This is a genomic window from Arthrobacter sp. HY1533 (assembly GCF_027568515.1).
GTDB lineage: Bacteria > Actinomycetota > Actinomycetes > Actinomycetales > Micrococcaceae > Specibacter.
In genome coordinates this window covers 1-55,819 of the sequence record NZ_JANKZF010000011.1, presented here as the reverse complement: position 1 = coordinate 55,819, position 55,819 = coordinate 1, and the positions used below count along the sequence as shown (strand labels likewise).

The following is a 55,819-nucleotide window of genomic DNA, read 5'->3' as shown; positions in this document are numbered from 1 at the left end:
CCCCTCCGGATCCGGCAAGTCAACCCTGTTGCGCTGCATCAACCTCCTGGAAACCATCAGCGCCGGGCGCATCTATGTGCACGATGACTTGATCGGCTTCCGGGACGTCAACGGCAGGCTGCACGATTTGAACACCAAGCAGATCGCGGCCCAGCGCCGCGAAATCGGCATGGTGTTCCAGCGCTTCAACTTGTTCCCGCACAAGACCGCCCTGCAGAACGTGATTGAGGCACCCACCCAGGTCAAGCGGCAGTCCAAGGCCGCCGCGAAACTGAAGGCACTGGAACTGCTGGAGATGGTTGGCCTGTCCGACCGCGCCAACTTCTACCCCTCCCAGCTCTCCGGCGGGCAGCAGCAGCGTGTTGCCATTGCCCGCGCCCTGGCCATGGAGCCGGAGCTCATGCTCTTCGATGAGCCCACCTCCGCCCTGGACCCGGAGCTCGTGGGCGACGTCCTGGAGGTCATGAAGAACCTGGCCAAGTCGGGCATGACCATGATCGTGGTGACCCACGAGATTGGCTTTGCCCGCGAGGTGGGCGACACCCTGACGTTCATGGACGGCGGCGTGGTGGTGGAAAGCGGCAAGCCGCGCGAGATCATCGCCAACCCGCAGCACCACCGGACCAAGGAGTTCCTCAGCCGGGTCCTCTAGCGCCTTGAACGTTCCGGGTCTCGACGGGCTCGACCACCGGGGGTCGAGCCTGTCGAGACCCGGTTACTTATTTAAGGCTGCCTTGATCTTGGCGTGCATTTCCCGCAGGCCGTCGCGCCCTGCCGCGGCTACCTCGATGATGCTGGGGCCTTGCACCGGCGCGGCGAGGGCTTCGGCGAGTTCCGCCGCGGTCCGTGCCACCGAATGTGCCCAGCCGTGGGCCGCGGCCAGCGCCGCCAGGTCCACCGTGTGCGGCGTGCCAAAGAAGCGTTCGACGGCGGCCGCGTAGTTGGGTGCCTGCGCCAAGGTGCCGTGCTCCAGGACCGAGAAGATGCCGCCGCCGCCGTCGTTCAGAACGATCAGCTGCAGCAGTGGCCGGGCCTCGGCGGGCCCCAAATTGAGGGCGCCGGAATCGTGCAGGAATGTCAGGTCGCCCATGAGCGCCCGGGTGGGCCTGCCCGTGGACAGGGCCAGGCCGGTGGCCGTGGAAACAGTTCCGTCGATCCCGGCCAGGCCGCGGTTGGCGTTCGCAGTGATGTTGTTGGCCGCGGTGGGCAGGGCGGCGAGCTCGGCGTCGCGGACCGGATTGGAGGAACCCAGCATGAGGTTGCTGCCGGAATCCTGCTGCGACCGTGCCCAGACCAGGCGGGCCACCTGCGGCCCGTTGAGCCCCGCAGCCTGTTCCCCATCCGCAGCCAGGAATGCCTCCAGGGCAGCCTCGGCCGTGGCGGCCGCCTGCTGCCAGGCCTCCAGCCACCCTTCGGGCCCCTGGCCGGCAAAGCCCACCAGCTGGTCCCACTGGGTCAGCACCAGCTCCGCGCGCCGGCCCGGCTCAAACCACGGCACGGGGCGGGGCAGGAACAATGCCCGTTCCAGCTCCGTCCGGGCCAGCAGGGCACTGACCTGCCGCGAAAGCGTGGGCCTGCCAAATACGACAACGCGCTCAATGGGCTGCGTGCTGCCGGGGCCGAACTGCTCCAACAGCAGCCTGTAGGGGCCCACCGCATTGGGACCAAAGCGGGCGTTGGAGGAGGGCTCGGCGAGCAGGGGCAGGCCCAGTGTGCGGGCAAAGAACTCGGCCTCCGGGCCTGCGCCGTGGCCGGCCACCACCACTGTCCGGTGGCTTGTGGAGGGCAGCAGGATCGCCGCCTCGGTGCCCGCCACGGGGCTGGCCCCCGCCGCGGACGCGGGGCCGCTGTCCGCGGCGGCCGTGTCATCGCCGTCGTCAGTTTCCAGCAGGGATGCCGGTGAGTCCACCACGGGCAGCAGCCGCTCCCACTCGGAGCCGTCCAGCGCCGGGGTGAGGGGCTCGCGGAAGGCCAGGTTGACCTGGACGGGGCCGGCGGGAATGCCCTCGAGCCTGCCCTGGGCCGCGCTCAGGGCCGTGGCAATGGCCGAGGTGGGGTCGGCGCCGGCGGGCACGTCCGTGGCGAAGCGCACATGGTCGCCGAAGAGGTCCAGCTGCGCCGTGGTCTGGTTGGCGCCCGTGCCGCGCAGTTCCTCGGGCCGGTCGGCGGAGAGCACCACGAGCGGCGTTCCGGCATGGTTGGCCTCCATGACGGCCGGCATCAGGTTGCCCACGGCTGTGCCGGAGGTGGTCACGACGGCGGCGGGCAGCCCGGAGCCCATGGCCAGGCCCAGGGCCGTGAACCCGGCAACACGCTCGTCAATGCGGACGTGTGCGGTGAGGCGGCCGTCGGCCTCAGCCTCGGCAAGGGCGTAGACAAGGGGCGCGCTGCGGGATCCGGGGGCCAGCACCACCTGCCGCACGCCGGCGCGTTCAAGTGCGTCGACAACGTAGCGGGCGGCGTCCATGGAGCTAAGTAAAGTCACCCAACCACTCTAGCCACCCGGCTGCACCGCTACAGCAGTGCGTGGCAGCGTCGGATGCGCTCCAGCCACCATTGCTGCCGCTCGGCCGGGGCGGCAAAGTGGGCCAGCAGCTCCGGGTCCGCCACAACGTCGCGCACGGCCATGCCGCCGGCCACGGCCACCAGGCTCGGCGTGGCAACATCGCCCGCCATAAGTGAGACCGTGCCGAGCCCGCAGGCGTAGGGCAGCTGCGGCAGCGCAGCGGCGAGGGCCAGGCCCGTGCCGATGCCCACGGAGGTGTCCAGGGCGGAGCTGACCACGGCGGGCAAGCCGGCCTCGGCCACGATTTCCAGGGCCCGGCGAACCCCGCCCAAGGGTGCGGCCTTGACCACCAGGAGATCGGCGGCGCCGGCCCGGGCCACGGCCAGTGGGTCAGTGGCCTTGCGGACGCTTTCATCGGCGGCAATGAGCACGGATCCGCGCAGGGCTTCGCGGACGGCCGCCATCTCGGCGATGGTGGCCACGGGCTGTTCGGCGTACTCGAGCCCGAACACAGACAGCATGCGCAGTGCCGACACGGCCTGGGGCACGCTCCAGCCGCCGTTGGCGTCAACGCGGATCGCGGCATCTGGCAGCAGGTTCCGCACGGCGCCCACGCGGGCGGCGTCGTCTGCGAGCGTCTGGCCTGCCTCGGCCACCTTGATCTTCACGGTGTGCAGGCCGTCATAGGCGCCCAGCACGGCCGGAACCTGCTCGGCTGAAACCGCGGGCAGCGTGGCGTTGACGGGGATCCAGGACCGCACCGCCTCGGGGTGCCCAAGCCAGCCGGCCTCCACGGCCGAGGCCAGCCAGCGGGAGGACTCCTCGTCGTCGTACTCGGTGAATGGGGAAAATTCCGCCCAGCCCGCCGGGCCGTCCAGGAGCACGGCCTCGCGGACCTCCACACCCCGGAATTTCACGCGCATGGGCAGGGAGACGACGTGGGCGGAGGCAAGGAGCTGCTCGAGCGGCGGGGTCGATTGCATCCCTACACTGTAGCCCCACGGTCCGCGGCCTCCCATGAATCTGTGGGAACCTAGAGGCGATGAATACCCACGCCGCGTCCCACCGCCCAGGCCAGCACGGCCGCACCGCCGCGCGCATCGCCGCCTGGCCCTTCCTCGCGGCGGCGTTCATCTGCCTGGCCGGGCTGCTGTTGAGCTACAGGTTCTTCGTCAAGACAACCACGGGCCAGTTCATCGACGAGTCCGCCCTGGTGGAGGCCGCCGTGGCCCGCCAGCGGATCGGCGTGCAGACGGCCCAGCTCCTGGACCTGCTGCCGGTCACCTCGGTGGTCATTGCCGCGATTGTGGTCCTGTTCGTCACGCTGGCCCGCCGGCGGTGGAAGGCGGCCGGCATCGCGATCGCCGCCATGGCCGCCGCGAACCTGTCCACCCAACTGATCAAGGCGGGCCTGCCCGACCGCCCCAACCTGGGCGTGAACACGCTTGCCCTGAATTCCCTGCCGTCGGGCCACAGCACGCTGGCCGCCAGCGCGGCCGCGGCCGTGTTCCTGGTGGTTTCCCCGCGGTGGCGGCCCGCGGCCGCGTTTGTGGGAGGCAGCTACGCCATCATGGCCGGACTTTCCACGCTGATCAACCAATGGCACCGGCCTGCCGACGTGATTGCCGCATTCTTTGTGGTGGCGTGCTGGACTGCCCTGGCCGCCCTGGCCGTCATGCGCACGGGCCCGTCATGGAACGTGTGGCTCGGCGCCAACCAGCACTGGGCCTCGGCACGCGGCTGGACGGCCGCGGCCGCATTCATGGCACTGCTGGCCGGCCTGGCCGGGGCGTTGGTGCTGCGCGCAGCCCAAGTCCCCGGCGCCACGAGCACCGTGAGCTATTTCCTGGCCGGGGTGGGCCTGATTGTGGTGGCCGGCTATGTGCTGGCCATGGCCGGAACGCTCCTGCTGACCATTCCCGTGCGACGCCGGACCTTGCGCTAGCCTGCTTGTCCCGCCCGGGTGCCGGCGGGCCCCGCTGCCTTCGCGAGGGGTCCCCAGAACCAGGAAAAGTCGTCGTAGGCGTCCATAATGATCCGTTGCGTGCACAGGACGCCGATGAGCTCCCTGGACGGGTCAACGAATGCGGTGGTCCCTGAGCCGCCCATCCAACCGAACCGCCCGGGCGCTCCCCAGGGGTCGGCCTCCCCTGTTTGCACGGAAACCTGCCAGCCCCACGACATGCCGGGGCCCAGCAGCTCCTCCGAGCCGCCTTTCTGTGCCTCGGTGAGCTGGTCCCGGGTCATTTCGGCCCGCAGCTCGGCCGGGAGCAGGGAGTCGTCGGCCAGGGCGGCCAGGAAGGTCAGGTAGTCCGCAACGCTGGACACCAGGCCGCCGCCGAAGGACTCAAATTCCGGCTGTTGCGAGAACTGGCCGGAAGGTTCATCGAACACGGCAAGTCCCTCCGAGGTTGGTTCATAGGCGGTGGGAAGCTCGGCCGGATCGCCGTAAAAGGCAGTGGCGGACAGTCCCAGGGGTGTGCCGATGTACTCCTGAAGCAGCTGGCCCAGCGGGGCCCGCCCGGCCCTGGCCAGCAGGGCCCGCCCGGCCCTGGCCAGCAGGACCGAGAGGATGTCGCTGCCCACGTGGTAGCTCCACCGGGTGCCGGGCTGGTGCGCCAGCGGCAACCCACCCACGCGGGCCATGTATTCATCGGGGTGCAGCGTGTGGCGGCGGGCGCCAGGGAACAGGCCGGCCGCGTCCATCGCATGGGCAAGCGGCGTGTCCGGGTCCATGTAGCCCATGCCGTGGGTCAGGGTCAGCAGCTGCCGGACAGTGATCTCGTGCTCCGCCGCGACCGTGCTGTCCAGGGGTGCATCCGGGCTGGTGAGGACGTGGGGGAAGGCCAGCTCGGGGAGCCACATGTCCGCGGGGTCGTCGGGGGCCAGGGTGCCGTCGGCCATCATGGCCACGGCCAGCGCGCCGCCCATGGGCTTGCCCAGCGACGCCATGCGGAAGGGTGTGCCGGCCTGCATTGGCTCGGGCCCGCCCAGCGTCCGCACCCCCGCTGCGAAGTATTCCGTGGTGCCCCGGTGCCGGACGCCGGCCACGATGCCGGGTGCCCACCCCGAATCCACTTTTTCCTGCACGGCCCGCCAAACGGCCTCGAATCTTGAGCTCATGCTCCCATGATTCGCGGCGCCGCTACCGGGCGTCAAAAACTTTCTGGGCTTGTCCGTGGGTGCCGTCCCGGCCGTTTGCGGGGCCGGCCGTCACCTGGGGCGTCCGTCAGTGTGCGGTCAGCGGTGGAGCCAGGGCCCCGGCCACGACTTTTCCCCGAGGGGCCAGCCGGTGCGGGCTTTCCGCAGCCGCGCCCTGTGCCGGGCCCACTGCGCGAATGCCCCGGCCAACTTGTCCTTCAATCCCTGCCACGATGCTGCCATTTGAGTCCCCATGGCCCCATCCTTGGCCCACCCGTGCCGGAAGTCAAGGGATCCCCCTGGCGCGGGCCGTCTTGCTCCCTAGCGGTGGACTGCCTTGTTCCGCGGCACCCAGTAGCCCAGCACGGCCGCCGCGGCCAGGCCCAGGACGCCCGTGGCGGCAATGCCAAAGGACAGCGAAACGGCCGCCGTGAGCAGGGCCAGGAGGGCAGGCCCGCTGGACCCGCCGGCGTCGGACATGAACCGCCAGATGCCCAGGAACTGGGCGCGGCCGTGGCGCGGCGAGTAGTCGGCGCCCAGGGTCATGATCAGGCCTGAGCCAATCCCGTTGCCGAAGCCGATGAGCAGGGCCGCCAGCAGCAGGGTGGTGGCGCCGGTGGTCAGCGGGATCAGGAGCAGGGCCGCGCCCATGAGCACCATGGAGGGGACGGCAACCCAGTTACGCCCCTTGCGGTCCATGACCTTGCCCGCGGGGTAGAACACCAGCATGTCGATCGCGCCGGAGAGCCCGTAGATGACCGAGGTTGCCGCCGGGCTCAGGCCAAGGTTGTCGGCCCACAGCGGCACCACCACCTGCCGTGACGAGCGCACGGCGCTGACCAGCAGCACGCCGATGCCCACGGTCAAAAAGACACGTTTGTGGGCGGCCATGAGCGAGCGCACGGTGGGGCCCGGGCCGGTGGGTGCCGGACCGCCGCTGGGCTCCAGATCCGGCAGCCACCATGCCACAGCCCCGGCCGCGGCAACGGCAACTGCTGCAACCCAGAAGGCCCCGGACAGCTCCGTGAGGTGGATGGCCAGGGCGCCGATGAAGGGACCCGCGAACAGGCCGATCCGGCCCACGCCGCCCAGGGTGGACATGGCGCGGGCGCGCATGAGCGGCGGCACGGCCTCGGTCAGGTAGCTTTGCCGCGCCAGGTTGAACACGGCTGCGGAGGCTCCAATGAGGAACACGCCCACGGCGAGCGCCCAGATGTTGTGTGCGAACACGCAGGTGAGCATGGCTGCCAGGCTCAGCACGGCCGCACCCACCATGCCGCGCCGTTCGCCAAATTTTGCGGTGATCAGTGAGGCCGGGATGTTGCTGACCAGGGAGCCGATGCCGATGAGTGCCACCACCAGTGATGCCCCTGCCAGCGAGGAGCCCATCTCACGTGCCATGAGCGGGATGACGGGCAGGATGGCCCCTTCACCAATGCCAAAAAGCAGTGATGGCCCAAATGCCGGAAGGGCAATGGACCACAGGCTGAAGTCTCCGGGTTTGGCGTTCTTGCTCACTGTCCCCACTCTAGACCCGCCGCGGAGGTGGGATTGCGCTGCCGGAAAGCACGCCATCGCTGCCATGGGGTCCGGCGGTGAGGGAGGGTTCCCCGAAACACCCCCGAAAGTGAGGGAGCGTTCCCCGAAACACCCCCAAAAGTGAGGGAGGGTCTAGCTGTGGGCCTGGACAACCGGCGCCAGGGCCGCCGCGAAGGCCGCGTCCACGGGGCGGCCGTGTCCGGGGACCATGACGGGGTACCTGGCAGCCATGGTGCCAAGCCGGCGCAGCACCGCGGCCCATTCCTGCGGGTGTGCGTCCTCGAACTGGGGCTCGGCGCCTTCCTCCAGCACGTCCCCGGCAAACAGCACGCCGGGAGCGCCCACCATGAGGTCGCCGTCCGTGTGCCCGCGGCCCAGCGTGAACAGTTCCACCACTGTGCCGCCCAAGTCCAACACCACTGGCACCTCCTGGACCAGGTGTGTGGGCAGCACAATCTCCGTGCCGGGTCCCCTGCCGGCCGCCATGTCAGGCTCGACGCCGGCCACCTCGGCCCGCTGCGACTCCCCCGTGCGTTCCATGGCCCGGGCAGCGGCGGCGTGCGCCCAGATGGTTGTGGTGCCCGCATCCCGGAACGCCGCGTTGCCGAAGAAGTGGTCCCAGTGGGCGTGCGTGTTCACCACGAGGAGTGGCAGTGCGGTGAGGGCCCGCACGGCGGCCAGGATCTCGGTGGCGTGGCGGGGGCCGCAGCCGGTGTCCACCAGCAGGGCCCGCTCACGCCCCACCACGAGCCCGATGTTCACCAGGGCGCGTGCGGCACTGCTGGCGAGGACAAAGCTGCCTCCACCGAGGTCCTGCCAGGTGCCGTCCGAGGCAGGCCCCGGCTGCTGTTCTGCCATGCCCCCACCCTACAAGTCGGCCAGCACCGCCGCCGGGTTTTCCATGGCGTCGGCCACGAAGCGCAGGAAGCCGGCGGCCACTGCCCCGTCGCAGACCCTGTGGTCAAAGGCCAGGGTCAGCTCCGTCATCTTGCGCACGCACAGTTCCCCGTCCACCACCCACGGCTTGTCCATGATGCGGCCCAGGCCCAGCATGGCCGCCTCCGGGTGGTTGATGATGGCGGCCGAGCCGTCCACGCCCAGCACGCCGTAGTTGTTGATGGTGAACGTGCCGCCGCCCAGCTCGCCCGGCCCGGCATGCCCCTCCAATGCCCTGGCGGTGAGCCCGCGGATGGCCGCGTCGAGTTCCCTGGCACTGCGGCCCTGGGCGTTGCGGAGCACAGGCACCACGAGCCCGCGTTCGGTTTGCGTGGCGAAGCCCAGGTTGATGCCGGCGAACTCCACCACGGAGTCCGTTCCGCCGTCGCCGGCCAGCTGCATGTTCAGCTGCGGGAAGCGGGCCAGCCCGGCCACGACAAACCGCGTGACAAAGGCCAGCAGGCCCGGCGCCGAGCCCTGCGCCTGCATCCCGGCACGCAGCTCCAGCAGCGCCGTGGCGTCCACATCCACCCAGACGGTGGCCTCGGGTATCTCCCGGCGGCTGCGCACCATGGCCTCGGCCGCCGCCTTCCGCAGCCCGGTCAGGGGTGTCCTGGACATCACTGCAAGCCCGGTGCGCTGGTCCACGACGCCGGACGCAGGCGCAGGCGCTTCCGCCGCCTCCCGCCGTGGTTCCGCTTGTTGCGGCGCCACAGGCGGTTCCGCCGGTGCGGCCGGCGCGGCGGGCGGTTCAACGGCGGCGATGGCGGCCTGCACGTCCGCCCGCAGGATCAGCCCGTCAGGGCCCGTGCCGGGGATGCCGGCCAAGGCAATCCCGTGGTCGTGGGCCAGCTTGCGCACCACGGGCGAGACCACAAGGGGCGCCTGCCGTGCCGCGGCCACCACTGGCGGCCGGCTGCGGCCCGGGCCATCCGTGCCGGACGTTCCGTAGCCAATCAGCACGTTGCCGGAGCCTTCGGGACCCGCGGAGTCCTCGGCTACCGGGCTGGGCACCCCGGCGTCGGGCACCCCAGCCTCATCGGCCGCAATCGTGGCCAGCGGCTTGCCCACTTCCAGCGTGCTGCCCTCGGCGCCGTGCAGCGTGGCCACCGTGCCGGCGTAGGGCGAGGGCACCTCCACCACTGACTTTGCCGTTTCCACCTCGGCCAGGGGCTGGTCCACCCGGACGGTGTCCCCCACCTCCACGAGCCAGCGCACAATCTCGGCCTCGACCAGGCCCTCACCCAAATCCGGCAGCAGGAACACCTGTCCGTTCATGATTCCTCCCATTGGAGCCGGTCCACGGCGTCAAGAATTCTGTCCACACCCGGCAGAAAGTGCTTCTCCAGGCGCGGCGGCGGGTAGGGGATGTCGAATCCGGTCACGCGCAGCACGGGGGCGGCCAGTGAATGGAAGCAATGCTCCTGGATCCTGGCCGCGATCTCCGAGGCCATCGAGGCGAAGCCCGGCGCCTCGGCAATGACCACGGCCCGGCCCGTGGACCTGACGGCGGCGTTGACGGTTTCGTCGTCGAACGGGACCAGGGAGCGCACATCCACCACCTGAAGGGAACGCCCCTCGGCCGCGGCAGTCTCCGCGGCGGCGAGCGCCGGGGCCACCGACGGCCCGTAGGCGATGAGCGTTGCATCGGTGCCCTCGCGCAGCACGGCGGCATGCCCAATGCCGGAGGGCACGGTGTCCGCCCGGTCCAGCCTGCCGGCCGCATCGTAGCGGGAGCGCAGCGCATCCAGGTCCACCTCGGCCTTGGAGAAGTACAACTTCTTGGGCTCCATGAACACCACGGGGTCCGGGGAGGCGATGGCGTCGCGCAGCATTGTGTAGGCGTCCGCAACGTTCGACGGCGTCAGCACCACGAGTCCCGGGGTGTGGGCGTAGTGCCCTTCGGAGGAATCGCAGTGGTGCTCCACCCCGCCAATGCCGCCTGCGTACGGGATGCGGATGACCAGCGGCAGGCGGACCCGGCCGCGCGTGCGGTTGCCCATTTTTGCCACGTGGCTGGTGATCTGTTCAAAGGCGGGGTAGGCAAAGGCATCGAACTGCATCTCCACCACAGGGCGCATGCCGTTGATGGCCATGCCGGTGGCCATGCCCACGATCCCGGATTCCGCCAGAGGCGTGTCAAAGCAGCGCTCCTCGCCGAAGCGGGCGGTCAGCCCGTCGGTCACCCGGAACACGCCGCCGAGCTTTCCCACGTCCTCGCCGAAGACCACCACGGAGTTGTCGGCCTCCATGGCATCGGCCATGGCCAGGGTCAGGGCCTTGGCGAACGTCAGGCTTTGCACACCTGAGAGTTCCGGGGCTTCCACGGCTGGGGTTGCCGTCATGGCCGGCCGCCTTCCGTGGAAGCGGCGGCGAGTTCGGCCGCGAGCTGCCTGCCTTGTTCCTGCAACTGGGCCGTGGGTTCGCTGAAGACGAAGCGGAACATGTCCAGCGGGTCCGGCTCGGTGGGGGCGTTCAGGCCGTCCCGCAGTGCCTTGGCCGTCTCCTCCGCGGCCGCAGCGAAACCGGCCGCGTCGGCGGAACCCAGGGTCCCGGCGTCGTGCAGGTATTTTTCCAGCCGCAGCAGGGGGTCCCGCGGCGCCCACTGGGCCACCTCGGCGGCGGAACGGTAGCGGGTGGCGTCGTCGGCGTTGGTGTGCGCCTCCATCCGGTAGGTGTGGGCCTCGATGAGGGCGGGCCCGCCGCCGTTGCGCGCCCTGTCCACGGCACTGCCCAGCACGGCCAGCAGCGCGGCGAGGTCGTTGCCGTCCACGCGCTCACCCGGCATGCCATAGCCAATGGCCTTGTGGGCCAGCGACGGCGCCACGCTCTGGTGAATGAGCGGGACGGAGATGGCGTACTGGTTGTTCTGCACCAGGAAGACGGCCGGGACGTGGAAGACGGCGGCAAAGTTCAGGGCCACGTGGAAGTCGCCCTCACTCGTGGCGCCGTCCCCGCACAGGGCCAGCACCACCGTGTCCTCGCCGCGGAGCTTGGCCGCGTGGGCCACGCCAACGGCGTGCAGCAGCTGGGTGGCCAGCGGTGTGGCGGGCAGGGCGGTGCGGTGCTCAAGGGGGTCGAAGCCGCTGTGCCAGTCGCCTCGCAGCGCCTCGAAGGCCTCCATGGGCGGCACGCCGCGGCCCAGCACGGCCACGGTGTCGCGGTAGGTGGGGAACAGCCAGTCGCTGCCGCGCAGGCACATGGTTGCCGCCACCTGGCAGGCCTCCTGCCCGAACGACGACGGGTACACCGCCATCCGCCCCTGCCGCACCAGGGCGCCGGCCTGCTCGTTGATCCGCCGGCCCATGACCAGCTCCCCGTAGCCCTGCAGCAGCCTCTGGGCGTCTGGCAGTGCGTATGTTTCCTTGTACTTGGTGCCTGTGTGTGCGGTGCCGTCGGAGTTGATAAGCCGGACGGCGTCGGTGGACGGCAGCAGGTACTCGCCCTGCAGGCTGTTGCTTCCCGCCTTCAGGGCGGCATTTCCCGGGTGGTTCAGGAATTCCGGATGGTTCGTCATTGAACTCGCCCTCCTTCAAAGGTGGCGCATCAGCAAAGATGTTCTGTTGGTTTCAGTATGTGATCCATGGCGGAACGTCGCCACAAGTCCGCAAAACTCTGGATCTTTTGATCTGAAACCTCTAGCGTGAAAGACACATGCCCGGCAATGGGCGCATTGCCCGCACAGCTTGTCTCGGCGCCGCGCACCGCGGCGGCCGGGTTCCGCACAGCCGCACAAGGAGTCCCATGGAAGAGCAGGCTGCCGTGCCGCTGGACGAGGTGGACAGGCGCATCATTGCCGAACTGGTCCGGGACGGGCGCATGTCCGTCAGCGCCGTGGCCGCCGAGGTCCACATCTCCCGCGCCCACGCGTATTCACGGATATCCCGTCTCACGGAGTCCGGCGTCCTGACCAAGTTCACGGCGCTCGTGGATCCGGTCAAGGCCGGGCTGAAGTCCAGCGCCTACGTCACCCTGAAGGTCAGCCAGCATTCGTGGCGGGAGCTGCGTGAGGAGCTGCGCGCCATTCCGGAGGTGGCGCACATTGCCCTGGTGGGCGGCGACTTCGACGTCATCCTGCTGGTGCGGGCCGAGGACAACGTGGGCCTGCGCCGGGTCATCTTCGATACGCTGCAGTCCATGCCAGGCGTGCTGGACACCCAGACATTCTTGATCTTTGAGGACCTGGACACCCGCTGAGGCGGCTCAGGAAAGGGCGGCCGACCCCGCAGGGACAAGGACCCGCACGGCCCGGGGGGCGATTTCCATCCGGGCGGGCAGGGCAGCCACCCTTTCCCCGTCGGCATAGAGGTTCAGCGGCTTGCTGGCACTGATGGTGACGGCGCTGCCCCTGGCAAAGCTGATGTTGGCCTGGCCCAGGTGGCCGCCCCTGTAGGAGCGCAGGAACGTGGCCGCCACCCCGAGCACCGTGGCCCGGCCCAGCGACACCACGTCCAGCAATCCGTCGTCGGCCGCGGCCTGCGGGCAGATCCGCAGCCCTCCCCCGTACTGGCCCACATTGCCCACGGCCACAAACCACCCCGGAAAGGTGGTTTCCCGGCCGTCCACGGACACCGTGAAGGTCACGTCCTTCCACTCAAGGAAGGCCTTGATGCCGCCGTACAGGTACACGAACGGGCCCAGGTTCAGGCGCGCATTGTTGCCGTATTCGTTGGCGAGGCCGTCGAAGCCCACGTTGGCCACGCCCAGGTAAGGACGTCCGTTGGCCAGGCCCAGGTCAATTTCGCGCACGGCCAGGCGGTCAATGGACTGGACGGCCTTGACCGGGTCAAGGGCCAGTCCCAGCCGGCGCACAGTGTCGTTGCCTCGTCCACCGGCCAGGGGGAGCACGACGGCGCCCGACTCGCCCGCCCCTGTTGCGGCGGCGCCCAGGAAGCCGTCACCACCCAGGACTGCCACGAGGGTTCCGGCCGGCGCCCGGCGCGCCTGCTCCGTGGCGTCGGCCAGGCTTTCGGTGGTGGACACCTCGAGGCGGTATCCGGCGGAGCGCAATGCCTCGGCCGTCCGTGGCAGCAGCCGCAGCCCGCGGCCGCGGCCGGAGGTCGGATTGACCAGCAGCAGGGCCGCGCCGCCGGATGGGGCCGGGCCGCCGTGCCGTGCTCCCGCGCCGGGGGCCGTCACCGCTGCGCCCCCTTTCCCGGGGCCCACGTTGCTGCGAGCGCCAGGATGGCGCCGGCGGGGCCGCGGGCCTGCCGGGCGTCGGCAGGCACAAAGGCCAGCCGGGTGCGGCGTTCCAGCAGGTCCTCCACGGTGTTGGCCCCCTCCGCGAGCACTGCAAACAGCAGTTCAGCGCCCGTGATGTCCGTTCCTTCAAAGAGGGGTTCGGCCAGGGAGGGGTCCTGGCGCCCGAGTTGCTGGACTGCCGCAGCCTCCGTGCCGTACTTGGCCACGAGGCGGTCCGGCGCCGCAATCCCACCGAGCCCTGCAGCGGTCGCGGCGCCCACGAGCGCCAGGGTCCTGGTGCGGCACGGCGCCTCAACGCCCAGCCGGGCCACGGCTGCATCCACAGCGTCCTGGGCCATGCGCCGGTAGGTGGTCATTTTTCCGCCAACCACCGTGATGGGCGCACCCGGGGTGTCCCGGATGAGGTGCCTGCGGGAAATGTCGGCTGTCCCGTCGGGGCCGTCGCCGTGTGCAGCCTCGACCAGGGGCCGCAGCCCGGCAAAGGAGCCCACCACGTCTTCGCGGGCCAGGGGCACTGACAGGGTGGTGTTGACAATGTCCAGGAGGAAGTCGACGTCGTGCTCCGGGACGCCGGGGCGGTGGCCGTCGGCTGCGTGGTCCTCCTCGTCCGTCAGCCCAATGTAGACGACACCGCCGGGCTGGGGCAGCACAAACACGTACCTGCCAAAGTGGCCAGGCACGGCGACGGTGTGCGCGGCGTGGGGATTGCCCATCCGACTGGCCCGCACCACGAGGTGTGTGCCGCGGCTGGGGGTGACCCTCAACTGGGGGTCGAAGTCGGCGGCCCACACGCCCGTTGCGTTGACCACGGTCCGGGCCCTGATGTGCACGGGCTCCCCGGTCCGCCGGTCCACGGCTTCCACTGATTCGGCCGTCAGGGCCGTGGCCTGAACGTCGCGCAGGATGTGTGCGCCGTGGCTGGCGGCGGTGCGGGCCACGCCCAGGACCAACCGCGCGTCGTCCACGGCCTGCCCGTCCCAGTACAGGTAGCCGCGGCGCAGTCCGGAGGCATCCAGCGCGGGGGCGAGTGCCGCCACGGCCTGGCTGGAGAGCAGCTGGGGACGGGGCAGCACCGTGCTGCGAAGCCCGGAGAGCCTGCGCAGTGCGTCGTAGACCACCACGCCGAACCCGGCCACCAGCCCTTCCCAGGCGGGGGCGCTGCGGGCGTCCGGAATGACAAAGCCCAGGGGGTGGACCAGGTGGGGGGCGATCCTGTCCATGAGCCAGCGCCGCTCCACGGCCGATTCCCAGGCCACGGCGAAGTCCATCTTGGCCAGGTAGCGCAGACCGCCGTGGACCAGCTTGGAACTGTAGCCGCTGGTTCCGGACGCCAGGTCGCGGCTCTCCAGCAGGGCCACGCTCAGGCCCCGGCTCGCCGCGTCGAGGGCCACGCCGGCCCCCGTGATTCCGCCGCCCACCACGGCCACGTCCACGGTATGCCCGGCTACATGCTCCAGCGAACGCCGGCGGCTTGCGTCATTGATCCAGCTGCGGTTGGGGGCGTCCGGGGTCATGCGAGCACCGTGGCCTTCGGGCTCGACGGCGTGAGGTAGCGTTCCAGCATCTTGCCCAGTTCCGTGAGCGTGTCATCGAAGGTGCCCATTTTCAGCAGGACCCGCGATGACAAGGCCACGCCCTGTACGGCAAGCAGCAGGGCGGTGGGCGTGCCGTTGCCCGCCTCGATGCTGCCGTCGGCAATCCCGGCGTCAAGCATGGTGTGCAGATCATCCAGGATCAGCTGCTGGCTGGCCCCGAACCTGTCGGTCACATAGGGGATGAGGAACTCCGGGTCGCGTTCGGCGATGGAGGCCAGCAGTTCCGAGGTGGCGAACACCCGCACGCTTTCCACGGCGAAGTGGACCAGCTGCTGGCGGCCCGTGCCGGCCGGGCTGCCTTGGTGCACGCTGGCTGTGTAGGAACGGAACTCCTGGGTCAGGGCTGCCAGGACTGCGTTCTCCACCGATCCCATGCGGCGGTAAAACGTCATGCGGGACATGCCGGCCCGCTCGGCGATGTCGTTGGCCGTGGTGCGCCGGACGCCGTGGAGCACCACGGAGTCCCTGATGGCGGCGAGCAGCGTTTCATCAACCTGCGGGCTGGTACGTTGTGACGTCATGTGTCACACTGTATCTCATGGTGACCCATCTCACAGAAGAAATTTCCCGGTCCGTCTGGCACGGCTGGGGAGACCCGGCGCGGGCCAAGCCGCTGAGCCCCGGCGCCCTGGCCTTCCTGCAGCGCACGCTTCGCCTGGCCAGCGTGGAGGCCGCCCATCCCCCCGTGGCGCTCGCAGACGTCCGTGTTGGCCCGGCATCCCTGGCCGCGGAGGTGCTGGCGGAACTGGGCGCCATCACGGGCACGGAGCATGTCTCCACCGGGGACACCGAACGCATTCTGCATGCCGGCGGCAAGAGCACCCCGGACCTCATGCGCCGCCGCGGCGGGGACGCGCTCGACGCACCCGACGCCGTGGTTTTCCCCGGCAGCAGCGACGAGGTGGGCCAGATCCTGGCCCTGTGCGTCCGCCACAACCTGGCCGTGGTGGCCTTTGGCGGCGGAACCTCCGTGGTGGGTGGCGTGGAGCCGCTGCGCGGAACCTTTGACGGGGTGGTCACCCTGGACATGCGGCGCATGGACCGGCTGCTGCTGCTGGACCCGCTGTCCCGCACGGCAACTTTCGAGGCCGGCATCCGAGGCCCCGCAATCGAGGCCGCACTGGCCCCTCACGGACTGACCCTGGGCCATTTTCCACAGAGCCACCAGGAGGCAACGCTGGGCGGCTACGTGGCAACCCGCTCCGCCGGCCAGGCCTCCACCGGCTACGGCCGCTCCGACGATCTGGTGAAGGCGGTCCACCTCGAGACTCCGGCCGGCCCGTTCGACGCCGGCTCCCCTGCCCCGGGCACCGCGGCCGGCCCCAAGCTGTTGGACGTTGTGGTGGGCAGCGAGGGAACACTGGGAGTCATCACGAGCGCCACCGTGAAGGTGACCCCCGCCCCCGCGGACAAGGCCTACGGAGCATGGTCCTTCCCGTCCTTCGAGGCCGGGGCACAGGCCATGCGCAGGCTCAGGCACGACGGCGCACGGGGCGATATGCCGCATGTGTGCCGCTTGAGCGACACGGACGAGACGGCGTCGACCTTCAAGCTGGGCGGCTGGAAAACCGGCGCCCTCCAGCGCTACCTCGGTGTGCGCGGACAGGGCACACCGGCCCTTGCCCTGTTTGTGTGGGAGGGCGACAGCCGGGCCATCCGGGCCCGCAGGCGCCGCAGCGCCCGGATCCTGCGCCGGGCCGGGGGCATCCCGCTGGGTCCGCTGCCCGGAAAATCGTGGGAGCACGGGCGGTTCAGCGGCCCCTACCTGCGCGATGAGCTGTTGACGCGCGGCGTCTACGTGGAGACGCTGGAAACGGCCGCCACGTGGGGCCGCATCGAGGACACGTACCGGAGCGTCCGCCATGCCATCCTCGATGCCCTGGCCGAAAACGGTGCCGGAGCCTACGTCCAGACGCACATCTCACACGTCTACTCCGACGGCGCCTCCCTCTACTTCACGTTCCTGTCGGGGCTGGAGAAGGACGGCCTGGCACAGAACGCCCGGGTCAAGGACGCCGCCTCGCGGGCCATTGTTGCCGCGGGCGCCACCATCACCCACCACCACGCTGTTGGCACCGACCACGCACCGTACCTGGGCGCCGAAATTGGGGACTTGGGCACCAAGGTCCTGGCCGGCATCAAGCACACACTGGACCCGGCCGGCATCATGAACCCGGGCAAGCTCATCCCCTCCAACACCAAGGAACACTCATGACCGGCACCATAGAATCCCTTGCCAACGCCACCGTCCTGATCACGGGTGCCGCCATGGGAATGGGCAAGATGTACGCCCAGCTGGCCGTGCGCGACCACGCCGCGCACGTCATCCTCTGGGACGTGAATGCCCAGGCGCTTGAGGAGGCCGCCGCCGAACTGCGCGGCCGGGGCTCGGAAATCCACAGCCAGGTGGTGGACGTCAGCAGCCTCGAGGCCATCGAGGAAGCGGCGCAGTGGGTGCGCAGCGAGGTGGGCACCCCGGACATCCTGATCAACAACGCCGGGATTGTGCGCGGCAAGTACTTCTGGGAGCACGACCAGCGCACCGACATTGCCGCCACCATGGCCATCAACACCCTGGCCCTGATGCACATCACGCGCGAGTTCCTGCCCGCCATGATCAGCGGCGGCCGCACCAGCCGGATCGTGAACGTGGCCTCGGCCGCGGGGCTGCTGTCCAACCCGCGCATGAGCATCTACTCCTCCTCCAAGTGGGCCGTGGTGGGCTGGAGCGATTCCCTGCGCCTTGAACTGGAGCAGGCCGGCCACCGCCACATCAAGGTCACCACTTTCTGCCCGTCGTACATCAAGACCGGCATGTTTGAGGGCGCCCGCGGTCCGCTGCTGACCCCGCTCCTGGAGCCCGAGGCGGTAACCGAGCGGGTATGGCGGGCAATGAAGGAGGGCACACCCATGCTCCTGATGCCCTGGACCGTGCAGCTGAGCAAGGCGCTGCGCGGCATCCTGCCCCTCCCGGTCTGGGATGTGGTGGCCGGGCGCGTGTTCGGCGTCTACAAGTCCATGGAAAACTTCACGGGCCGGAAATAGGGGCTACTTGCCGGTGAATCCGGGCTTCCGCTTGGCCGTGAAGGCAGCAAAGCCCTCGGCGTAGTCGGCCGTTGCGGACAGCGCCACCTGCGCCTCATTTTCAAGCACGACGGCGTCCCACAGTCCCAGCCTTTCCCTGCGGATCGCAGCCACGAGCGTCTTGCTGGCGATGAAGGCCTGGGTGGGGCCGGCTGCGGCCTTGGCTGCCGCGGCGCGGGTGAAGTCCAGGAGTTCCTCCGCGGGCAGGGCGCGACTGAACAGCCCGGCGGCCACGGCGTCGGCGCCACTGATCAGCTCCGAGCTGTAAATAAGGTCCAGGGTGCGGTGGGCGCCGAGGGTTTCGGTGAAAAGCCAGTGCCCGCCGGAGTCCAGGGTGGCGCCGAGGTTGCCGAACGGCGAGCCAAACTTGGCGTTTTCCGCAACATAGACCACGTCCGTGGCGATGAGCAGGCCCAGCCCCACGCCGAGGCAGGCGCCCTGGGCTGCGGCAAAGGTGGGAGCCGGGAAGGCCGCCATTTTCTGCAGCAGCGGCGTCAGCAATTCCTCGAGGTAGCCGCGGGCGTCGTCATTGGCCCCGTCCACCCCGGCAATGTCGCGGCCGGCACAAAACGCCCGCCCCTCACCGCGGATGAGCAGCGCCCGGACAGTGCCCGCGGAGACGGCAGCACCGGCCTCGTCGTAGACGGCGGAGAGCTCCGCGAGCCCGGCTTCATCCAGCACGTTGAGCTTGTGCGGTGCATAGAGCACAATCTCGGCCACGCCGTCACCTACGGAAAACTCAATCATTGTGACTCCTCAGGGGTGAGACGCAGGCAAGGCGGCGGAGCCGGCATTTTTTGTAGGCGACGTAAAGGAGACGCCAAAGGCCGCCCGCGGCCGACGCGTCGGATAGTCGCCGGAAAAATGCCGGGCCGCCGCCGGGTCTCGACAAGCTCGACCACCGAGACCAGCGAGACCACCGATGCGCTATCCGTCGTAGTCAACGGTGACCTCGGGCGTGGTGGGGTGGGATTGGCAGGTGAGGACGTAGCCGGCGTCGAGCTCTTCGGGCTCGAGTGCGTAGTTTTCCTCCATGGTGACGCTTCCCGAAATCAACCTGGCGCGGCAGGTGCCGCAGACGCCGCCTGCGCAGGCGAAGGGGACGTCGGGGCGCACGCGCAGGGCGGCGTTGAGGATGGATTCGCGGGCGTGGGTGGGGCTGAGGATGTCGGCCTTGAGCCCGTCCAGGGTGAAGGTGATCTTGTAGTTCTCCTCCGATTCGTCCACGATGACGCGGCGCCCCGTGTGGCCTTCGGGGCGGTTGGGGGTTCCCGTGGTGAACAGTTCGAAGCGGATGCGGTCCCGGGGGACGCCGCGGGACGCCAGCACGTCGCGGCACAGCTGGACGAGTTCGAAGGGCCCGCACAGGAACCATTCGTCCACGTCGTCGCTGTGGATGGCGGTGCCCAGCAGTGCCTCCAGCTTGTCGGCGTCGAGCCGTCCGCTCATGAGCGGGGCGATGCGTTGTTCCCGGGAAAGCACGTGGTGCAGGGCCAGCCTGGCCGGGTACTTGTCCTTGAGGTCGGCCAGTTCCTCCAGGAACATCACGTCCATTGAGGCCTTGTTGGCGTAGATGACGTCAAAGCGGGTGTCGGCGTTGGCGGCCAGCAGCGTGCGGGCCAGGGCGATGACAGGGGTGATGCCGGAGCCGGCGGCGATGGCCACGAACGTGCCGGCCGCGCGGACCAGGTCTTCGGGGTGGTTCATGCCGGTGAGCACGTTTGACACGGCGCCGTGCTTGGAGATGAAGGCCCCCATGGGACTCATGACATCCATCGTGGCGCCGGCTGCCAGTTCGGCGTTGGCCCAGGTGGAGAATTGGCCGCCAAGGTCGCGTTTGATGGCCACCCGGATCTCGGAGCTGCCGTCGGCGAAAGAGACCGGGGCGGCGCAGATGGAGTAGCTGCGGCGCACCTCGCGCAGCACACCGGAATCGTCCGGCATCTGCAGGCGCAAAGCTACGTACTGCCCGGGCAGGTAGTCGTAGTGGCCGGCTAGTTCCGCGGGAACGGCGAAGGTGACCTCGATGGCGTCCTCCGTGAGCCGGTGGACCTGCGAAACGGCCAGTTGGTGGAAGGCGGCGCGGCGGCGGGCTGCGGCGTCGGCGGGGACGCTCATCAGAGCACCTTGAAGTAGTCGAAGGGTTCCTTGCAGTCCTGGCAGACGTACAGCGCCTTGCAGGAGGTGGAGCCAAAGCGGGTGATCTCCCTGGTGTTCAGGGACCGGCATTGCGGGCACTGGACCGCCAGCGCCAGCCGCACACGGCCGCTGTGGCCGCCGGCGCCGGAGTGCCCGCTGGGCGCAGCGATCCCGTACTCCTGCAGTTTGGCCCTGCCCGCCTCCGTCATCCAGTCGGTGGTCCAGGCCGGGGCCAGCACTGTTTCAACGCTGATGTGTTGGTGGCCCGCGGCGGCAAATGCGGCGGCGAGGTCGTCCCGGATGGCTTCCATGGCCGGGCAACCCGAGTAGGTGGGGGTGATGGTGACCCGCACGGCAGGCTTGCCGGCTGTGGCACCCGGCCCGCCGGCGTCGTCAACTTCGACGGCGCGCAGGATGCCAAGGTCCGCAATGGTGAGGACCGGGATCTCGGGGTCGCAGACGCTGGCGGCAATGTCCCAGGCCGCTTGCTGCGCTGTCAGGTCCTTCGTGTCCACGGCGCTCACCAGCTGGCTCCGGGAAATTCGCGCGCGAGCACCTGCATCTCGGCCAGCAGGTAGCCCAGGTGCTCGGAATGGCGCCCGAGCCGCCCACCGCCGGTTGCCATGGGCAGCGGAGGGACGTCCAGTTCCGCCTCGGCCAGGACCTCCGCGGTGGACCGGTCAAACTCCGCGCGCAGGCTGGAGGGCAGCACGGCGGCAGCGCCGAGCCGCTCGGTCAGCGCGTCGTCCTGGAACAGTTCACCGCTGAATGGCCACATCAAGTTCAGCCCGTGGATCATGCGCCGCCGGGATTCATCGGTGCCGCCGGCCAGGCGCAGCACCCATTGCGTGCTGTGGTCCAGGTGGTAGTCCACTTCCTTGACGGCCTTGGCGGCGATGGCTGCCAGCATGGGGTCACCTGAGTGGGTCAGCTCCCGGTAGAGAGGGAACTGGTAGTTGGCCGCGATGAACTGCCGGGCAATGGTGGCGGCAAAGTCGCCGTTGGGCTGTTCAAAAAGGTGGGCTGAACGGAATTCCGGTTCGCGGCGGAAGTAGGCAAGATCGTCCTCGCTCTTGCCCCAAGCGCTTCCCGCGTACGTCAGGAAGGAGCGGGCATGCCCCAGCTGGTCAAGGGCGATGTTGCCTAGCGCCACGTCTTCCTCCAGCTCGGGGGCGCGGGAAATCCAGTGGCCCAGGCGCTGCGCCAGGATCAGGGCATCATCGCCCAGGCGCAGCGCATATTCCGCAACGTCCTCGCTTGGCTGCTCGGCTCCCTGCCGGGCGGCGAGCGCTATGTCCTCGGGGCGCAGGGCGTTGCCGGGCGTGATGCGGGTGGCGGAGGCAGATGCGTCGCCTAGGGACTGTGTCACAGGTGTTTCACCCCTTCGCTCTTCGTGTAATACGTGGCGTGCCGGTAGTCCTTGCCCTGCGGCGATTCGAAGAAGGACCCCTTGGAATCGGGGTCGGAGGCGGCAATGGCGTCGGCCGGGACCACCCAGATGGACACGCCCTCGTTGCGCCGGGTGTACAGGTCGCGGGCGTTGCGCAGGGCCATGGATGCATCGGGCGCGTGAAGCGATCCGGCGTGGACGTGGCTCAGGCCGCGGTTGGAGCGCACAAACACCTCCCACAGTGGCCACCGGTGGGCAATTTCTCCGGCAGCCGGCGTCGAACTTTCTGCGGATTCTTGGGCATTCATGGCTAGGCAGCGTCTTTCTGTGCGTGCTTGGCGGCCTGCTTGTCCGCGTAGGCCGCGGCGGCCTCACGGACCCAGGCGCCTTCCTCATGGGCGGAGCGGCGGCGTTCCAGGCGCTGGGCATTGCAGGGGCCACGGCCGACCAAAACTTCCTTGAACTCTTCCCAGTCCAGCGGGCCGTGCTCCCACTTGCCGGTTTCCGCATTGAAGCCGATCTGGTCATCGGGCAATGTCAGGCCCAGCACCTTGACCTGCTCCACCAGCATGCCCACAAAGCGGTTGCGAAGTTCGTCGTTGCTGAAGCGCTTGATGTTCCAGGCCATGGACTGCTTGGAGTTCGGGGAATCGTCGTCCGGCGGCCCGAACATCATCAAGGACGGGGCGTACCAGCGGTTCACCGCGTCCTGGGCCATGGCGCGCTGTTCCGGGGTTCCGTTGGCCAGTTCCAGCAGGATCTCAAATCCCTGTCGCTGGTGGAAGGATTCCTCCTTGCAAACCCGGACCATGGCCCTGCCGTAGGGGCCGTAGGAGGCACGGCACAGGGGAACCTGGTTGCAGATGGCGGCACCGTCCACCATCCAGCCGATGGCGCCCATATCCGCCCAGGTGACGGCGGGGTAGTTGAAGATGGAGGAATAACGGGCCTTGCCGGCAACCAGCGCATCCATCATCTCGTCTCGCGGGGTGCCCAGAGTCTCGGCGGCCGAATACAGATACAAGCCATGGCCAGCCTCGTCCTGCACCTTGGCCATGAGGATCGACTTGCGCTTCAGGCTCGGCGCCCGGGTGATCCAGTTGGCCTCGGGCTGCATGCCGATGATCTCCGAATGCGCGTGCTGGGAGATTTGCCGCACCAGGGAGCGGCGGTAGGCGTCCGGCATCCAGTCACGCGGCTCAATCCGGGAATCCTTGGCGATGATTGCATCAAAGTTCTCCTGCCCTGCAGTGTCCTGCGCGGACTGCGAATCCTGTTCCATGGCCTCTCCCGAAATGCCGCCTGCGGCCCAATTTAATTACCGACCGTTCGTTCAGAATATAGCGCAGCCACGACGCCGTCAATCAATCGGCCCGTCCCAAAGGCGTGGATTGACAGGCCCCGCGAAAGGGTATTACCTAATGAACATTCGGTAAGAAAAGTAAGGGGCACCACATGGGCTCAAGCGGACCGGGCACCGACCATCCGTTGCTTGCAAACGACCATGCCTCCGAGTGGCTCGGCATTGAGGTGCTGCGCGTCGCGGACGGGCACGCTACCATCGCCATGACCCTGCGCCCGGAAATGATGAACGGCTTCGGCATCACGCACGGCGGCATGATCTTTGCCTTTGCCGACTCGGCCTTCGCACTGGCCTGCAACCCCGCCGATGGTGACGGCAGCACTGTCACTGTTGCATCCGGCGTCGACGTCAATTTCCTGGCCCCGAGCCGCGCAGGCCAGCGCATCACCGCCATTGCCAACCGGCGCCAACAGCAGGGACGCAGCGGCCTGTACGACGTCCAAATACTCGCCGACGACGGCGGCGGCACCGTGATCGCCGAATTCCGCGGGCGAAGCCGGACCATCCCCAACAAGCACAGCCCTGAAAGGTCCGCCACCGATGACTGACTCAGCCGCAAGCGACCCGTCAAAGCTGGATGCAGCGGAATTGATGGGCCGGGACGAACTCGAGGCGCTGCAGCTGGACCGGCTGCAGAACACCCTGGCCTACGCCTATGGCCGCGTGCCCCTGTACAAGCGCAAATTCGATGAGGCCGGCGTCCACCCCTCCGATCTGCGGGAGCTGGCCGACCTTGCCAAGTTCCCGTACACCACCAAGGAAGACCTGCGCCAGGAATACCCCTTCGGCATGTTCGCCGTGCCGCAGAGCGAGGTGGTGCGCATCCATGCCAGTTCCGGGACCACGGGCCGGCCCACCGTGGTGGGGTACACGGCCAACGACATCAAGGTGTGGGCTTCGCTGGTGGCCCGCTCCATGCGCGCCTCGGGTGTCCGCCCAGGCATGTTGGTCCACAACGCCTACGGCTACGGCCTGTTCACCGGCGGTCTGGGCGCACACTACGGCGCCGAGGCGCTGGGCACCACAGTCATCCCCATGTCCGGCGGGCAGACGGAAAAGCAGATCCAGCTCATCACCGACTTCGAGCCGGACGCCATCATGTGCACCCCCACATACCTGCTGACCATCATGGACGCCATGCTCCACCGCGGCATTGACCCCCGCAGCACATCGCTCAAAATTGCCGTCTGCGGGGCCGAGCCGTGGACCGAGGAGATGCGCCACGAACTCGAGGCTGGCCTTGACCTGCAGGCCTGCGACATCTACGGCCTGTCCGAGGTCATGGGCCCCGGCGTGGCCGGTGAATGCGTGGAAACCAAGGACGGAAACCACATCTGGGAGGACCATTTCCGCCCGGAAATCATCGACCCCTTTGACCATTCAACCGTGCTGCCCGACGGCGAGGAGGGCGAGCTGGTGTTCACCTCACTGAGCAAGGAAGCGCTGCCCATCATCCGGTACCGCACCAAGGACCTGTCCAGGCTGCTGCCCGGCACGGCACGGCCCTCCATGCGCCGGATGGCCCGGATCACCGGCCGCAGCGACGACATGATCATTCTGCGCGGGGTGAACTTGTTCCCGTCCCAGATCGAGGAAATTGCCCTGCGTATCCCGGCCCTGAGCTCCCACTTCCAGCTGGAGTTGACCCGCACGGGCCGGATGGATGAGATGACCATCCACATCGAGCCGCGGGAAAACACCACGTCGGAGGAACGCACGGCCGCGGCCGCAACCCTGAAGTCCCACGTCAAGGTCCACATCGGCTCCTCGTGCACCGTCGACGTCGTTGCGCCAGGCACCTTGGAGCGGTCCAACGGAAAACTGAGGCGCATCTACGACAACCGCCCCAAGGGCTGACCCCGTGAGAAACTAGGAACCATGCCTGCCAACCCGCCCACCCTCGCAACACCGCCCGCCACCACCAAGCGCGGGCGGCCCGGATACGACCAGCAATCGGTGTTGCGCATTGCCGTGGACGTCTTCAACAGGCACGGCTACGAGGCCACCTCGATGGGCATCCTGGCGGAAACTTTGGGTATCTCCAAGTCGGCCATCTACCATCACGTCCCCTCCAAGGAGGAATTGCTGAGGCTGGCACTCGAGGAGGCATTGGGCGGACTCGAGGAGGTCTTGACGCTCGACGGCGCCACCTCCGGAACTGCCGAGGCCCGCCTTGAGTTCGTGCTCCGTGGCACCGTGGCCGTCCTGGTGCAGCGCCTGCCATTCGTCACGTTGCTGCTGCGGCTGCGGGGCAACACGGAGATGGAGCGCGACGCGTTGGCCCGGCGTCGTGCCTTTGACCGCACCATCACTTCCCTGGTGTCCGCAGCGCAGCAGGACGGCTCGATGCGCAGCGACATTGACCCCGGCACCGTCACCCGGCTCCTGTTCGGCACCATCAACTCAATTGTGGAATGGTACAAGCCCGGCGGCTCCCTGACGGCGAAGAAACTGGCCGACGACGTCATCTCCATGGCTTTCGACGGGCTGCGCAAGTAGGCTGCCGGTGATCGAGCCTGTCGAGATCCAGGGCTACGCGTAGAGCGTGTTCTCCTTTTCCACGAGCGTCAGCACGTCGTAGGTGGCCACAATGTCGCCGACCTGGTTGTGCAGGATGGCATCCCAGCAAACCTCGCCGTATTCGTCGGTGACGCGCGGGGTGATCTTCTTGGCCGTCAGCGTCACGCGGATCGAGTCCCCCGCCGCCACCGGCGTGATGAAGCGCAGCGATTCCAGCCCGTAGTTGGCCAGCACGGGCCCCGGCGCCGGCTCCACAAACAGCCCTGCAGCCCAGGACACCAACAAGTATCCGTGCGCCACGATGCCTGGAAAAAACGGGTTCCTTTCCGCGGCCATGGCATCAGTGTGGGCGTAGAAGGTGTCGCCCGTGGAGTTCGCAAAGGCGGTGATGTCCTCGAGCGTCACCCGGCGCAGGCCGGAGGCGAACGCGTCCCCGATCCGCAGCTCCGCCAGGGACTTCCGGAACGGGTGGACCGCACCGGGCACAGCCCCGAACTCCACAGACCCGGCAGCCACTCTGTCGGCACCGCTGTGCCACACACCAGTGATGGCGGTGAGCATGTTGGGTGAGCCCTGGATGGCGGTGCGCTGCATGTGGTGCAGGACCGAGCGGATGCCGCCCAGTTCCTCGCCCCCGCCGGCCCGGCCCGGCCCTCCGTGCACCAGGTGCGGCACGGGAGAGCCGTGGCCCGTGGACGTGCGGGCGTCCTCACGATTGAGCACCAGGACGCGGCCGTGGTGGGCGGCAATGCCCGCCACCAGTGCCTGGGCCGTCGCCGGATCATTCGTGCAGACGGTCGCCACGAGCGACCCCGCCCCCAGCGCGGCGAGCCTGACCGCCTCGCTGACATCGCCGTCGTGCGTGTCATAGCCAATCACGCTGGACACGGGCCCAAAGGCCTCCAGCGCGTGCACCTCCGGGGCCTCGGCATTGGCCCAACTCAGCAGCACCGGCGTCATGAATGCACCATCGACGACGGCGGCCACCGAGCCGTCCGCGCGGGTCACGGCCGGCGCATCGAGGGTCCCATAGGCCAGCTCACCACCGGCGGCGAGCATGGTTTCCACGGCAGCACGGACGTCCGCCAGCTGCTCCAAGGAGGCGAGTGCCCCCATCGTGACGCCCTCGGCGCGGGGATCACCCACCACCACGCGTTCGCCGATGCGCGCCCCGATGGCGTCGACGACGGCCTGCTTGAGCCCGTTGGGGACGATGGTGCGGCGGATGGACGTGCACTTTTGGCCGGCCTTGACGGTCATTTCGGTGACCACGGACTTGATGAAGGCCTCGAATTCCGGCGTGCCGGGGACGGCGTCGGGGCCAAGGATGGCGGCGTTGAGCGAGTCGGTCTCCGAGGTGAAGCGGACGCCGCCCAACACCACATTGGGGTGGCTCTTGAGCGAATTGGCGGTCGAGGCGGAGCCGGTGAAAGAGACCATGTCACGGTAGTCCAGGACGTCCAACAGGGTGCGGGCGGAGCCGGAGATGAGTTGCAATGAGCCCGCCGGCAGGATTCCCGATTCGACCATGGCGCGCGCGGCGGCCTCGGCCAGGTAGCCGCTGGGCGTGGCCGGCTTGACGAGGGTGGGCACCCCGGCCAGGAACGCGGGGGCGAACTTTTCCAGCATGCCCCAGACAGGGAAGTTGAAGGCGTTGATCTGGGCCGCGACGCCGGGGATCCGGGTGTAAATGTGCTCGCCGATGAACGAGCCGTCCTTCGAAAGCACCTCCACGGGACCGTCGACAATCACGTTCGAGTTGGGCAGTTCCCGCCGGCCCTTGGAGGAAAACGTGAACAGCACGCCGATGCCGCCGTCAATGTCCACCATGGAGTCAATTTTTGTGGCGCCGGTCCGGGCCGAGATTGCGTAGAGCTCCTCCCGACGGCCGTTGAGGTATGCGGCCAATTCGCGCAGCTTCAGGGCACGTCCGTGGATGGTCAGCTTGCCCAGCTCAGCCTGCCCCACCGTCCGGGCATGTTCGACGGCGGCGCCCAGGTCCAGCCCCTCGGCCGACACCCGGGCCAGCAGCTCACCTGTACTGGCGTCGCGGGCATCTGTGGTTGTGGCGCCGTCGGCCGGGGTCCACCATGCATCCCGGATGTAGCTCGGAACTATTTCAATTGAAGGTGCGGTGGTCATCGTTGACCCGTCCTTTCGGGGTTGGTCTTGGTGCGGGCTGCTAGGCCCAGTGGAAGAATCCTTGGCCGCTCTTTCGGCCCAGCTCGCCGCGGGCCACCTTGTCACGCAGGATCTGCGGAGGCGCAAAGCGATCCCCCAGCGTTTCGGCCAGGTATTCGGCAATGCCCAGGCGCACGTCCAGGCCCACAATGTCGGTGGTCCGCAGGGGGCCGGTGGGGTGCTTGTAGCCCAGCACCATGGCGTTGTCGATGTCCTCCGCGCTGGCCACACCCTCTTCCACCATGCGCATGGCCTCCAGCGCAATGGCCACGCCCAACCGGGAAGAGGCGAATCCCGGTGCGTCTTTGACAACGACGGCTGTTTTGCCCAGCGCCGCCACCCAGCCCCGCGCCGCGTCCCCCAGTTCGGGGACCGTCTGTTGGGCAATAACCACTTCGATCAACGTGGACGCGGGGACCGGGTTGAAGAAGTGCAGGCCAATGAAGTTCTGCGGGCGGCCGAGTTCAGCGGCCAGCCCCGTCATGGACAGCGAGGAGCTGTTCGAGGCCAGTACGGCGCGGTCCGCCAGATGCGCTTCCACCCGCTTCAGCGATGCCACCTTCAAATCCCAAATCTCCGGCACGGCCTCCACCACCAGCTCACAAGGGGCAAAGTGGGAGTAGTCCGTGGACACTTCAAGCCGGGCGGTGTGGCTCTCCACTGAAGCCGCCAGCCCGAGCGCCACAGATTTGGCCACGGCGGATTCCACCCGCCCGCGCGCTGCCGCGGCGGCATCGAGATCACGCTCCACCACGAGCACCTCGCAGCCGGCCAGCAGGAAGGCGTGAGCGATCCCGGCACCCATGCGCCCGCCACCCAGGACACCCACAAAGTGAGGAAGCGTTGGGGAAAAGGCCCCCACAGCTGAGGGAGGGTCGGGGGTGGGGGTCATGGCTGCTTCCTTTCCCGCTTGTCCAAAAAGGCCTGCATGCGCGCAAACTTGGCTGGCGACTCAAACAGTTCGGCCTGTGCCAGGTTGTCCGCCTCGGGGTGGGCCGCGCGGGGTTCGTGGAAGACGCGTTTGGTGGCCTGCACGGCCAGCGGGTCCTGCGCCGCGATCTTGTCGGCGAGCGCGTGGGCCGCTTTGAGTAGGTCGGCGGATTCGACCAGCTCGGTGATGAGCCCAACGCGCAGGCAGCCCTCCCCCGTGAGGATGCGCCCGGCCAGCAGGATCTCCATGGCCATGGGCTCCCCCACCAGTTCCTTGAGGCGCCAGGTGGCCCCGGCCGCGGCCATGATGCCGAGGCTGGTTTCGGGCTGGCCCATGCGCAGGGCGCGGGTGCCGATGCGGAAGTCGGCGGCGTAAGCCAGTTCCGCCCCGCCGCCCAGCGCGTATCCGTCCAGGGCGGCGATGACAGGCATGGGCAGTTTGGCAATCCTGGCGAACAGGCCCGAGTTGATGCCGGCCAGGGCGTCCTCCCTGCGGCGCCCGATCAGCTCGGCAATGTCTGCACCTGAGGCAAAAATGGCCTTTGCCCCGGAATCGCCGCCGGGACTGCCGGAGAGGATCAGCACCTTGGGAGTGGCTTCCAGGTGCGCGCAGACTGCATGCAGCTCCTCCACCATCCGGGCGTCAATGGCGTTGCGCACCTCGGGGCGGTTCAGCTGCACGCCCACCCGGTCGTCCCGCTCGGTGACCAGCAGCGTGGCGAAAGTGGCGGGATTCAGGCGCGTGCCGGCGTCGTCCATCACATGCCCTCCACGAGCAGGGCGGCACCCTGGCCGACGCCAACGCACATGGTGGCCAGACCGATGCCGCCGGGGGCCTCGCGTTCCAGCCGGCCCAGCAGGGTGACGACGATGCGGGCGCCGGAGGAGCCCAGCGGGTGGCCCAGGGCGATGGCACCGCCGCAGTTGTTGACGGTGCCGGGGTCCAGGCCGAGCTCGCGCATGCTGGCCAGCGATTGGGAGGCGAACGCCTCGTTGAGTTCGACGGCGCCGAGCCGGCCCACGTCAATTCCCTGCCTTTGCAGGACCTTGCGGGTGGCGGCGACCGGTCCCATTCCCATGATTTCCGGGGCCAGGCCGGCCGCGGCGCCGTCCAGGATGCGGGCGCGCGGGACCAGCCTGTACTTTTCGACGGCGCGTTCCGAGGCGACGATGATGGCGCAGGAGCCGTCGTTGAGGGAGGAGGCGTTGCCGGCCGTGACCACTGTTCCCCCGGCCACCACGGGGCGCAGTCCGGCCAGGACGTCCAGGGTGGTGCCGGTGCGCGGGCCCTCGTCGGCGTCGACCACGGTGTCGCCGCGCCGTCCCTTGACGGTGACGGGGACAATCTCATCGCGGAAGTGTCCGGCGGCGATGGCGGCAAGTGCGCGTTCGTGGGAGCGGACGGCAAAGGCGTCGCAGTCCTCGCGGCTGACGTTGAAGCGGCGGGCCACCTCCTCGGCAGTTTCCAGCATGGAGTAAGTCATTTTTCCGTCGCGGGACAGCTCTCCGGAGAGGAAGGCCGGGTTGGTGAAACGCCAGCCGATCGAGGTGTCGAAGGTGGCGCCCGGTTTTGCGAAGGCCTGCTCCGGCTTGGCCATGACCCAGGGCGCCCTGGACATGGATTCCACCCCGCCGGCCACCACGATGTCCGCGGCCCCCGCCTTGACCATGTGGCTGGCCGTGGTGATGGCACTCATCCCGGAGGCACACAGGCGGTTCACTGTGATGCCGGGGACGGTGTCGGGGAAGCCGGCCAGCAGCCATGCCATGCGGGCAACGTTGCGGTTTTCCTCGCCGGCACCGTTTGCGTTGCCCAGGATGACCTCGTCGACGTCTGCGGGGTCGATCCCGGTGCGGCTTATGAGTGCCCGGATGCTCAGGGCCGCGAGGTCGTCCGGCCGAACCGATGACAACGCGCCGCCGTAGCGTCCCACGGGTGTGCGAACCCCGCCCACCAGGAATGCCTGTGGTGTGCCTGCTGCCATGGGTGAACCCTCCGGACTCGCGGTGCCGGCGCGGCCAATGCCGTCGGCGGGAACCGTCGAATAAATTACTGACCGTTCGTTCTATAAATATTCCATGCGATCCCGGGTCGGTCAACCATTTCCGCCTCTCCGCTCTGGGCATACTGGTGCGCCGCCGTCGGGCACCGTGGCTACAGTGGATTCCATGACACTTCCTGACGCTTCCGCCCCTCTCTCAACGCCCGTTTCGGCACCGCCCGTTGCCAAGAAGGTCCCTGTGGAGCGCACCCACCACGGCGACACCTTCGTGGACAACTACGAGTGGCTGCGGGAAAAGGAAAACCCCGAGGTGGTGGCCCACCTCAACGCCGAGCAGGCCTACACCGACGCGGTCACGGCGGACCAGGAACAGCTCCGCACCGACATCTTCAACGAGATCAAGAACCGCACCCAGGAGACGGATCTGTCAGTGCCCAGCCGCAAGGACGGCTGGTGGTACTACTCGCGCATGGTGGAGGGCCAGGCCTACGGCATCCAGTGCCGCGTCCGCGCCGAAAGCAACGGCACCCTTGACGACTGGACCCCGCCGCTCGTGGAGCCCGGCGTGCCCGTCCCCGGGGAGGAAATCCTGCTGGACGGCAATGTCGAGGCGGAGGGCCAGCCCTTCTTCTCGATCGGCGGCGCCGCCGTGACCCGCGACGGCAACCTCTACGCCTACGCCGTGGACAACGCGGGCGACGAGCTGTTCACCATCCGCATCAAGGACCTGCGCACCGGCGAACTGCTTCCGGATGTCATTGAGAATGCCTTCTACGGCCTGAGCTTCTCCCCCGACGGCAACACGCTGTTCTACATGCTGGCCGACGACTCCTGGCGCCCCCACCAAGTCAAGACGCACATCCTGGGCACACCTGTTTCCGAAGATGCGATCCTCTACCAGGAGGACGACGTGGCCATGTGGACCGGCTTTGACCTCTCCGCAGACCGCCGCCACCTCATGGTCAGCATTGGCTGCTCCGAGTTCAGCGAAACCCGCCTCCTGGATTTTGCCGCCCCGGAAAAAGGCCTGAACGTCCTGATCCCGCGCAGCGCCGAAATCCTGTACGACGCCGAGCCCTTCCTTTTGGACGGCGTCGAAAAGATCCTGCTCACCCATGACCGGGACGCCGTGAACTCCATGATCTCGCTGGTTGACGCCGCGGAGTTCAGCAAGCCCATCGCCGAACAGCAGTGGGCAACCGTGGTGGCACATGACGATTCCGTGCGCATCAACGGCGCCACGGTCACGGCCACCCACATGGCGGTCTCGCTGCGCAAGGACACCATTGAGCGCATCCAGGTAACCACGCTGGAAGGCTTGGGCACCGCGGAACAGGGTGCCGCCGTCGAACCCGTCTTTGACGAGGAGCTGTACACGGCCTCGATGGGCGGCAGCGAGTTTGAATCGCCCGTGATCCGGCTGGTCTACACCTCGGACTTCACGCCGCCGCGCGTCTACGACTACGTGCTGCCGCTGGGCGACGCCGGCGGCGAACTGCTGTTGCGCAAGGAGACGCCCGTGCTGGGCGGCTACCGCGCGGCCGACTACGTTGCCGAACGCGAGTGGGCCAAGGCCCCCGACGGCACGCTGGTTCCGTTGTCGGTGCTGCGCCGTGCGGACCTGCCGCGCGACGGCTCAAACGCCGGCGTGGTCTACGGCTACGGCTCCTACGAGGTCAGTATGGACCCCGGTTTCGGCGTGCCGAGGCTGTCGCTTTTGGACCGCGGCATGGTGTTTGTCATTGCGCACGTTCGCGGCGGCGGCGAGATGGGCCGCCACTGGTACGAGGACGGCAAGAAGCTGAACAAGAAGAACACGTTCACCGACTTCGTTGCCGCAACTGACTGGCTGGCGGAATCCGGCTGGGTGGACCCGGCGCGCATTGCCGCCATGGGCGGTTCGGCCGGCGGGCTGCTCATGGGCGCCGTGGCGAACCTGGCCCCGGAAAAGTACGCGGCCGTGGTGGCGCAGGTGCCATTTGTGGATGCCCTGACCACCATCCTTGATCCCGAGCTGCCGCTCTCTGCCTTGGAGTGGGAGGAGTGGGGCAACCCCATCACCGACCCCGAGGTTTACAAGTACATGAAGGAGTACACGCCGTACGAGAACGTGCGGGCCGTGGCCTACCCGAAGATCGCCGCCGTCACTAGCTTCAACGACACCCGCGTGCTGTACGTGGAACCGGCCAAGTGGGTGCAGGAACTGCGTGCCGTGTCCACCGGATCGGCGCCGATTGTCATGAAGATTGAGATGGACGGCGGCCACGGCGGCGCGTCCGGACGCTACGAGGGCTGGAAGACCCGCGCCTGGGACTACGCGTTCCTGGCCGACGCCGTCGGGGCCACCGAGCTCCGCTAGCCGCTGGCCCGGTGGTCGAGCCGCGGTGGTCGAGCTTGTCGAGACCCCGGTGGTCGGGCTTGTCGAGACCGGTCTCGACAGGCTCGACCACCGGTGCCAGTTCAGGCGCCAGGGTCTCGACAGGCTCGACCACCGGCGACAAGCTCGACCACCGGGTCACCGGCCCTCAGGAACCGCGGACCGTGGCGTAGACGGCCTCCGAGGTCCATTCGCCCTTGAGGTACATGTTGTCGCGCATGACGCCTTCGTGCGCCATGCCCAGCCGCTCGCAAATGGCCGCCGATGCCGTGTTCCGCGCGTCCAGCCTCGCCTCGACGCGGCGGAAACCCAGCCGGTCCAGGGCCAGTTCCAGCACGGCCCGCGCAGCCTCGGTGGCGTAGCCGTGGCCCTGCGCGGCAGGCGCCATGGTCCAGCCGATCTCACCAAAGCGCTCCGGCACCGGACCCTCGGGCTTGCCGCCGGTGTTCCACTTCAAGGCCATCTCGCCGATCAGCCCGGGTGCGGACTTGAGCTCCACGGCAAAGGTGGCCCAGTCGCCTGGCCCGTTGAACGGCTCCTCCACGTAGCGGCCAATCCGCGCCATGCACTGCGCATAGCTCCGGGCCTCGCCATATAGGTACCGCGCCGTCTCGGGCAGCCGCTGGTAATCGTAGTAGGCGTCGAGGTCGGCGGTGGTGAAGCGCCGCAAAACCAGCCGCTCCGTGGACAGCGGGTAGGGAATCTCAAGCATGACTCGAGCCTACCCCTGCCACCATGGAGTGATGCGGCTCTCACGCTTGCGTACACTTCAATTCATGACCACCTTGGAACAGCCGCTCCCCACCCGGACGGTAGCCCGATACGCCATCGGATCCCTTGGCACGGGAGGGTTCGCCACCCTGCCGGGACTCGTCTTGATCTACTACATGACGGACACCCTGGGCATCGCAGCCATCACCGCCGGGCTGCTGGTCACGGTGGCCAAGGTGTGGGATGTGGTCATTGACCCGGTCATTGGCGCCCGCTCGGACCACTCGCTGGCGGCCACCGGTTCCCGGCGCCGTTTCATGGTCCTGGGCGGCCTGCTGTTGCCGCTGTTCTTCATCCTCACCTTCGCGGTGCCCTCCGGCATGCCTCCCGTGGCCGCCGGGATCTGGGTGCTTGTTGCCTTCATGGCCACCGCCACGGCGTTCAGCCTGTTCCAGGTTCCCTACATAGCCCTGCCGGCCGAACTGACGGCCAGCTACGACCAGCGCACCCGCCTGCTGTCGGTGCGTGTGGTTGTGCTCTCGCTGGCCATCCTGCTGTTCGGGGCCGGCGGCCCGGCCCTGCGCTCACTCGGCGGGGACAATGAAGCCCTGGGGTACCTGGTCATGGCGCTGGTTGCCGGACTGCTCATCGGGGCGGCCATGCTGGCAACCTCCCGGGTTGCGGAGCGCGGAATCCCCCGCCCCGCACAGCCCGGCAGCATCGCCAGCAACTACAGGGATGGCTGGGCGGCCCTGCGGCGCAGCCACGCCTTCCGTGTCCTGCTGCTCTGCTTTGCCCTGCAGGGCCTGGCCACCGGCGTCATGCTTGCCGGCGCGCAATATGTGGCCACGTGGGTGCTGCACTCGGAGCAGGCAGTGACCTTCTTGTTCATTGCCCTCATCGGCCCGGCACTGCTTTTCGCCCCTGTGTGGCGCGTTGTTGCCGGCTGGATCGGCAAGGAACGGGCGTTCCGCTTCGCCAGCACCATGTTCGGGGTTGCATCCTTGGCACTCCTTGGCATGATGGCCGCCCCGGGTGCCTGGATCTACCTTCCGGTTGCCCTCGCCGGGGCCGGATACGCCGGCATGCAGTCCCTGCCCATGTCCATGCTGCCCGACGTCATCTCCCACGACGCAAGGACCAACGGCGAAGGCCAGGCCGGCATCTTCGGCGGCGTCTGGACGGCAGGGGAAACCACCGGCATGGCCCTGGGCGCCACTGTGTTGACGGTGGTGCTGGCGGCCAGCGGCTACGTCCAGTCGGTGGCCGGGGAAGCCGTCACGCAGGGGCCCGCCGCCATCAATGGCATCATCCTCAGCTTCAGCCTGGTTCCGGCCATCTTGATCGTGCTCAGCCTGCTGGTGTTCCGCCGCTACCCCCTGCGCCAGCACGACGTCGACAGCCCCGCCAACGATTCGGCCGCACCCCACGTCCAAGGAGCACCATGATCGAGTTTGCCGCCAATCCCGAAGACATTCTCCAGGAACTGGCAGCGCTGCGCGCAGCCGATGCCCCCACCCACGGCGGCCAGGTTCTGTCCTACGTCTACGATTCCGGCTTGGAGGCCGTGGACAAGCTCGCCGCGGCGGCCATGCTGGCGGTCCAGCCGCTCAACGGCCTGGACCCCACAACCTTCACCTCGATCGCCGCCATGGAGCGGGACGTCCTCGGGTTCATGCGCACCCTGCTGGGCGGGGACGGCGACGTGGTGGGAACCGTCACCAGCGGCGGCACCGAAAGCTGCATGCTCGCGGTCAGGACGGCCCGGGAGAATTTCAAGGGAACAGGGACTCCGAGGCTGCTGGCCCCGGCATCGGTCCATGCGGCCTTCCACAAGGCGGCCCACTACTTCGGGCTGGCCCTCGACCTGGTCCCCGTGGGCGCCGACGGGCTGGCCGACGCCGCCGCCATGGAGGCGGCGATGGGTCCCGACACCGCCCTGGTTGTTGTCTCCGCCCCGTCCTATCCGCATGCGGCGCTGGATCCCGTGGCTGCGGTCGCCGCCGCGGCACAGTCACGGGGCATCGATTGCCATGTGGACGCCTGCATCGGCGGGCTGGTGCTCCCCTTCTGGCCCGGCCTGCCCAGTTGGGATCTAAGTGTGCCCGGCGTGACCAGCATTGCTGCCGACCTGCACAAGTACGGCTACGCGCCCAAGGGCATTTCGGTGCTGCTGACCCGCGGCAGGGACCGGCAGCGCTCCCAATATTTTGCCGCCACCTCCTGGCCCGGGTACCCCGTGGTGAACCCGACCCTGCTGGGCTCCAAGTCCGCCGCGCCGCTGGCCGCCGCGTGGGCCATCACCAAGCTGCTGGGAACGGCGGGCTTCGCCGGCCTGGCTGCTTCCTGCCTCCGCGCCACCACTGCGCTCCTGGAGGCAGTGGGGCAGATCGAGGGCCTGGCCGTTGTTGGAAACCCCACAGGTCCGCTCTTTGCCGTGGCCGCTGACACCAGCGTGCCGGCCGGCCGCCGGATCGATCCGCACCATTGGGCAGACCGCCTCAAGGCCCACGGATTCACCGCCCAGCTCCAGCCGGCCTTCACCCAGGCCGACGGTTCAACCCTGCCGCGGACCACGCACCTGACCATCACGCCCGTCACGGAATCCCGCCTGGCGGAGCTCATCGAGGCCATGAACCAGGCCGGCGACGACGTCCGCGGCGTGCCTGGCATCGAGCCCCGGCAGCTGCTGGACGCCATTGAGGGGCCCATGGCCGCACTGCTGTCGGATGGCTCCGGGGCATTGCGGGACTCGGAAACTGCCCGCTTGGTCCTGGCCGGGTTGGGGCTGGCCGGGGGCGGGCTGCCCGAGGCCATGGCACCGGTACTGGCCCTTGTCGAAGCCCTGCCGCGGCCCGTCTCGGAGTGGCTGCTCACCGAGTTGCTGGCCGCTTTGGTCGAGCCGGCCGAATCCCCCTAGGACGCAAGCACGACGGCGGCAGTCGCCTCCGCGATGGCCTGCTCCTCGTCGGTGGGCACCACCAGCACGGCAATGGCCGAATCGGGAGTGCTGACCACCCGGGGCGAGCCGGAGCGCACCAGGTTCGCCGCGCCGTCGAGCTTCACGCCGAGGGCACCCAGCCGGGCAACCACCTGCTCGCGGAAGGCGGCGGAGTTCTCCCCGATGCCGGCCGTGAACACGATGGCCTGCGCCCCGCCGACAGCCACGTGGTAGCCGCCAATGTACTTGGCCAGCCGGTAGGAGGTGACGTCCAGCGCCACCTGGGCCTGCTTGTCCCCGGCCTCGGCGGCGTCCACGATGGCGCGCATGTCGTTGTCGCCAAAGAGCGCCTTGAGCCCGGATTCGCGGTTCAGCAGGGTGTCGATCTCATCCGCCGACAGTCCCTGGCGCTGCAGGAACACCAGGATTGAGGGGTCAATGTCGCCGCTGCGGGTGCCCATGACCAGGCCTTCCAGCGGCGTGAACCCCATGGACGTGTCAATGCTGGCACCGCCCTTCACGGCCGCCAGCGAGGCACCGTTGCCCAGGTGCGCCACCACGGCGTTGAAGTCCTCGACGGGGACACCCAGCAGCTCGGCGGCGCGGGCCGTGACAAATTCGTGCGAGGTGCCGTGGAAGCCGTAGCGGCGGATCCCGTACTTGCGGTACAGCGAGTCCGGCACGGCGTAGCGCCAGGCATGCTCGGGCAGGGTGCGGTGGAAGGCGGTGTCGAACACGGCCACCTGCGGCATGTCCGGCCACTTCGCCGTGATGGCGCGGATGCCGAGCACATTGGCCGGGTTGTGCAGGGGTGCCAGCGGGTTCAGCCGCTCGATGGCGCGCGTGATCTCGTTGTTGATGAGCACGGGTTCGCTGAAGCGTTCCCCGCCGTGCACCACGCGGTGTCCCACGGCGTCCAGCGGCTTCTCGGCCAGGCCCGCCTCGAGCGCCGCGGCCACCTGGTCCATGGCCTCGCCGTGGTTGGCGGGACCGCCGGCACCCTCGCCGATGCGCTCGATCAGCCCCGTCGCGCCTATCTCATTGCTTTCGGTGTCCCGCACCTGGTACTTCAGCGAGGAGGAACCGGAGTTGATGACGAGCACGCGCATTAGGAGTCCTTCGCTTCGGTGGTTGCGTTGACGGCGGTGGTTGCGGTGGTTGAGCTTGTCGAAACCGTCGAAACCGTCGGTGCCGTCGCTGCCTGGGCCTCGACGGGCTCGCCCACCGGGGTCTGGGTCTCGACAGGCTCGACCACCGGGGCCTGGGCCTGGATGGCAGTGATGGCCACGGTGTTCACAATGTCTTCCACTGTGCAGCCGCGGGAGAGGTCGTTGATGGGCTTGTTGAGGCCCTGCAGCACGGGTCCCACGGCGACGGCACCCGAGGACTGCTGGACTGCCTTGTACGTGTTGTTGCCGGTGTTGAGGTCCGGGAAGACAAACACGGTGGCTTGGCCGGCCACGGCCGAGGCCGGCAACTTGGACGCGGCGATGGAGGCGTCCACGGCGGCGTCGTACTGGATGGGGCCCTCGATGGGCAGGTCCGGGCGGGCGGCGCGGGCCAGCTCGGTGGCGCGGCGCACGGCGTCGACCGCCTCGCCGGATCCGGAACCGCCTGTGGAGTACGACAGCATGGCTATGCGGGGTTCCACGCCAAACTGGGCTGCCGTTTCGGCGGAGGCAATGGCAATGTCGGCCAGCTGCTCCTCGTTGGGTTCCGGGTTCACGGCGCAGTCGCCGTAGACCAGCACACGGTCGGCCAGCAGCATGAGGAACACTGAGGAGACAATGCGGACGCCCGGCCGGGTCTTGACGAACTCCAGTGCCGGACGGATGGTGTTCGCCGTGGTGTGGGCGGCGCCGGACACCATGCCGTCCACGTGGCCCAGCTGGACCATCATGGTGCCAAAGTACGATCCGTCAGCCATGACCTCGCGGGCCCGGTCCAGGTCAACGCCCTTGTGGGCACGCAAGCGCTGGTATTCGAGCGCGAACGCCTCACGCAGCGGCGAGGTGGCGGGGTCAACGATGGTGATGCCGCTGAGGCCGATGCCGTGGGTGGCCGCAACTTCCTCCACGGCCTGCGGGGAACCCAGGACGGTCAGCTCGCATACGTCGCGGCGGTGCAGGATTTCCGCGGCCGCCAGGACCCTGGCGTCCGTCCCCTCGGGCAGCACAATGTGCTTGCGTTCGCTGCGGGCCCGTTCGATCAGCTCGTGCAGGAAGCGCAAAGGTGTCATGGTGGCCGGGCGTGGCAGGGTGAGCCTGCCCAGCAGCTCGGACTCGTCAACGTTGCGGGCCCAGGCGCCCATGGCGGCGGCAACCTTGCGCCGCTGTCCGGTGTGGATCTCGCTGCGCACCTCGCTGACGGCGTGGGCGGTGCTGTAGGTGTCGGCGTCGGAGGAAAAAATGGGGAAGGGCGCGTGGGCCAGGAACGGCAGCACGTGGGGATCCGGGGCCAGGCCGCCGGTCAGGACCATGCCGCTGGGGACCGGGAATTCCGGTGAGAAGGCCGAGGCCAGCGTGGCAACCATGACGTCGGCGCGGTCGCCCGGCACCACCACCAGGTCGTTTGCCTCGAACAGGTTCAGGAAGTTGCCCACCGTCATGGCGGCAACCTTGATGGCGTGGATGTCACGTTCCAGTTCGGGGCTGCCGGCCATCTGGCGCAGGCCCAGCGCGGCAGCCACCTCCGCCACGGTGGGTCGGGAGATCTCGGCAATTTCGGGGATGACATACACCGGCAGGCTGTTGCCGCCGGGCCGCATGGCCGCATGGATGGCGTCGATGGCGGCCGGCTCTGCGCGGTTGACCATGACGGCCAGCAGGGAGGATTTTTCCGCGGAAAGTTCCTTGCGGGCCACGTCCACGGCGTCGGCGATCTCCGCGGCGTCGAGACCGCGGGCGCCCACGACCGCCAGGACGGGCAGTCCCAGGTTGTTGGCCAGCCGGGCGTTGAGGTCAAATTCGACGGCGGCATCCTGGCCGGTCAGTTCCGTGCCCTCCACGATCACGACGTCGCAGTTCTTGGCTATCTTGCCGAATATTTCCACGGCGCGGGCGTCAATTTCTTCGCGCCGCCCGGAGGCCAGCAGCGTCCGGGCCTCGGAACTTGTCATCCCTGCCCGGCACACGTCCGGGGAGAGCTGGTACATGCGCCGCAGCATGGCAACGGTGGGATCATCCTCGGGGTCCGCGGCGGAGGTGATGGGCCGGAAGAAGCCAATCCTGTCCGCGCGCCGGTGGAGCGCATCGGCCAGTCCCAGGGAGACCAGCGTCTTTCCTGAACCGGGTGTTGTTGCGCTGACATAAATTCCACGGGCCATGGTCAATTCCTTGCCTTTCGCAGCTCTCTTCCCATCCAAGCATGCCGCCCTGCCGTCGGGGGCCAAATAGCGGCAGGAATCACGGGCCCCAGTGGCGGGCTTCATCCCGGCGGCCCCTAGAGTTGGGGCATGTATGGAATTGCTGAGCTTTTGTTTGGCCGGACGGCCGGCCCCCTGGGGGTTGCAGCCCTGGTGACCACGCTGCTGGGCGTCGCGTTGATGTGCGCGGCCCTGCTGCTGCTGGCCCGGCGCAATGAGGTGGGCTGGTGGCTGGCCGGGGTGTCATTCCTGCTGGGCGGAATCGTGCAGATGATGGACTTCCCGGGCGTTGCCGCCGGCTCCCCCGCCGGGCTGTTGATGTTCGCCGCAGGTGTGGCGATTCCGCTCCTGGTCTCGGTGGGCGCGGCCGCCTATGGGCTGCTGTCGTTCCAGAAACTGCGCAGGGACACACCGTCCACGCGGGTTCTGCAGCTGCGCCCGTTCAGCGGCGTGGACCTGCTGGGGCCAGTGGCCGTGGCCCTGGTCTGCGCCCTGGCTTCAATGATGGTTGTCTTCTCCTTCTTTTCGGGATTCTCGGCACCACTCGCCCGGCTTCCCTGGGCAGCCTTGCTGGTTCCGGCCTTCCTCTCGGCCCTTTTGCCGGGCGCCCTGGTGGGCCTGGCCCACCGTTCCCGCTGGGCGTGGCTTTTGGTCGTGGCGGCGTCTGCATCATCCGTCTACTCGGCAACGATGTCTGCCCGGGGCTCGGTGCTGATTTTCCTGTTCGTGGCCCAGGCTGCCGTGGCCGTCATTGGCTGGCAGCGTTGGGGCACTCTTCCGGCGGACGACTCGGCCGCTAGAAGATAAGGCCGAACCCGCCCCAGCCATTGCCCACCTGCCGGGTCGCAAGCCAGCCTCCGTGGCCATTGCCCGGATACAGCCACAGCTGGCCAGCCGCGTTCCTTGCCATCACATCCGCAGTGCCATCCCCGTTGAAATCACCAACACCCAGCACGGCATTGAAGCCACCCCAACCAGAACCCACCAGAAGCGGCGACAACCAGCCGCCGCGTCCATTGCCCGGGTACAGCCACAGCTGGCCAACCGCGTTCCTTGCCATCACATCCGCAGCGCCATCCCCATTGAAATCACCAACACCCAGCACGGCGTCGAAGCCACCCCATCCAGAACCCACCTGCATGGCCGCAAGCCAGCCTCCATGTCCATTGCCCGGATACAGCCACAACTGGCCAACCGCATTCCTTGCCATCACATCCGCAGCGCCATCCCCATTGAAATCACCTACACCCAGCACGGCGTCGAAGCCACCCCATCCAGAACCCACCTGCAGCGGCGACAACCAGCCGCCACGTCCATTGCCCGGATACAGCCACAACTGGCCTGCCGCGTTCCTTGCCATGACATCCGCCTTGCCGTCGCCGTTGAAATCACCAACACCCAGCACGGCGTCGAAGCCACCCCATCCAGAGCCCACCTGGCGGGGAACAAGCCAGCCGGAATGCCCGTTGCCGGGATACAGCCACAGCTGGCCTGCCGCGTTCCTTGCCATCACGTCGGCGTTTCCGTCGCCGTTGAAGTCCTTCAGCAGCGGCGGGGCGCCTGGGCCAAAGGCTGAACCCAGGGTGGCGGCCTTGAGCGTGAGCACCTTGAGCACTGCGGCGTTGACTGCCGCGGCAAAGGCCGGGCTGCCTTGCGCGGTGCCGAGCACAGCTTGGTACATCACGGGAATGTCCGCGGGATCGGCGCACAACAGCATGCTGCCGCCGGCCTGGAAGAAGTTGATGGCGCGCGCCTGCAGGCTCCAAGGACTCAGCTGGCGTGCTGCACAAAGGTCGTCGGAGAGGATGACGCCGGTGAAGCCCAGATCGCCGCGCAACATGCCCGCCATGATGGTCGGGGAAAACGGGGCAATATTGGCGGCGTCAATCCGGTCGTAATAGGCGCTGGAGACCATGACCACCCGGGCACCTGCGTTGATCGCATCCCTGAACGGCTGCAGGTAGGCGTCATTGCGCGTGGTTGCGGTGTCGTGGACGTTGGAGCTGGTGTCGGTATTGAGCGTCACCCTCCCCAGCCCTGGAAAATGCTTGACCACGGGGACGATGTTGCCCTGCCGCATGCCCGCCGCGAAGGCATTGCCGTGGCTGGAAACGGTCTGCGGGGTGTAGCCGTATTCCCGTTCGTAATATCCGATCGGAGCGTTTGATGGCGCGAACGCGGCGCTTGGCACGGTGTCCAGCACAGGGGCCAGGTTCATGTTGAGCCCGGCGGCACCCAACTGCCTGCCCCACGTTTCGGCATTCGATTGAAGCGTTGCCGGGGCCCACGTGCCCTGGGACAGTCCGGTCGGGATGGTGGAGAAGCCCGGGCCGGAGAGGACTTGGACGTAGCCACATTCCTGGTCGGTGGCGACCAGGAGCCTGACGTTTCCTGTGGTGGTGCCGTTGACCGTGGCGGCCATCCCGCGCACCACGTTCGCCGTGGCGGCCGTTCCGCCAGCACTGCGGCCGGACAGGTACACGTTGCCCACATGGTAGTTGGCCAGCGTGTTCATGGTGGCCGCACTGGCTCCCGTGGCGTTGGCCGCCACCATGAACAGTTGCCCCACGCGCTGGGCCATGCCCATCCGCGCCATCTGTTGCGCCGGAGTCAGTGCTGGTGCAGCAGCCACATTCACTGATTGCGGGGCGGCCGCGGCCACCCCGAAGGGGGTGGCCATGGACAGCAGCGTCACGGCCAACAACACGTTTCTGGGGAATTTTCGCATGGTTCACACGGCTTCACGTTGCGTATTCCTGACCCCATAAGGCTACGTCCGCGCCCTTCCCCGGAACAGTGCATGGCGGCATCAAATGATGTTCCCCGCCCACAGCCCCCTCGGCGGTGGACGAATGGGCGTTGACACCAACGTGGCCGGCGTGGTCAGATGAAATGGCTTGGTGCCTGGCCAGGCGCCATGAAAAGAACCGACTCTAAGGAGGACCCAATGATTGTTCGTGCAGCACTTCGCGCCCAAAACATCCACATTGCCCTCCACAGGAGTCGATTCACCCATGAAGAATTCTGCTGACACACAGCACTTCGAAAAAACCACCCGCAAGTCCTCCCAGCGCCGCAACCCCGGTTCCGGCCGCGCCGCTGCCCGGTCCATGGACCGCTCGGCCGACTGGAACGTCCTGGACGATTCCCTCGCCGAAAACCAGCGCTGGTCCACCTGGCCCGGCCTTGAAAAGCTCATGCGCGGTCCCGCACCGTATCCGGAGTTTGTCATTGAGGATGCAGCCGCCGTCGACACGGACCTGGGCGTCCTAAAAACGGGCAAGGAGGCGGACGTGTTCCTAGTGGAACGCGCCACCGAATCCCGCAGCGCCCTGTTGGCGGCCAAGCGCTACCGGTCTGCCGAGCAGCGCCTCTTCCACCGATCCTCCGCCTACACGGAGGGGCGTTCCGTGCGCCGTTCCCGCGACGCCCGCGCGCTGAAGAACGGCAGCAGCTATGGCCGCGAGGTGGAGGCCGCCCGTTGGGCCAACGCCGAATGGACGTACCTGCGCATGGCGCATGAAAACGGCATTCCGGTGCCGTACCCCGTGCAGATCTGCGGCAATGAGATCCTGATGGAATTCATCGAGGATCCGGAAAATCCGGGGGTTGCGGCCCCCAGGCTGCAGGCGTCGACCCCGGACAGGGAACGGCTTGAACTGTATTGGGAGCAGCTGGTGGATGCCATGACGGGCCTGGCCCGGATGGGATTCGCCCACGGCGATCTCTCCCCCTACAACGTGCTGGCTGCCGGCGACCGCCTGGTGGTCATTGACCTGCCGCAGCTCGTTGACCTGGCAGGCAACCTGCAGGGGGCCGAGTTGCTGGCTAGGGACTGCCGGAACATGTGCGCCTGGTTCAACGCCCGGGGTCTGGAGGTCGACGACGGCCACCTCCTGGGCGGGCTGCTCGCCGAGGCCTGGTAGCCGCCTGAAAACCGGCCGTGGACTCGCAATTTTCGCCCCTATTTGAGCGTCGAAGGGGCCACGATTGCGAGTTCACGGCATGGTCCGGGCTTATTTCGCGGCGCGGACCTTGCCCGGCAGGAACGGCAGCCACGGTGCCGAGTACACCAGCGCGGCCGGGGCGCCGGGGGCCACCGTGAAGCTGGCCTCGCCAAATTTCCACAGCCGGTTGAACAGGAACACCGTGACCTGGACGTCCGCGTCGCCGGGCACCTTCCAGTTGCGGGTTCCCCACTGGGCCGGCTGGGCCGATCCGTTGACAACAACCGTGGGCTTCGGGAACCACCCCAGCCACGGCTTGTGGAGGGTCAGTTCAAATCGGCGGGGCACGTGCTGCTGTTGATTCACGCCTGCCAGCCTATCCCCGGCGTGCCCGCTCCTTGGCCAAGGTTTCGTGGCACCGGCCGCGGATGACGGCGGCGCCCGGGAGCCGCCGTCGTCCGCCGGCGCTGGGGTCAGCGCGCCGCAGCCTCCACCTCGCTGAGCTGCTGGTCCTCGACGCGGGCGGCCCGGAACGGTGAAAGGAACAGGACAAGTCCGGCCGCCAGCATGATGGCCGCTGCAATCCACAGCGCCGCGGCGGCGCCGGCAGTTGCGGCGATGAGGCCACCCAGCGGGGCTCCGAGGACGATCATCCCCCGGTTGACCGAACGCAGCGTGGCACTCATCCGGGCGATCAGCCGGTCCGGCGTGACAGCCTGCCGGTAGCCCATTTCCAGGGGTCCCTCAACGCCCAGGGTGAGGCCAAAGAGGAACTGCCCGGCGGCTGCCAGGAAGAACGCTGCCCACAATGGCGCCTGCCACTCGGCCACGGACGCCGGGACAGGGCCATTGGCAACGGCTGCAGCGGCAAGCAGTGGGGACAGCGCCAGCATGGCAACGGCCAGCGGCTGCACCAGGCGCGAGGCAACCATGGCCCGGCCCGTTCCCCAGATCCCGCCAAGCCGTGTCGAAGCGGTGGTCCCGATGACGGCGCCAACCCCCGCGCAGCCCATGACAAGCCCCAGCCCGAGCGCCCCGAGCCGCAGCTCGTTCAGGATCAGGGCGGGGACCACGGCACCCATCATGGCCGAGCCAATGAACCACAGGTGCGTGCTCCACGCCAGCGGACCCAGCTGCGCATGCCCATAGACCCAGCGCAAGCCTTCGGCCACGCTTTTGCGGATGGCCCGGCCCCCGCGGGAGGGCGCCCTGTCCTGGGGCGGTTGCTTCATGCCGGCCAGGACCAGTCCGGAGAAGAAGTAGGAAATGGCGTCAAGCAGCAGTGCGAACGGGGCGCCCACCAGAGCTACGAGGCCGCCGGCCAAGGCACTGCCCGAGGTCTGGGCAACAGTGTCGCTCTGCTGCAGGCGTGCATTGGCCCGGGTCAGCATGGGCCGCGGGACCAGCTGGGGCACAAACGACTGGTAGGCGGCGTCGCTCATCAGGGCCAGGGTGCCAAAGACGAACATACCCAGCAGCAGGACGGGAAGGGAAAGGACCCCCGTTGCGCCGAGCACGCAGATGGCCGCCAGCACCAGGCCGCGGCCAAGGTCGCCGGCAACCAGCACCCGCCTGCGCGGAAATCCATCCACCCACACACCGGCCACGAGCCCAAACAGCAGATACGGCGCCCACCTCGCGGCGTTGACCATGCCCGTGTCCAGCGCAGTGCCGTCCATTGTCACCAGGACCAGGACGGACAGGGCAATCGTGGTGATGTACGTGCCGAAGTCCGACACCGTGGAGGCGAGCCAGAACCGCACAAAGGCGGCATTGTTGCGCAGTTTCATGGTCAGTTGGTTCCCCCAGTTTCAGCGGCCGGCCCGCGCAGCAGTTCCCAGGACCTGCCTGGTTCCAGCGATTCAAGAAAGGCGTCGTCGTGGCTGGAGACCACCAGCGCACCCTTGTAGTCTGCCAGCGCGGACAGCAACTGCTCCACCGAGACCAGGTCCAGGTTGTTGGTGGGCTCATCCAGCAGCAACAGCTGCGGCGCGGGCTGCGCCAGCAGGATGCGGGCCAGGGCAACGCGGAAGCGTTCGCCGCCGGAGAGCTCGCCGACCGGCTGGTGGACCAGGTCCCTGCGGAAGTGGAAGCGGGCCAGCTGTTCGCGGACTTCAGCCGGGGCGGCCGACGGCGCCACGGCCACCACGTTTTCCAGCACCGTGAGCGTGTCATCCAGGCCCTCCCAGGATTGGCCCGCCGATACGGCGGAGCCGGCCACCGCGCCAATCCGCTGCCGCAGGTACCCCACCGGAACAGCCGCAAGGGGTTCCAGGGCGTTGAGCAGCGACGTCTTGCCCACACCGTTGGGTCCCGTCAGCACCACCCGCGCGGGTCCGCGCAGCGATAGCCGGGCGTCGGGCGCAACCGGGGTGCCGCCGTCGTGCATGACGCCAAGCTCCACCACCGTTGCCGGCGCATCCAGCACTGTGCGGCCGGGCGGAACGGCTGTGTCCGGCAACTCGATGCGGATCCGAGCGTCCGCGACCACGGCATCGCGGGCCTCGGCCAGCGCCGCGGCGGCATCGGATTCCCGGTTCCCCATGGTGCCGCGCACCTTGCCCGCGGATTCCTGGGCCCGCTTGCGCAGCTCATTGGCCAGGATCTTGGGCATCGAATCGGCGGCCTTGCGCCCCTGCCTGGCCCGGCGGGCAATCTTGGTTTCCGCCTCGATGCGCTGGCGTTTCTCGGTGGCGAGCCTGGCGCCGGCATCCCGGACAGCGCGTTCGGCGGTTTCCCGCTCGGCAGCAATCTGGGCCTGGAAAACGTCCCAGTTGCCCCCGTGCCGGATGAGCTCCACGCGTTCCCCGTCCCAGGCGCGGCTGCGGACGGGCCGCAACTCGGCGATGGCGTCGACGCGTTCCAGCAGGGCGCGGTCGTGCGTGGCCACAATGAGGGTCCCGCGCCACCGATCCACGGCCTGGTACAGGCGTTCGCGGGCTGTCCGGTCCAGGTTGTTGGTGGGTTCGTCCAGGAGCGTGATGGGCCGCGCGGCAAGTTCCAGCCCGGCCAGCGCGGTGATCATGGACTCCCCGCCGGACAGGGTGCCCACAGTCCGGTCCAGGAACTCCGGGCCCGCGGCCGGCAGCCCGTACCCGGACAGCAAGGCCACTGCGCGTTCCTCCAGGTCCCAGTCCTCGCCTATGGTCTCCAGGTTCTCCGCCATGTTCTCCTCGCGCCCGCCCAGGACATCGGCGAGCGCGCGCCGCTTGGCCTCCAGCCCCAGCAGCCCCGTGACGGTCTGCTCCGTGTTCAGGGTCAGCTTTTGCGGCAGGTAGTTCACGTTCGACGACGTCGCAACAGTTCCTGCCTCGGGCACAAGTTCCCCGGCGATGAGGCGCAGCAGCGCGGTCTTGCCTGTGCCGTTGGGGCCCACCAGGCCTGTGCGGCCGGCGGCAAAAACGGCTGTGAGGCCTGTGAAGACGGGGGTGCCGTCAGCCCAGGCGAAAGTGAGCTGGGACAGCGAAATGGGGTGGGTGTTCTGCATTGGTTCTCCTCGGCGAATGAATGCGCCGGGGCTGCAGGCCGGACCCTTGCGGGCGGGCGTGCACTGCTGCGGCGCTGTTTAGGCGGAAGCGAACCAAGTCTTCAACGGAATTTCCTCACGGAGGGGACAGAACTCCCCCAGTCTTGCACGGCCGGGGCCGGACGTGTCAAGCAGGCCCCGGCATCGCGAGCCGCCTCGGCGGTTCGGCCACAGCAACATGGCCTAGTCTGCTGGAATGACAAATGCCACCGAACAGCTCGGAAACGCGGCCACCACCTGGTGGCAGGCGGTTCTTGCCGGCTTCAGCCGCACCGAGGTCCCGAGCTTTCCCCCGGCGTTGCTGCTGGGCATCCTTGCCGCAGCCATTGTGTTGAGCATCCCGCGCGTCACGTGGCGCTGGTTCGGCCTCTACGTGACGTTTGTGCACGAGCTCGGCCACGCCTTCGCAGCTCTCATGACGGGCAGGGTGGTGCACGGGCTCAAGATCGGACTGGACCATTCCGGCCAACTGGTCAGCAGCGGCCGGCGCGGTTTCAGCGCCACCTGGTCCGGTTTCTGGGGCTACCCTGCACCGGCCGTGGTTGGCCTGGCCCTGGTGTGGTCGGTCTCGGCCGGCTGGGCCGGCGCCGCGGCGTCGATCGGCGCCCTCACACTGCTGCTGGCGCTGCTCTTCCTGCGCAACTTCACAGGCATCGCCGTGGCCCTGGCCAGCGCCGCCGTGGCCCAGTGCCTTGTCATGTTTGCCACCCCGGAAACCGTCAGCTGGGCCGTGCTGGCCCTGGGCATCGCACTGGGTGTGGGCTCGGTCCGCGACTTTTTCAAGGTGGCAGCCGTCCACACCCGCCGCCGCAACATGCTGGCCAGCTCGGACGCGTACCTTCTCGCCCAGGCGACCCGAACGCCGTCGTTCCTGTGGCTCACCGGATTTGCCGTGGTCATCTTCAGCGCCGCCGCGGCCTCCGGCTGGCTCGTGTGGGGAATGCTGGCGCGCTGATCCCGGCGACGCGGCTACGCTACCATTTTTACTAATGGCGCACGCCGACCGCAGGGCCCGGCAGGGCCAGACCCCAAACAGCCTGGGATCGCCGGCGGAGCAACGACAAAGATAAGGGCCTGTCATCAGCTATCCCAACGGGGCGCCGCAGCCTCCCTCCATTCCCCCGGCGTCCCCGTCCGGATCCTCCACGGGCAAGACCCTGGCCATTGTGTTTGGCTCGGTTGCCGCAGCCTTGGTGATTGCCCTGGTGGCTGTGTTTGTCTGGGTCATCCCCGCATTGACCAAGGGCGCGGACAATGGCCATTCCGGCCCCACCGCCGACCCGCAGCAGACGGCGTCGGCTGCGTCATCGGCCCAGGCTGACCCGGAACCGGCCGCAACGGACGTCTCCTCAGCCCCACCCCTTCCGGACGGTGCCATTGCGCTGCCGGCGGGATGGAACGAGCTGCAGGGCCCCAGCAACTACCCGCCCGACGGCGACCCCGCATTCCAGCGCTTCGTCACGGGTGAATCGTCGTTCCAGTACCTCACCACATGGAGCTACGACGGCGTCTTTGGCGTCACCACCGATCCCGAGACGGGCCAGCCCATGCAGCAGGTCGCCCAGGGCACCGAGGAGAAGGACGCCGACGGCATTTCCATGGCGTTCGCCTTCTTTGCAGAGTCCGACGAGGGCAAGTTCGGCTCCGACCCCGCCAAGGTCAAGGCCGCCATCATGGCCATCAAGGACAAGCTTGCCGCGACGCCGGCCGCGGAGCTCCCTGCCCAGCTGGTGGGCCACAAGTGCGCCTCCGACTTCCAGTCCAGCGCCCCGGAAACCCGAGAGTTCCGCCGCGCCCTGGCCGTGGTGGTGACGTTCACCTGCAAGACAGCCGCGGGGGACGACATCCAGGCAGCCAACCTCTTCTCCGTGACACCCTGGGGCACCCCGCAGCGCATGGGCATCAGCGGCCACAAGAGCTACTGGGACGCGAACCCGGGCAAGCTTGAGCTGCTGGCCAACGCGTACCGCAGCAACAAGTGGAAGCAGTAGCCGTTCGCCGAGGCCGTCAGGGTTCCTTGACTGCGTAGTGGAGATGGACGACGCCGTTGCCAAAGCTCTGCTGTCCCAGCATTTCCAGCGTGGTGGCGTCCATCTCGGGCAGGGCACGTTTCCCGCCACCCACCAGGACCGGCGAGATGAACAGGTGGATCTCATCCACCAGGCCGGCGCGCAGCGCCTCGCCCGCCAGCTCGGCGCCGCCCACTGAAAGGTTCTCGGCGGCATGGACCTTCATTTGCCGCACCTCCTGAGGATCGAAGACCCGCTCTATCCGGGTCCTGTCCGTGGTGGCGTGGTCCAGCGTCCCGGAATAGACGATCTTGTCCATCCCGTGCCAGATCGCGGCGTAGTCCCGCATCACCTTGACCAGGTCCGTCTGGCCGTAGATCTGGTCCCACACCGCCATGGTCTGGTACATCCGCCGCCCCAAGAGGTAGGTGCCAATTCCCAGCTCCAGGTTGTTGACGCAGCTGTGGACCTCGTCGTCAGGCATGGCCCAGTCAAACTTTCCGTCGCGGTCCTCAACGAAGCCGTCCAGTGACATGATGGCCGTGTAAATGAGCTTTCCCATGGTCCCGTCTCCCGCCGTTGGGTGCCTGCTCACCAGTATTCGCGTTTTGTGCCGGAGCCGGAAGCTATTTGCCCAGCTTTTTCAGCAGCCACTTCACGATCTGGTCGGTTTGGCTACCAAAGGGGTTCTCGTCCACCATGTACGTCCAGGTGGTGGAGCCGCGGCGGATGCCCGCGGCCTCGAGATCAACGCCCCCGTCCACCACCTGAAGGGACTCGACGGTCCGCCGTGCGGCGGCGTGGGCGTCGTCCAGGAAGCCCTCAAAGGCCAGGATCGTCTCACGCCGGAATTCATCCAGGGGGTTCTGCCGGCCCAGTGCCCGCAGGTGGATGGCGGCCCGCTGTTCCGAGAGCAGCGCCAGGTGGTCGCTCCACAGGGCGTCCAGCTCGAAGAGGAGCACCGCCCGGCACACGCGCGCCAGCTCCTCCCCGCCGAGGAGCTCACGCAGCTCGGCCAGCCGGCCGGGGTCCACCTGTCCGGCGGATTCGGCCTCGCCCTCCAGGATGTCCAGCGCCGCGCCCTCGCTGTTGAGAACCCTGCCGCGTTCGGCCAGGACCACCTGCCGCTGGTAGGCAATGAGTTCGTTGTACTTCCAGGAGTTCTGCTGGGTGGTGAAGCGTTCCTGCTCGGCCAGCCGCTGGGCACGGTCAAGCAGCCTGGCCACATCCGCCCGGGTGACGAGTCCGGCGTCGTCCATGTCCTGGGCCACCGAATCAATGAGCTCCAGGCCGTGGGATTCCTGCCCGTTCGCGGCGGGGTCCTCCATGCTCGAGTAGATGATGCTGGCGCCGGGGTCGCCCTGCCGGCCGGCACGGCCACGCAGCTGGGCATCCAGGCGCGGCGAGTGGAAGCGGCCCACGATGATGACGAGCAGGCCACCCAGTTCCGCGACGTCTCCATGTGCGGACGGGTCGACGGATGTGCCGCCCAGCAGGATGTCCGTGCCGCGGCCGGCCATTTGGGTGGAGACCGTGACGGTTCCGCGGCGCCCGGCCTGGGCGATCACGTGTGCCTCGGCGGTGTCGTTGCGGGCATTGAGGACCTGCGTTTCGATGCCCGCGCCCGACAACAGCTGCGCGAAGCGTTCGGAGGCGGCGACGTCGTGCGTGCCGATGAGGACGGGCCTGCCCGTGGCGTGGGCCTGCGCAGCCGCCGCGGCGACGGCCGCATCGCGCTGGGCGGCCGTGGCATAGATCCGCTCGGGGTGGTCCACCCGGATGCACGGCCTGTGGGAGGCAACCCGGCCGGCGTCGAGCCCGTAGTGTGTGCGCAGGTACTCCGAAACTGCCACGGCGGTGCCGCTCATGCCGGTGACGGTGGCGAAGGACTTGATGAGGTCGCGCACCAGCAGCTGGTCCAGGACTTCGCCCTGTTCGGTCCGGTGCAGGCCTTCCTTGGTTTCCACGGCGGCCTGCAGCCCGTCGGGCCAGCGCTGCAGCGAGGCCACCCGGCCGCGCGAATCGGACACAATCTCGGCCCGCCCGTCACGGACAATGTAGTCGACGTCGCGCTGCAACAGCACCTGCGCATGCAGGGCCGTGTTGATGGAGGAGAACAGCGGCGTGCCGTCCGCAGAGTAAAGCTCGACGTCGGGCCACCTCGCCTCCACCCCGGCCAGGCCCGCATCCGTCAGGGACACATTGCGCCTGTCCGCCGCCACCGTGAAGTCGATGCCGGGGCGAAGTTCGGCAACAAAACCGGCCACGTCCACGGATTGCAGCTCGCTGCGGGCCCGCCCGGCCAGCACCAGGGGCACCGTGGCCTCGTCCACCAGCACGGAGTCGATCTCGTCGACAATGCAGGCACCGAAGGGCTGCAAGACTGCCTCCGCAGCATCGGTGCAGCTCCGGTCCCGCAGCACATCGAAGCCCAGCTCGTTGACTGAAACGTAGACCACGCCGGCCAGGTAGGCCGTGCGGCGCTCCTGCGGGTTCAGGGCTGCCGTGACGGAGGCCGCGTCGGCACCGAGGGCGGCCAGGAACGGGCCCATCCACTCCGCGTCGCGCCCTGCCAGGTAGTCGTTGACGGTCAGGACGTGGACGCGGGTCCCTTGCAGTGCATGGGCGCCGGCCACGAGCGCCCCCACCAGGGTCTTGCCCTCGCCGGTGTCCATTTCCACCACTGTTCCGCGGAGCATGGTGGCGGCGGCCAGGAGCTGGGTTTCGAAAGGTGCCATGGCCAGGGTTTGCTGCATCACGACGGCTGCGGCCCACAGGTAGTCCTCGAGTTCGGCATCGCTCCACGCAGCAGGTGATGCGCCGGGCTGGCCGGTCGCATCCATTCCGGGGCCGCGGGCAGGGCTGCGGAGGGCTGCCAGGATTTGCCCGGCGGCTTCCATGGCCGGGCCGCCGGCTGCCGCAGCCTCTGCCGCCCTGGCCGCTGCCCGGGCGGCAATCGGCTCCAGGCTGGCCGTGTCAACCACGCCTGGCGTGTTGAGCAGCCAGTTCTTGAACCTGCTGCCCAGCGGGGACCTGCCCTTCGGAGTACGCCCCGTCCCCGATGCTTCCTTGTTCTTGCCCATTGCCCGATCAGCCCACTTGCTTGAAGTTTTTACAGCCTGCCGCCGCCAGCACCGGAAGGTATGGTGCGCGTCACAAACTGAACAATAGCGGCGCTTTCGCACGCATCCCAAACCTAGGTGCTATTTTCAGTACCTCACACATGGATCAGCCCCGGGGACGGCTGTGCCGCAAAATTGTTATCGATAACTCTGGGGTGTCCGCCCCGGGAGGGGCCGCATTGTTCATGCTCGAGAAGTTCCTGAAGCTGACAACCCTGCTGTGGCGCGAGGCGCTGAAATTCGGCGCCGTGGGCGGCATTGGCTGGTTCATTGACAATGGCATCTACACGCTTCTGTGGCATGGCCCCATGTCCGACAGCACCATCAAGGCACGCATTGTTTCCACTGTGGTGGCTACCCTGTTCGCGTGGTTCGCCAACCGGCACTGGACGTTTCGCCACCGCCGCTCGGACAGGATATGGCGGGAATTTGCCCTGTTCCTGCTGATGAACGGACTGGGCCTGGGGATCGTGGTGGCTTGCCAGGTTGTGTCACGCTACGTCCTGGGATTCACGTCCTTCACGGCCGATTTCATTGCCGGCGGCGTGGTGGGACTGATTCTTGGCACCATTTTCAGGTTCCTCGCGTACCGCTACTTCGTTTTCAACGAGGAGCTCAGCGAAGAATTTGCGCCGGCAGCGGCACCTGGTTCATCAGGCACCGAACTGGTGGGCGCAGCCCGGGCCAGCTGAGCCCAGCCCCAGCCGGGGCAGCCACTTCAGCGGCTGCGGGCCACGACCGCCGCGATCTCGGCCGCCGTGACGCCATTGGCCAGCAGGAACGCGCGCACATCCAGGCCGCCCAGGAATTCCACCACAGCCTCTCCGCGGCCCTTCACCACCTCTGCCAGCTCGCCGGAGTCGAGGTGGTGTTCGTAGGGGTGCTTGACTGGGGCCACCAGGTGCCAGTCATTGATGCCGCGTGCCGCCAGTTCATCCTCCCGCGCCGCGCGCCCCGACTGGCCCAGCAGCGCCAACAGCAGCGTGGCAACCAGCCCCGTCCTGTCCCGCCCGGCCGAGCAGTGGATCACCACCTTGCCGCGCGCCGCCGCGAGCTCATTGAACACCGCGGCAATATGCCCGGGAAACATGTCCACCATGTCCGCATACAGGCGCGGATGGTTCATGTAGGGATCAAAATGCTCCCGGTAGCGCGGGTCTGCAGGATCCTCCATGGGTGCGTGCACCACGGCGAAACCCGCCAGCGCAGCCTCCGCCACCTCGGGGTCACTTGGCCTGCGCGTGCGCTCGGAGGGGTTCCGCAGGTCAATGACAGTGCGGACGCCGTCGTCGTAAAGTTGCCGCCACCCACGCTCGGTGAGCCACTCGCTGCGGCCCATCCGGTAGATGTCGCCAGCCAAGAGACGGGCGTTGACGGCGCCTTCCCAGTGCGGAACACTCACCGCTTTTTGTTGATCCGCAGATCGAGCCCGTTGCGCACCTGGGGCCATTCGGCGGCAAGAATGGAGAACACCACCGTGTCGCGCAGGGAGCCATCCGGCATGGCCGTTTGGGCGCGCAGCACGCCGTCCTGCTTGGCACCGAGGCGGGCAATGGCCTCGCGTGACTGCATGTTCATCCAGTGCGTGCGGAATTCCACGGCGACGCATCCCAGGGTCTCGAAAGCGTGTTGGAGCAGCAGTTTCTTGCTGTCCGGGTTGCTGCCGCTGCCCTGCACGCCGGCTGCGTTCCAGGTGGAGCCGATCTCCAGCCGGGGCAGTGTTGCGTCGATGTTCATGTACGTGGTCATGCCGACAATCCGGCCGGGCTCCCCAGTTTCCGGATCGTTGAGCCGCGTGGTGAAGGGAACCATGGAGCCGGCATCCTGCGCGGCCAGGCGGCGTTCAATCTCGGCGCGCATTCCCTCGGGTCGCGGCACCGAGGTGTACCAGAGGTCCCACAATTCACCGTCGGAGGCGGCAGCAACCAGGCCGTCATGGTGGTCCATGGACAAGGGCTCGAGGGTGACGTACTTGCCGCGCAGCGTGATGGGGGTGATGGCTGTCATGGGAAAACCCTAGCCGATGCCGCGCCCCGAGCTGCAGCCATTCCCCCACGGGGCATTTAGTTGACACTTCAAGTAAAAACTTGAGAGAATTTACTTGAAAGTTAAACCAACAGAGGCCGCTGCTTCCCATCAGGCCCGCCCCGACCCCATGAAATGTTGAGTGTCCCATGAACAAGACCGCCCTGAACACCATTGCCCAAACCATGCTGCGCGTTGTGGTTGGCTTCCTTTTTGCCGCCCACGGCTGGCAGAAGTACAACGAGTTCACCATCGCAGGCACCCAGGGGGCCTTCACCCAGATGGGCGTCCCCGCCGCGGATCTCGTTGCGCCGGTTGTCGCCACCCTGGAGCTCGTGGGAGGCATCGCGCTGGTGCTGGGCCTGGCCACCCGGCCCATCGCCATCCTGCTGATGCTGAACATGGTGGGCGCCATCGCCCTGGTCCATGCCCCGGCAGGCATCTTCGTCGAGGCCGGCGGCTTTGAACTGGTCCTCATGCTGGGCGCCTCCGCCCTCGCCGTGGCCCTGATTGGACCCGGGAAGTTCTCACTCGACAACCTCATGTTTGGCCGCAACACCTCAGCCCTGCGCGTGCTGGCCTAGCCAGGGCGCCCCGGCGGGCCAGTGTCCCGTCCCCCGGCCCGGCCCGGGGGCAGTTGTTGGGATCCGAGGCCTGTCGGCAAGCCGCGGATCCGAACAACTGCCCCCGGAGGCGAATTGCGGCCCAGATTGGGCTCTGGACGGATCGCCCCGCAGCTGGCCAGACTGGAGTCATGGCCTATTCACTGCAAATAGTCGTTGACTGCATCAATCCGCACGAGCTCGCCGATTGGTGGGCCGAGACCATGGGCTGGCAGACCGAGCCAAGCGATGAGGCTTTCATCCGCTCCATGGTTGAGAAGGGCTTCGCAAGCGAGGCCCAGACACTGGTGCACAAGGGAACCCTAGTTTGGAAAGACGGACAAGCCATCACGGCCGGGTCAGTTCCAGGCCCGGATCAGCCCAGAATCCTTTTTCAAGGCAGCACAGACGCCAAGTCGGGGAAAAACCGGATCCACTGGGATGTGCGGCTCGGCGGCGAGGCCAAGGAGGCGGTCCGGACAAGGCTGGAGGCGCGGGGCGCCACCTTCCTTTGGGAGGCCAGCCAAGGTCCGCACGCCTGGTTCACCATGGCAGACCCCGAAGGCAACGAATTCTGCATCAGCTGACGGCTTTGCATCAACAAAACGGCCGGCGGGGCAGTGAAATTTTAACATCCCCCCCGGCCGGGTTTTGGGGGCGGGGCGC

Annotated in this window: 50 protein-coding genes (1 of these 50 cut by a window edge); 18 read left to right on the top strand and 32 right to left on the bottom strand. The window is 68.0% G+C overall.

Features of this window, described 5'->3' with window-relative positions; translation table 11 throughout:
- Positions 1–652, top strand: partial view of an amino acid ABC transporter ATP-binding protein gene (locus PCK14_RS10375; RefSeq protein WP_269938416.1) — the 3' portion only. Its footprint begins 152 nt before the window's first position; 652 of the gene's 804 nt are visible here — the last part of the coding sequence; its start codon lies off the left edge, out of view; its stop codon occupies positions 650–652.
- 63 nt (positions 653–715) lie between these two features.
- Here the strand turns inward: PCK14_RS10375 and menD are convergent, their stop codons facing one another.
- Both menD and PCK14_RS10365 read right to left on the bottom strand, forming a co-directional pair.
- Positions 716–2,467: a 2-succinyl-5-enolpyruvyl-6-hydroxy-3-cyclohexene-1-carboxylic-acid synthase gene (gene menD, locus PCK14_RS10370; protein ID WP_269938460.1), complete on the bottom strand. Its 1,752-nt coding sequence runs from the start codon at positions 2,465–2,467 to the stop codon at positions 716–718.
- A 47-nt stretch (positions 2,468–2,514) separates the two neighbouring features.
- On the bottom strand, positions 2,515–3,489 hold the full coding sequence (locus PCK14_RS10365; protein ID WP_269938415.1) for an o-succinylbenzoate synthase: 975 nt from the start codon (positions 3,487–3,489) through the stop codon (positions 2,515–2,517).
- Positions 3,490–3,548: 59 nt separating this feature from the next.
- On the opposite strand from PCK14_RS10365, the gene PCK14_RS10360 reads away from it, so the two are divergent.
- Positions 3,549–4,451, top strand: coding sequence for a phosphatase PAP2 family protein (locus PCK14_RS10360; RefSeq protein WP_269938414.1), 903 nt, complete (start codon positions 3,549–3,551; stop codon positions 4,449–4,451).
- On the opposite strand, the gene PCK14_RS10355 is transcribed toward PCK14_RS10360, so the two are convergent.
- The 6 genes from PCK14_RS10355 to PCK14_RS10330 all read right to left on the bottom strand — a co-directional run bounded on the left by PCK14_RS10355 (position 4,448) and on the right by PCK14_RS10330 (position 11,639).
- Positions 4,448–5,629, bottom strand: a complete 1,182-nt coding sequence (locus PCK14_RS10355) for a serine hydrolase domain-containing protein (RefSeq protein WP_269938413.1) — start codon at positions 5,627–5,629, stop codon at positions 4,448–4,450. The two genes, PCK14_RS10360 and PCK14_RS10355, sit on opposite strands and share 4 nt — an antisense overlap.
- Positions 5,630–5,968: 339 nt before the next feature.
- Positions 5,969–7,165 carry an MFS transporter gene (locus PCK14_RS10350; RefSeq protein ID WP_269938412.1) on the bottom strand — a complete coding sequence of 399 codons (1,197 nt, stop codon included), beginning with the start codon at positions 7,163–7,165 and terminating at the stop codon, positions 5,969–5,971.
- Between the two features lie 153 nt (positions 7,166–7,318).
- Positions 7,319–8,044: an MBL fold metallo-hydrolase gene (locus PCK14_RS10345; RefSeq protein WP_269938411.1), complete on the bottom strand. Its 726-nt coding sequence runs from the start codon at positions 8,042–8,044 to the stop codon at positions 7,319–7,321.
- 9 nt (positions 8,045–8,053) lie between these two features.
- Positions 8,054–9,400, bottom strand: coding sequence for a dihydrolipoamide acetyltransferase family protein (locus tag PCK14_RS10340; protein WP_269938410.1), 1,347 nt, complete (start codon positions 9,398–9,400; stop codon positions 8,054–8,056).
- Positions 9,397–10,467 (bottom strand): alpha-ketoacid dehydrogenase subunit beta, encoded by a 1,071-nt coding sequence (locus PCK14_RS10335; protein ID WP_269938409.1) that lies wholly within the window; start codon positions 10,465–10,467, stop codon positions 9,397–9,399. Before PCK14_RS10335 ends, PCK14_RS10340 begins: the two co-directional genes overlap by 4 nt.
- Positions 10,464–11,639, bottom strand: coding sequence for a thiamine pyrophosphate-dependent enzyme (locus PCK14_RS10330; protein ID WP_269938408.1), 1,176 nt, complete (start codon positions 11,637–11,639; stop codon positions 10,464–10,466). The genes PCK14_RS10335 and PCK14_RS10330 overlap by 4 nt, the downstream gene beginning before the upstream one ends.
- Positions 11,640–11,866: 227 nt before the next feature.
- On the opposite strand from PCK14_RS10330, the gene PCK14_RS10325 reads away from it, so the two are divergent.
- The gene (locus tag PCK14_RS10325; RefSeq protein WP_269938407.1) at positions 11,867–12,319 is read left to right on the top strand and encodes an Lrp/AsnC family transcriptional regulator; all 453 of its coding nucleotides are present in this window, start codon (positions 11,867–11,869) and stop codon (positions 12,317–12,319) included.
- A 6-nt stretch (positions 12,320–12,325) separates the two neighbouring features.
- Here the strand turns inward: PCK14_RS10325 and PCK14_RS10320 are convergent, their stop codons facing one another.
- The 3 genes from PCK14_RS10320 to PCK14_RS10310 are packed head-to-tail and all read right to left on the bottom strand — an operon-like array spanning position 12,326 to position 15,440.
- Positions 12,326–13,261 (bottom strand): diacylglycerol/lipid kinase family protein, encoded by a 936-nt coding sequence (locus tag PCK14_RS10320; RefSeq protein ID WP_269938406.1) that lies wholly within the window; start codon positions 13,259–13,261, stop codon positions 12,326–12,328.
- Entirely contained in the window at positions 13,258–14,838 is a 1,581-nt protein-coding gene (locus PCK14_RS10315) for a glycerol-3-phosphate dehydrogenase/oxidase (RefSeq protein ID WP_269938405.1), read from the bottom strand. The genes PCK14_RS10320 and PCK14_RS10315 overlap by 4 nt, the downstream gene beginning before the upstream one ends.
- Positions 14,835–15,440, bottom strand: a complete 606-nt coding sequence (locus PCK14_RS10310) for a TetR/AcrR family transcriptional regulator (RefSeq protein WP_269938404.1) — start codon at positions 15,438–15,440, stop codon at positions 14,835–14,837. The genes PCK14_RS10315 and PCK14_RS10310 overlap by 4 nt, the downstream gene beginning before the upstream one ends.
- Positions 15,441–15,457: 17 nt before the next feature.
- On the opposite strand from PCK14_RS10310, the gene PCK14_RS10305 reads away from it, so the two are divergent.
- Entirely contained in the window at positions 15,458–17,134 is a 1,677-nt protein-coding gene (locus PCK14_RS10305) for an FAD-binding oxidoreductase (RefSeq protein ID WP_269938403.1), read from the top strand.
- Positions 17,131–17,964: an SDR family oxidoreductase gene (locus PCK14_RS10300; protein WP_269938402.1), complete on the top strand. Its 834-nt coding sequence runs from the start codon at positions 17,131–17,133 to the stop codon at positions 17,962–17,964. Before PCK14_RS10305 ends, PCK14_RS10300 begins: the two co-directional genes overlap by 4 nt.
- Before the next feature lie 3 nt (positions 17,965–17,967).
- Here PCK14_RS10300 and PCK14_RS10295 read toward each other — a convergent pair whose 3' ends face one another.
- The 6 genes from PCK14_RS10295 to paaA form a co-directional block, all read right to left on the bottom strand.
- Positions 17,968–18,750, bottom strand: coding sequence for an enoyl-CoA hydratase/isomerase family protein (locus PCK14_RS10295; protein ID WP_269938401.1), 783 nt, complete (start codon positions 18,748–18,750; stop codon positions 17,968–17,970).
- Positions 18,751–18,930: 180 nt separating this feature from the next.
- Positions 18,931–20,121 (bottom strand): 1,2-phenylacetyl-CoA epoxidase subunit PaaE, encoded by a 1,191-nt coding sequence (paaE, locus tag PCK14_RS10290; RefSeq protein WP_269938400.1) that lies wholly within the window; start codon positions 20,119–20,121, stop codon positions 18,931–18,933.
- The gene (gene paaD, locus PCK14_RS10285) at positions 20,121–20,666 is read right to left on the bottom strand and encodes a 1,2-phenylacetyl-CoA epoxidase subunit PaaD (protein WP_269938399.1); all 546 of its coding nucleotides are present in this window, start codon (positions 20,664–20,666) and stop codon (positions 20,121–20,123) included. Before paaD ends, paaE begins: the two co-directional genes overlap by 1 nt.
- Complete coding sequence (paaC, locus tag PCK14_RS10280) at positions 20,663–21,511, bottom strand: 1,2-phenylacetyl-CoA epoxidase subunit PaaC (RefSeq protein WP_269938398.1); 849 nt, start codon at positions 21,509–21,511, stop codon at positions 20,663–20,665. Before paaC ends, paaD begins: the two co-directional genes overlap by 4 nt.
- Positions 21,508–21,840, bottom strand: coding sequence for a 1,2-phenylacetyl-CoA epoxidase subunit PaaB (gene paaB, locus PCK14_RS10275; RefSeq protein ID WP_269938397.1), 333 nt, complete (start codon positions 21,838–21,840; stop codon positions 21,508–21,510). Before paaB ends, paaC begins: the two co-directional genes overlap by 4 nt.
- A gap of 2 nt (positions 21,841–21,842) precedes the next feature.
- On the bottom strand, positions 21,843–22,814 hold the full coding sequence (gene paaA / locus PCK14_RS10270) for a 1,2-phenylacetyl-CoA epoxidase subunit PaaA (protein WP_269938396.1): 972 nt from the start codon (positions 22,812–22,814) through the stop codon (positions 21,843–21,845).
- A 173-nt stretch (positions 22,815–22,987) separates the two neighbouring features.
- On the opposite strand from paaA, the gene paaI reads away from it, so the two are divergent.
- Genes paaI through PCK14_RS10255 form a run of 3 tightly spaced genes read left to right on the top strand, consistent with a single transcriptional unit; the run spans position 22,988 to position 25,394 of the window.
- On the top strand, positions 22,988–23,443 hold the full coding sequence (gene paaI / locus PCK14_RS10265; RefSeq protein WP_269938395.1) for a hydroxyphenylacetyl-CoA thioesterase PaaI: 456 nt from the start codon (positions 22,988–22,990) through the stop codon (positions 23,441–23,443).
- Positions 23,436–24,752 carry a phenylacetate--CoA ligase PaaK gene (gene paaK, locus PCK14_RS10260; protein WP_269938394.1) on the top strand — a complete coding sequence of 439 codons (1,317 nt, stop codon included), beginning with the start codon at positions 23,436–23,438 and terminating at the stop codon, positions 24,750–24,752. The genes paaI and paaK overlap by 8 nt, the downstream gene beginning before the upstream one ends.
- A 21-nt stretch (positions 24,753–24,773) precedes the next feature.
- On the top strand, positions 24,774–25,394 hold the full coding sequence (locus PCK14_RS10255) for a TetR/AcrR family transcriptional regulator (protein WP_269938393.1): 621 nt from the start codon (positions 24,774–24,776) through the stop codon (positions 25,392–25,394).
- A 33-nt stretch (positions 25,395–25,427) separates the two neighbouring features.
- Here the strand turns inward: PCK14_RS10255 and paaZ are convergent, their stop codons facing one another.
- From paaZ to PCK14_RS10235, 4 genes are read right to left on the bottom strand one after another with little or no spacing between them, the layout of a single operon-like run.
- Entirely contained in the window at positions 25,428–27,557 is a 2,130-nt protein-coding gene (gene paaZ, locus PCK14_RS10250; protein ID WP_269938392.1) for a phenylacetic acid degradation bifunctional protein PaaZ, read from the bottom strand.
- Positions 27,558–27,597: 40 nt separating this feature from the next.
- Positions 27,598–28,488, bottom strand: coding sequence for a 3-hydroxyacyl-CoA dehydrogenase family protein (locus PCK14_RS10245; RefSeq protein ID WP_269938391.1), 891 nt, complete (start codon positions 28,486–28,488; stop codon positions 27,598–27,600).
- Complete coding sequence (locus tag PCK14_RS10240) at positions 28,485–29,285, bottom strand: enoyl-CoA hydratase/isomerase family protein (RefSeq protein ID WP_269938390.1); 801 nt, start codon at positions 29,283–29,285, stop codon at positions 28,485–28,487. Before PCK14_RS10240 ends, PCK14_RS10245 begins: the two co-directional genes overlap by 4 nt.
- Positions 29,285–30,511, bottom strand: coding sequence for a thiolase family protein (locus tag PCK14_RS10235; protein ID WP_269938389.1), 1,227 nt, complete (start codon positions 30,509–30,511; stop codon positions 29,285–29,287). The genes PCK14_RS10240 and PCK14_RS10235 overlap by 1 nt, the downstream gene beginning before the upstream one ends.
- Before the next feature lie 184 nt (positions 30,512–30,695).
- Here PCK14_RS10235 and PCK14_RS10230 point away from each other — a divergent pair, with 184 nt between their 5' ends.
- Positions 30,696–32,888, top strand: coding sequence for a S9 family peptidase (locus PCK14_RS10230; protein ID WP_269938388.1), 2,193 nt, complete (start codon positions 30,696–30,698; stop codon positions 32,886–32,888).
- A 166-nt stretch (positions 32,889–33,054) separates the two neighbouring features.
- Here the strand turns inward: PCK14_RS10230 and PCK14_RS10225 are convergent, their stop codons facing one another.
- Entirely contained in the window at positions 33,055–33,618 is a 564-nt protein-coding gene (locus tag PCK14_RS10225) for a GNAT family N-acetyltransferase (RefSeq protein ID WP_269938387.1), read from the bottom strand.
- A gap of 64 nt (positions 33,619–33,682) precedes the next feature.
- Between PCK14_RS10225 and PCK14_RS10220 the strand changes: the two genes are divergently transcribed.
- Positions 33,683–35,065: an MFS transporter gene (locus PCK14_RS10220; RefSeq protein ID WP_269938386.1), complete on the top strand. Its 1,383-nt coding sequence runs from the start codon at positions 33,683–33,685 to the stop codon at positions 35,063–35,065.
- Positions 35,062–36,537, top strand: a complete 1,476-nt coding sequence (locus PCK14_RS10215; RefSeq protein WP_269938385.1) for a pyridoxal phosphate-dependent decarboxylase family protein — start codon at positions 35,062–35,064, stop codon at positions 36,535–36,537. The genes PCK14_RS10220 and PCK14_RS10215 overlap by 4 nt, the downstream gene beginning before the upstream one ends.
- Here PCK14_RS10215 and PCK14_RS10210 read toward each other — a convergent pair.
- Positions 36,534–37,667, bottom strand: a complete 1,134-nt coding sequence (locus tag PCK14_RS10210; protein WP_269938384.1) for an acetate kinase — start codon at positions 37,665–37,667, stop codon at positions 36,534–36,536. The genes PCK14_RS10215 and PCK14_RS10210 overlap by 4 nt on opposite strands.
- A complete protein-coding gene (gene pta / locus PCK14_RS10205; protein WP_269938383.1) occupies positions 37,667–39,883 on the bottom strand; it encodes a phosphate acetyltransferase in 2,217 nt (738 codons plus the stop codon). Before pta ends, PCK14_RS10210 begins: the two co-directional genes overlap by 1 nt.
- A 129-nt stretch (positions 39,884–40,012) precedes the next feature.
- Between pta and PCK14_RS10200 the strand changes: the two genes are divergently transcribed.
- Positions 40,013–40,729 (top strand): nicotinamide mononucleotide transporter, encoded by a 717-nt coding sequence (locus PCK14_RS10200; protein ID WP_269938382.1) that lies wholly within the window; start codon positions 40,013–40,015, stop codon positions 40,727–40,729.
- Here the strand turns inward: PCK14_RS10200 and PCK14_RS10195 are convergent.
- On the bottom strand, positions 40,719–42,650 hold the full coding sequence (locus PCK14_RS10195) for a glycoside hydrolase family 3 N-terminal domain-containing protein (protein WP_269938381.1): 1,932 nt from the start codon (positions 42,648–42,650) through the stop codon (positions 40,719–40,721). The genes PCK14_RS10200 and PCK14_RS10195 overlap by 11 nt on opposite strands.
- A gap of 286 nt (positions 42,651–42,936) precedes the next feature.
- On the opposite strand from PCK14_RS10195, the gene PCK14_RS10190 reads away from it, so the two are divergent.
- Positions 42,937–43,848, top strand: a complete 912-nt coding sequence (locus PCK14_RS10190) for a serine protein kinase RIO (RefSeq protein WP_269938380.1) — start codon at positions 42,937–42,939, stop codon at positions 43,846–43,848.
- Positions 43,849–43,938: 90 nt separating this feature from the next.
- Here the strand turns inward: PCK14_RS10190 and PCK14_RS10185 are convergent, their stop codons facing one another.
- From PCK14_RS10185 to PCK14_RS10175, 3 genes are all read right to left on the bottom strand, one after another.
- Positions 43,939–44,235 (bottom strand): hypothetical protein, encoded by a 297-nt coding sequence (locus tag PCK14_RS10185; RefSeq protein ID WP_269938379.1) that lies wholly within the window; start codon positions 44,233–44,235, stop codon positions 43,939–43,941.
- Between the two features lie 107 nt (positions 44,236–44,342).
- Positions 44,343–45,659 carry an MFS transporter gene (locus tag PCK14_RS10180; RefSeq protein WP_269938378.1) on the bottom strand — a complete coding sequence of 439 codons (1,317 nt, stop codon included), beginning with the start codon at positions 45,657–45,659 and terminating at the stop codon, positions 44,343–44,345.
- Positions 45,660–45,661: 2 nt separating this feature from the next.
- Complete coding sequence (locus tag PCK14_RS10175) at positions 45,662–47,356, bottom strand: ABC-F family ATP-binding cassette domain-containing protein (protein WP_269938377.1); 1,695 nt, start codon at positions 47,354–47,356, stop codon at positions 45,662–45,664.
- Between the two features lie 235 nt (positions 47,357–47,591).
- On the opposite strand from PCK14_RS10175, the gene PCK14_RS10170 reads away from it, so the two are divergent.
- Both PCK14_RS10170 and PCK14_RS10165 read left to right on the top strand, forming a co-directional pair.
- The gene (locus PCK14_RS10170) at positions 47,592–48,350 is read left to right on the top strand and encodes a M50 family metallopeptidase (RefSeq protein ID WP_269938376.1); all 759 of its coding nucleotides are present in this window, start codon (positions 47,592–47,594) and stop codon (positions 48,348–48,350) included.
- A 211-nt stretch (positions 48,351–48,561) separates the two neighbouring features.
- Positions 48,562–49,386 carry a hypothetical protein gene (locus tag PCK14_RS10165; protein ID WP_269938375.1) on the top strand — a complete coding sequence of 275 codons (825 nt, stop codon included), beginning with the start codon at positions 48,562–48,564 and terminating at the stop codon, positions 49,384–49,386.
- A gap of 16 nt (positions 49,387–49,402) precedes the next feature.
- Here PCK14_RS10165 and PCK14_RS10160 read toward each other — a convergent pair whose 3' ends face one another.
- Both PCK14_RS10160 and secA2 read right to left on the bottom strand, forming a co-directional pair.
- Positions 49,403–49,966: a dihydrofolate reductase family protein gene (locus PCK14_RS10160; RefSeq protein ID WP_269938374.1), complete on the bottom strand. Its 564-nt coding sequence runs from the start codon at positions 49,964–49,966 to the stop codon at positions 49,403–49,405.
- 64 nt (positions 49,967–50,030) lie between these two features.
- Positions 50,031–52,487 (bottom strand): accessory Sec system translocase SecA2, encoded by a 2,457-nt coding sequence (gene secA2 / locus PCK14_RS10155; protein WP_269938373.1) that lies wholly within the window; start codon positions 52,485–52,487, stop codon positions 50,031–50,033.
- Between the two features lie 224 nt (positions 52,488–52,711).
- On the opposite strand from secA2, the gene PCK14_RS10150 reads away from it, so the two are divergent.
- Positions 52,712–53,218: a GtrA family protein gene (locus PCK14_RS10150; protein WP_269938372.1), complete on the top strand. Its 507-nt coding sequence runs from the start codon at positions 52,712–52,714 to the stop codon at positions 53,216–53,218.
- Positions 53,219–53,244: 26 nt separating this feature from the next.
- Here PCK14_RS10150 and PCK14_RS10145 read toward each other — a convergent pair whose 3' ends face one another.
- Positions 53,245–53,928 (bottom strand): tyrosine-protein phosphatase, encoded by a 684-nt coding sequence (locus tag PCK14_RS10145; RefSeq protein WP_269938371.1) that lies wholly within the window; start codon positions 53,926–53,928, stop codon positions 53,245–53,247.
- Positions 53,925–54,533 (bottom strand): GNAT family N-acetyltransferase, encoded by a 609-nt coding sequence (locus PCK14_RS10140; RefSeq protein WP_269938370.1) that lies wholly within the window; start codon positions 54,531–54,533, stop codon positions 53,925–53,927. The genes PCK14_RS10145 and PCK14_RS10140 overlap by 4 nt, the downstream gene beginning before the upstream one ends.
- A gap of 167 nt (positions 54,534–54,700) precedes the next feature.
- Here PCK14_RS10140 and PCK14_RS10135 point away from each other — a divergent pair, with 167 nt between their 5' ends.
- Together PCK14_RS10135 and PCK14_RS10130 are read left to right on the top strand one after the other, a co-directional pair.
- Entirely contained in the window at positions 54,701–55,135 is a 435-nt protein-coding gene (locus PCK14_RS10135) for a DoxX family protein (RefSeq protein ID WP_269938369.1), read from the top strand.
- A 170-nt stretch (positions 55,136–55,305) separates the two neighbouring features.
- On the top strand, positions 55,306–55,740 hold the full coding sequence (locus PCK14_RS10130) for a VOC family protein (RefSeq protein ID WP_269938368.1): 435 nt from the start codon (positions 55,306–55,308) through the stop codon (positions 55,738–55,740).
- Positions 55,741–55,819: the final 79 nt, after the last annotated feature.

Excerpts from the sequence above, each read along its gene's own strand:
- PCK14_RS10310 (WP_269938404.1), bottom strand. The coding sequence starts at position 15,440 with ATGACGTCACAACGTACCAGCCCGCAGGTTGATGAAACGCTGCTCGCC.
- PCK14_RS10135 (WP_269938369.1), top strand. The coding sequence starts at position 54,701 with ATGAACAAGACCGCCCTGAACACCATTGCCCAAACCATGCTGCGCGTT.
- PCK14_RS10200 (WP_269938382.1), top strand. The coding sequence starts at position 40,013 with ATGTATGGAATTGCTGAGCTTTTGTTTGGCCGGACGGCCGGCCCCCTG.
- PCK14_RS10295 (WP_269938401.1), bottom strand. The coding sequence starts at position 18,750 with ATGATTGAGTTTTCCGTAGGTGACGGCGTGGCCGAGATTGTGCTCTAT.
- PCK14_RS10175 (WP_269938377.1), bottom strand. The coding sequence starts at position 47,356 with ATGCAGAACACCCACCCCATTTCGCTGTCCCAGCTCACTTTCGCCTGG.
- PCK14_RS10300 (WP_269938402.1), top strand. The coding sequence starts at position 17,131 with ATGACCGGCACCATAGAATCCCTTGCCAACGCCACCGTCCTGATCACG.
- paaE (WP_269938400.1), bottom strand. The coding sequence starts at position 20,121 with ATGAGCGTCCCCGCCGACGCCGCAGCCCGCCGCCGCGCCGCCTTCCAC.
- PCK14_RS10335 (WP_269938409.1), bottom strand. The coding sequence starts at position 10,467 with ATGACGGCAACCCCAGCCGTGGAAGCCCCGGAACTCTCAGGTGTGCAA.
- PCK14_RS10240 (WP_269938390.1), bottom strand. The coding sequence starts at position 29,285 with ATGGACGACGCCGGCACGCGCCTGAATCCCGCCACTTTCGCCACGCTG.
- paaB (WP_269938397.1), bottom strand. The coding sequence starts at position 21,840 with ATGAATGCCCAAGAATCCGCAGAAAGTTCGACGCCGGCTGCCGGAGAA.
- PCK14_RS10325 (WP_269938407.1), top strand. The coding sequence starts at position 11,867 with ATGGAAGAGCAGGCTGCCGTGCCGCTGGACGAGGTGGACAGGCGCATC.
- PCK14_RS10190 (WP_269938380.1), top strand. The coding sequence starts at position 42,937 with ATGAAGAATTCTGCTGACACACAGCACTTCGAAAAAACCACCCGCAAG.
- paaZ (WP_269938392.1), bottom strand. The coding sequence starts at position 27,557 with ATGACCACCGCACCTTCAATTGAAATAGTTCCGAGCTACATCCGGGAT.
- PCK14_RS10245 (WP_269938391.1), bottom strand. The coding sequence starts at position 28,488 with ATGACCCCCACCCCCGACCCTCCCTCAGCTGTGGGGGCCTTTTCCCCA.
- PCK14_RS10150 (WP_269938372.1), top strand. The coding sequence starts at position 52,712 with ATGCTCGAGAAGTTCCTGAAGCTGACAACCCTGCTGTGGCGCGAGGCG.
- PCK14_RS10355 (WP_269938413.1), bottom strand. The coding sequence starts at position 5,629 with ATGAGCTCAAGATTCGAGGCCGTTTGGCGGGCCGTGCAGGAAAAAGTG.
- PCK14_RS10140 (WP_269938370.1), bottom strand. The coding sequence starts at position 54,533 with ATGACAGCCATCACCCCCATCACGCTGCGCGGCAAGTACGTCACCCTC.
- PCK14_RS10315 (WP_269938405.1), bottom strand. The coding sequence starts at position 14,838 with ATGACCCCGGACGCCCCCAACCGCAGCTGGATCAATGACGCAAGCCGC.
- paaK (WP_269938394.1), top strand. The coding sequence starts at position 23,436 with ATGACTGACTCAGCCGCAAGCGACCCGTCAAAGCTGGATGCAGCGGAA.
- pta (WP_269938383.1), bottom strand. The coding sequence starts at position 39,883 with ATGGCCCGTGGAATTTATGTCAGCGCAACAACACCCGGTTCAGGAAAG.
- menD (WP_269938460.1), bottom strand. The coding sequence starts at position 2,467 with ATGGACGCCGCCCGCTACGTTGTCGACGCACTTGAACGCGCCGGCGTG.
- PCK14_RS10160 (WP_269938374.1), bottom strand. The coding sequence starts at position 49,966 with ATGGGAAAGCTCATTTACACGGCCATCATGTCACTGGACGGCTTCGTT.
- PCK14_RS10225 (WP_269938387.1), bottom strand. The coding sequence starts at position 33,618 with ATGCTTGAGATTCCCTACCCGCTGTCCACGGAGCGGCTGGTTTTGCGG.
- paaI (WP_269938395.1), top strand. The coding sequence starts at position 22,988 with ATGGGCTCAAGCGGACCGGGCACCGACCATCCGTTGCTTGCAAACGAC.
- PCK14_RS10255 (WP_269938393.1), top strand. The coding sequence starts at position 24,774 with ATGCCTGCCAACCCGCCCACCCTCGCAACACCGCCCGCCACCACCAAG.
- secA2 (WP_269938373.1), bottom strand. The coding sequence starts at position 52,487 with ATGGGCAAGAACAAGGAAGCATCGGGGACGGGGCGTACTCCGAAGGGC.
- PCK14_RS10195 (WP_269938381.1), bottom strand. The coding sequence starts at position 42,650 with ATGCGAAAATTCCCCAGAAACGTGTTGTTGGCCGTGACGCTGCTGTCC.
- PCK14_RS10180 (WP_269938378.1), bottom strand. The coding sequence starts at position 45,659 with ATGAAACTGCGCAACAATGCCGCCTTTGTGCGGTTCTGGCTCGCCTCC.
- PCK14_RS10230 (WP_269938388.1), top strand. The coding sequence starts at position 30,696 with ATGACACTTCCTGACGCTTCCGCCCCTCTCTCAACGCCCGTTTCGGCA.
- PCK14_RS10345 (WP_269938411.1), bottom strand. The coding sequence starts at position 8,044 with ATGGCAGAACAGCAGCCGGGGCCTGCCTCGGACGGCACCTGGCAGGAC.
- PCK14_RS10210 (WP_269938384.1), bottom strand. The coding sequence starts at position 37,667 with ATGCGCGTGCTCGTCATCAACTCCGGTTCCTCCTCGCTGAAGTACCAG.
- PCK14_RS10220 (WP_269938386.1), top strand. The coding sequence starts at position 33,683 with ATGACCACCTTGGAACAGCCGCTCCCCACCCGGACGGTAGCCCGATAC.
- PCK14_RS10330 (WP_269938408.1), bottom strand. The coding sequence starts at position 11,639 with ATGACGAACCATCCGGAATTCCTGAACCACCCGGGAAATGCCGCCCTG.
- PCK14_RS10340 (WP_269938410.1), bottom strand. The coding sequence starts at position 9,400 with ATGAACGGACAGGTGTTCCTGCTGCCGGATTTGGGTGAGGGCCTGGTC.
- PCK14_RS10130 (WP_269938368.1), top strand. The coding sequence starts at position 55,306 with ATGGCCTATTCACTGCAAATAGTCGTTGACTGCATCAATCCGCACGAG.
- paaA (WP_269938396.1), bottom strand. The coding sequence starts at position 22,814 with ATGGAACAGGATTCGCAGTCCGCGCAGGACACTGCAGGGCAGGAGAAC.
- PCK14_RS10360 (WP_269938414.1), top strand. The coding sequence starts at position 3,549 with ATGAATACCCACGCCGCGTCCCACCGCCCAGGCCAGCACGGCCGCACC.
- PCK14_RS10305 (WP_269938403.1), top strand. The coding sequence starts at position 15,458 with ATGGTGACCCATCTCACAGAAGAAATTTCCCGGTCCGTCTGGCACGGC.
- PCK14_RS10215 (WP_269938385.1), top strand. The coding sequence starts at position 35,062 with ATGATCGAGTTTGCCGCCAATCCCGAAGACATTCTCCAGGAACTGGCA.
- PCK14_RS10365 (WP_269938415.1), bottom strand. The coding sequence starts at position 3,489 with ATGCAATCGACCCCGCCGCTCGAGCAGCTCCTTGCCTCCGCCCACGTC.
- PCK14_RS10170 (WP_269938376.1), top strand. The coding sequence starts at position 47,592 with ATGACAAATGCCACCGAACAGCTCGGAAACGCGGCCACCACCTGGTGG.
- PCK14_RS10235 (WP_269938389.1), bottom strand. The coding sequence starts at position 30,511 with ATGGCAGCAGGCACACCACAGGCATTCCTGGTGGGCGGGGTTCGCACA.